General features: G+C 70.1%; 56 protein-coding genes (1 of these 56 cut by a window edge). 35 read left to right on the top strand and 21 right to left on the bottom strand.

Annotated elements, in window-relative coordinates; genetic code table 11:
* Positions 1–76 carry the end of a c-type cytochrome biogenesis protein CcsB gene (ccsB, locus tag IEZ17_RS15470; protein WP_189300417.1) on the top strand. The gene continues 1,010 nt to the left of window position 1, outside the view, so the window shows 76 of its 1,086 coding nt (coding positions 1,011–1,086); its start codon lies beyond the left edge, outside the window; it ends in the stop codon at positions 74–76.
* A 188-nt stretch (positions 77–264) separates the two neighbouring features.
* On the opposite strand, the gene IEZ17_RS15465 is transcribed toward ccsB, so the two are convergent.
* The 4 genes from IEZ17_RS15465 to IEZ17_RS15450 form a co-directional block, all read right to left on the bottom strand.
* Complete coding sequence (locus IEZ17_RS15465; RefSeq protein WP_189300415.1) at positions 265–1,692, bottom strand: alkaline phosphatase family protein; 1,428 nt, start codon at positions 1,690–1,692, stop codon at positions 265–267.
* Positions 1,693–1,884: 192 nt separating this feature from the next.
* The gene (locus IEZ17_RS15460; protein ID WP_189300413.1) at positions 1,885–2,514 is read right to left on the bottom strand and encodes a DUF4291 domain-containing protein; all 630 of its coding nucleotides are present in this window, start codon (positions 2,512–2,514) and stop codon (positions 1,885–1,887) included.
* Between the two features lie 71 nt (positions 2,515–2,585).
* Positions 2,586–3,146 carry a nucleoside deaminase gene (locus tag IEZ17_RS15455; RefSeq protein ID WP_229852281.1) on the bottom strand — a complete coding sequence of 187 codons (561 nt, stop codon included), beginning with the start codon at positions 3,144–3,146 and terminating at the stop codon, positions 2,586–2,588.
* A gap of 88 nt (positions 3,147–3,234) precedes the next feature.
* Positions 3,235–3,735, bottom strand: coding sequence for a PLD nuclease N-terminal domain-containing protein (locus IEZ17_RS15450; protein ID WP_189300411.1), 501 nt, complete (start codon positions 3,733–3,735; stop codon positions 3,235–3,237).
* Positions 3,736–3,822: 87 nt separating this feature from the next.
* On the opposite strand from IEZ17_RS15450, the gene IEZ17_RS15445 reads away from it, so the two are divergent.
* Both IEZ17_RS15445 and mqnP read left to right on the top strand, forming a co-directional pair.
* Entirely contained in the window at positions 3,823–5,277 is a 1,455-nt protein-coding gene (locus IEZ17_RS15445; RefSeq protein ID WP_189300410.1) for a menaquinone biosynthesis decarboxylase, read from the top strand.
* Positions 5,274–6,194: a menaquinone biosynthesis prenyltransferase MqnP gene (gene mqnP / locus IEZ17_RS15440; protein WP_189300408.1), complete on the top strand. Its 921-nt coding sequence runs from the start codon at positions 5,274–5,276 to the stop codon at positions 6,192–6,194. The genes IEZ17_RS15445 and mqnP overlap by 4 nt, the downstream gene beginning before the upstream one ends.
* Before the next feature lie 155 nt (positions 6,195–6,349).
* On the opposite strand, the gene IEZ17_RS15435 is transcribed toward mqnP, so the two are convergent.
* Genes IEZ17_RS15435 through IEZ17_RS15425 form a run of 3 tightly spaced genes read right to left on the bottom strand, consistent with a single transcriptional unit; the run spans position 6,350 to position 7,632 of the window.
* Complete coding sequence (locus IEZ17_RS15435) at positions 6,350–6,730, bottom strand: PIN domain-containing protein (protein ID WP_189300406.1); 381 nt, start codon at positions 6,728–6,730, stop codon at positions 6,350–6,352.
* A complete protein-coding gene (locus IEZ17_RS15430; protein ID WP_189300404.1) occupies positions 6,727–6,984 on the bottom strand; it encodes a hypothetical protein in 258 nt (85 codons plus the stop codon). Before IEZ17_RS15430 ends, IEZ17_RS15435 begins: the two co-directional genes overlap by 4 nt.
* 54 nt (positions 6,985–7,038) lie before the next feature.
* Positions 7,039–7,632 (bottom strand): rhomboid family intramembrane serine protease, encoded by a 594-nt coding sequence (locus tag IEZ17_RS15425; protein ID WP_189300402.1) that lies wholly within the window; start codon positions 7,630–7,632, stop codon positions 7,039–7,041.
* A 109-nt stretch (positions 7,633–7,741) separates the two neighbouring features.
* Here IEZ17_RS15425 and IEZ17_RS15420 point away from each other — a divergent pair, with 109 nt between their 5' ends.
* A complete protein-coding gene (locus IEZ17_RS15420; protein WP_189300400.1) occupies positions 7,742–8,479 on the top strand; it encodes a UbiX family flavin prenyltransferase in 738 nt (245 codons plus the stop codon).
* Here IEZ17_RS15420 and IEZ17_RS15415 read toward each other — a convergent pair.
* Positions 8,476–8,613: a hypothetical protein gene (locus tag IEZ17_RS15415; protein ID WP_189300398.1), complete on the bottom strand. Its 138-nt coding sequence runs from the start codon at positions 8,611–8,613 to the stop codon at positions 8,476–8,478. The genes IEZ17_RS15420 and IEZ17_RS15415 overlap by 4 nt on opposite strands.
* Positions 8,614–8,734: 121 nt before the next feature.
* Here IEZ17_RS15415 and IEZ17_RS15410 point away from each other — a divergent pair, with 121 nt between their 5' ends.
* The 5 genes from IEZ17_RS15410 to IEZ17_RS15390 all read left to right on the top strand — a co-directional run bounded on the left by IEZ17_RS15410 (position 8,735) and on the right by IEZ17_RS15390 (position 13,309).
* The gene (locus tag IEZ17_RS15410) at positions 8,735–9,193 is read left to right on the top strand and encodes an Lrp/AsnC family transcriptional regulator (protein ID WP_189300396.1); all 459 of its coding nucleotides are present in this window, start codon (positions 8,735–8,737) and stop codon (positions 9,191–9,193) included.
* A gap of 195 nt (positions 9,194–9,388) precedes the next feature.
* Positions 9,389–10,552, top strand: a complete 1,164-nt coding sequence (gene mqnE, locus IEZ17_RS15405; protein ID WP_189300508.1) for an aminofutalosine synthase MqnE — start codon at positions 9,389–9,391, stop codon at positions 10,550–10,552.
* Between the two features lie 32 nt (positions 10,553–10,584).
* A complete protein-coding gene (locus IEZ17_RS15400) occupies positions 10,585–11,109 on the top strand; it encodes a GNAT family N-acetyltransferase (protein ID WP_189300394.1) in 525 nt (174 codons plus the stop codon).
* Positions 11,110–11,205: 96 nt separating this feature from the next.
* Positions 11,206–11,493 carry a DUF4229 domain-containing protein gene (locus IEZ17_RS15395; RefSeq protein WP_189300392.1) on the top strand — a complete coding sequence of 96 codons (288 nt, stop codon included), beginning with the start codon at positions 11,206–11,208 and terminating at the stop codon, positions 11,491–11,493.
* Positions 11,494–11,950: 457 nt separating this feature from the next.
* The gene (locus IEZ17_RS15390; RefSeq protein ID WP_189300390.1) at positions 11,951–13,309 is read left to right on the top strand and encodes a dicarboxylate/amino acid:cation symporter; all 1,359 of its coding nucleotides are present in this window, start codon (positions 11,951–11,953) and stop codon (positions 13,307–13,309) included.
* 139 nt (positions 13,310–13,448) lie between these two features.
* Here the strand turns inward: IEZ17_RS15390 and IEZ17_RS15385 are convergent, their stop codons facing one another.
* The 3 genes from IEZ17_RS15385 to IEZ17_RS15375 form a co-directional block, all read right to left on the bottom strand.
* Positions 13,449–13,805, bottom strand: a complete 357-nt coding sequence (locus tag IEZ17_RS15385; protein WP_189300389.1) for a hypothetical protein — start codon at positions 13,803–13,805, stop codon at positions 13,449–13,451.
* Between the two features lie 4 nt (positions 13,806–13,809).
* Positions 13,810–13,971, bottom strand: a complete 162-nt coding sequence (locus IEZ17_RS42350) for a hypothetical protein (protein WP_229852280.1) — start codon at positions 13,969–13,971, stop codon at positions 13,810–13,812.
* A 491-nt stretch (positions 13,972–14,462) separates the two neighbouring features.
* Positions 14,463–15,368 (bottom strand): alpha/beta fold hydrolase, encoded by a 906-nt coding sequence (locus IEZ17_RS15375; protein WP_189300387.1) that lies wholly within the window; start codon positions 15,366–15,368, stop codon positions 14,463–14,465.
* Between the two features lie 187 nt (positions 15,369–15,555).
* Here IEZ17_RS15375 and IEZ17_RS15370 point away from each other — a divergent pair, with 187 nt between their 5' ends.
* Positions 15,556–16,239 (top strand): TetR/AcrR family transcriptional regulator, encoded by a 684-nt coding sequence (locus IEZ17_RS15370; RefSeq protein ID WP_229852279.1) that lies wholly within the window; start codon positions 15,556–15,558, stop codon positions 16,237–16,239.
* Between the two features lie 42 nt (positions 16,240–16,281).
* Here the strand turns inward: IEZ17_RS15370 and IEZ17_RS15365 are convergent, their stop codons facing one another.
* Entirely contained in the window at positions 16,282–17,202 is a 921-nt protein-coding gene (locus IEZ17_RS15365; RefSeq protein WP_189300385.1) for a hypothetical protein, read from the bottom strand.
* Positions 17,203–17,689: 487 nt separating this feature from the next.
* Between IEZ17_RS15365 and IEZ17_RS15360 the strand changes: the two genes are divergently transcribed.
* A complete protein-coding gene (locus tag IEZ17_RS15360; protein WP_189300383.1) occupies positions 17,690–19,597 on the top strand; it encodes an AMP-dependent synthetase/ligase in 1,908 nt (635 codons plus the stop codon).
* A 124-nt stretch (positions 19,598–19,721) separates the two neighbouring features.
* On the opposite strand, the gene IEZ17_RS15355 is transcribed toward IEZ17_RS15360, so the two are convergent.
* Together IEZ17_RS15355 and IEZ17_RS15350 are read right to left on the bottom strand one after the other, a co-directional pair.
* Positions 19,722–20,102 (bottom strand): ATP-binding protein, encoded by a 381-nt coding sequence (locus tag IEZ17_RS15355; protein WP_189300381.1) that lies wholly within the window; start codon positions 20,100–20,102, stop codon positions 19,722–19,724.
* Entirely contained in the window at positions 20,099–20,314 is a 216-nt protein-coding gene (locus IEZ17_RS15350; protein WP_189300502.1) for a hypothetical protein, read from the bottom strand. The genes IEZ17_RS15355 and IEZ17_RS15350 overlap by 4 nt, the downstream gene beginning before the upstream one ends.
* Positions 20,315–20,426: 112 nt before the next feature.
* Here IEZ17_RS15350 and IEZ17_RS15345 point away from each other — a divergent pair, with 112 nt between their 5' ends.
* Both IEZ17_RS15345 and IEZ17_RS15340 read left to right on the top strand, forming a co-directional pair.
* A complete protein-coding gene (locus IEZ17_RS15345) occupies positions 20,427–21,281 on the top strand; it encodes a helix-turn-helix domain-containing protein (RefSeq protein ID WP_189300379.1) in 855 nt (284 codons plus the stop codon).
* The gene (locus tag IEZ17_RS15340; RefSeq protein ID WP_189300378.1) at positions 21,262–21,465 is read left to right on the top strand and encodes a DUF397 domain-containing protein; all 204 of its coding nucleotides are present in this window, start codon (positions 21,262–21,264) and stop codon (positions 21,463–21,465) included. Before IEZ17_RS15345 ends, IEZ17_RS15340 begins: the two co-directional genes overlap by 20 nt.
* A 6-nt stretch (positions 21,466–21,471) precedes the next feature.
* On the opposite strand, the gene IEZ17_RS15335 is transcribed toward IEZ17_RS15340, so the two are convergent.
* The 3 genes from IEZ17_RS15335 to IEZ17_RS15325 all read right to left on the bottom strand — a co-directional run bounded on the left by IEZ17_RS15335 (position 21,472) and on the right by IEZ17_RS15325 (position 22,586).
* Positions 21,472–21,783, bottom strand: a complete 312-nt coding sequence (locus IEZ17_RS15335; RefSeq protein WP_189300376.1) for a hypothetical protein — start codon at positions 21,781–21,783, stop codon at positions 21,472–21,474.
* Positions 21,784–21,795: 12 nt separating this feature from the next.
* Positions 21,796–21,933 (bottom strand): hypothetical protein, encoded by a 138-nt coding sequence (locus tag IEZ17_RS15330; RefSeq protein WP_189300374.1) that lies wholly within the window; start codon positions 21,931–21,933, stop codon positions 21,796–21,798.
* Positions 21,934–22,382: 449 nt separating this feature from the next.
* Positions 22,383–22,586 carry a cold-shock protein gene (locus IEZ17_RS15325; protein ID WP_003984261.1) on the bottom strand — a complete coding sequence of 68 codons (204 nt, stop codon included), beginning with the start codon at positions 22,584–22,586 and terminating at the stop codon, positions 22,383–22,385.
* Between the two features lie 250 nt (positions 22,587–22,836).
* Between IEZ17_RS15325 and IEZ17_RS15320 the strand changes: the two genes are divergently transcribed.
* Positions 22,837–23,739, top strand: coding sequence for a menaquinone biosynthetic enzyme MqnA/MqnD family protein (locus tag IEZ17_RS15320; protein WP_189300372.1), 903 nt, complete (start codon positions 22,837–22,839; stop codon positions 23,737–23,739).
* A gap of 124 nt (positions 23,740–23,863) precedes the next feature.
* Here the strand turns inward: IEZ17_RS15320 and IEZ17_RS15315 are convergent, their stop codons facing one another.
* The gene (locus IEZ17_RS15315; RefSeq protein ID WP_229852278.1) at positions 23,864–24,952 is read right to left on the bottom strand and encodes an alpha/beta hydrolase; all 1,089 of its coding nucleotides are present in this window, start codon (positions 24,950–24,952) and stop codon (positions 23,864–23,866) included.
* A 419-nt stretch (positions 24,953–25,371) separates the two neighbouring features.
* Between IEZ17_RS15315 and IEZ17_RS15310 the strand changes: the two genes are divergently transcribed.
* From IEZ17_RS15310 to IEZ17_RS15295, 4 genes are all read left to right on the top strand, one after another.
* Entirely contained in the window at positions 25,372–27,393 is a 2,022-nt protein-coding gene (locus IEZ17_RS15310) for a serine/threonine-protein kinase (RefSeq protein ID WP_189300370.1), read from the top strand.
* A 233-nt stretch (positions 27,394–27,626) separates the two neighbouring features.
* A complete protein-coding gene (gene mqnC, locus IEZ17_RS15305; RefSeq protein WP_189300368.1) occupies positions 27,627–28,826 on the top strand; it encodes a cyclic dehypoxanthinyl futalosine synthase in 1,200 nt (399 codons plus the stop codon).
* A 584-nt stretch (positions 28,827–29,410) separates the two neighbouring features.
* Positions 29,411–29,962, top strand: coding sequence for a hypothetical protein (locus tag IEZ17_RS15300; RefSeq protein ID WP_189300366.1), 552 nt, complete (start codon positions 29,411–29,413; stop codon positions 29,960–29,962).
* A 1,013-nt stretch (positions 29,963–30,975) separates the two neighbouring features.
* Complete coding sequence (locus IEZ17_RS15295; RefSeq protein ID WP_189300364.1) at positions 30,976–31,674, top strand: demethylmenaquinone methyltransferase; 699 nt, start codon at positions 30,976–30,978, stop codon at positions 31,672–31,674.
* Positions 31,675–32,000: 326 nt separating this feature from the next.
* Here IEZ17_RS15295 and IEZ17_RS15290 read toward each other — a convergent pair whose 3' ends face one another.
* Complete coding sequence (locus IEZ17_RS15290) at positions 32,001–32,903, bottom strand: D-alanyl-D-alanine carboxypeptidase family protein (protein WP_373299825.1); 903 nt, start codon at positions 32,901–32,903, stop codon at positions 32,001–32,003.
* Positions 32,904–33,402: 499 nt separating this feature from the next.
* Between IEZ17_RS15290 and IEZ17_RS15285 the strand changes: the two genes are divergently transcribed.
* From IEZ17_RS15285 to IEZ17_RS15275, 3 genes are all read left to right on the top strand, one after another.
* Positions 33,403–34,728: a geranylgeranyl reductase family protein gene (locus IEZ17_RS15285; protein WP_189300362.1), complete on the top strand. Its 1,326-nt coding sequence runs from the start codon at positions 33,403–33,405 to the stop codon at positions 34,726–34,728.
* Positions 34,729–35,248: 520 nt separating this feature from the next.
* A complete protein-coding gene (locus tag IEZ17_RS15280; protein ID WP_189300360.1) occupies positions 35,249–35,704 on the top strand; it encodes a carboxymuconolactone decarboxylase family protein in 456 nt (151 codons plus the stop codon).
* Between the two features lie 467 nt (positions 35,705–36,171).
* Entirely contained in the window at positions 36,172–36,990 is an 819-nt protein-coding gene (locus IEZ17_RS15275) for an alpha/beta fold hydrolase (protein ID WP_189300359.1), read from the top strand.
* Here IEZ17_RS15275 and IEZ17_RS15270 read toward each other — a convergent pair.
* Together IEZ17_RS15270 and IEZ17_RS15265 are read right to left on the bottom strand one after the other, a co-directional pair.
* Positions 36,956–37,828, bottom strand: coding sequence for an ATP nucleotide 3'-pyrophosphokinase (locus IEZ17_RS15270; protein WP_189300357.1), 873 nt, complete (start codon positions 37,826–37,828; stop codon positions 36,956–36,958). The two genes, IEZ17_RS15275 and IEZ17_RS15270, sit on opposite strands and share 35 nt — an antisense overlap.
* A 324-nt stretch (positions 37,829–38,152) precedes the next feature.
* Positions 38,153–38,947, bottom strand: a complete 795-nt coding sequence (locus tag IEZ17_RS15265; protein ID WP_189300355.1) for a C40 family peptidase — start codon at positions 38,945–38,947, stop codon at positions 38,153–38,155.
* Between the two features lie 768 nt (positions 38,948–39,715).
* Between IEZ17_RS15265 and IEZ17_RS15260 the strand changes: the two genes are divergently transcribed.
* From IEZ17_RS15260 to nuoN, 14 genes are read left to right on the top strand one after another with little or no spacing between them, the layout of a single operon-like run.
* Positions 39,716–40,075 (top strand): NADH-quinone oxidoreductase subunit A, encoded by a 360-nt coding sequence (locus IEZ17_RS15260; RefSeq protein WP_043264951.1) that lies wholly within the window; start codon positions 39,716–39,718, stop codon positions 40,073–40,075.
* Positions 40,076–40,084: 9 nt separating this feature from the next.
* Entirely contained in the window at positions 40,085–40,639 is a 555-nt protein-coding gene (locus IEZ17_RS15255) for a NuoB/complex I 20 kDa subunit family protein (protein WP_189300353.1), read from the top strand.
* Positions 40,636–41,430, top strand: a complete 795-nt coding sequence (locus IEZ17_RS15250) for an NADH-quinone oxidoreductase subunit C (protein WP_189300352.1) — start codon at positions 40,636–40,638, stop codon at positions 41,428–41,430. Before IEZ17_RS15255 ends, IEZ17_RS15250 begins: the two co-directional genes overlap by 4 nt.
* Positions 41,430–42,764: an NADH-quinone oxidoreductase subunit D gene (locus tag IEZ17_RS15245; RefSeq protein ID WP_189300350.1), complete on the top strand. Its 1,335-nt coding sequence runs from the start codon at positions 41,430–41,432 to the stop codon at positions 42,762–42,764. The genes IEZ17_RS15250 and IEZ17_RS15245 overlap by 1 nt, the downstream gene beginning before the upstream one ends.
* Positions 42,765–42,799: 35 nt before the next feature.
* The gene (gene nuoE / locus IEZ17_RS15240; protein WP_189300496.1) at positions 42,800–43,612 is read left to right on the top strand and encodes an NADH-quinone oxidoreductase subunit NuoE; all 813 of its coding nucleotides are present in this window, start codon (positions 42,800–42,802) and stop codon (positions 43,610–43,612) included.
* Entirely contained in the window at positions 43,612–44,994 is a 1,383-nt protein-coding gene (gene nuoF, locus IEZ17_RS15235) for an NADH-quinone oxidoreductase subunit NuoF (protein ID WP_189300348.1), read from the top strand. Before nuoE ends, nuoF begins: the two co-directional genes overlap by 1 nt.
* Entirely contained in the window at positions 44,991–47,513 is a 2,523-nt protein-coding gene (locus tag IEZ17_RS15230) for an NADH-quinone oxidoreductase subunit G (protein WP_189300346.1), read from the top strand. The genes nuoF and IEZ17_RS15230 overlap by 4 nt, the downstream gene beginning before the upstream one ends.
* On the top strand, positions 47,510–48,892 hold the full coding sequence (gene nuoH / locus IEZ17_RS15225; RefSeq protein ID WP_189300344.1) for an NADH-quinone oxidoreductase subunit NuoH: 1,383 nt from the start codon (positions 47,510–47,512) through the stop codon (positions 48,890–48,892). Before IEZ17_RS15230 ends, nuoH begins: the two co-directional genes overlap by 4 nt.
* Entirely contained in the window at positions 48,885–49,499 is a 615-nt protein-coding gene (gene nuoI / locus IEZ17_RS15220) for an NADH-quinone oxidoreductase subunit NuoI (RefSeq protein WP_189300343.1), read from the top strand. Before nuoH ends, nuoI begins: the two co-directional genes overlap by 8 nt.
* Positions 49,496–50,359: an NADH-quinone oxidoreductase subunit J gene (locus tag IEZ17_RS15215; RefSeq protein ID WP_189300341.1), complete on the top strand. Its 864-nt coding sequence runs from the start codon at positions 49,496–49,498 to the stop codon at positions 50,357–50,359. The genes nuoI and IEZ17_RS15215 overlap by 4 nt, the downstream gene beginning before the upstream one ends.
* On the top strand, positions 50,356–50,655 hold the full coding sequence (gene nuoK / locus IEZ17_RS15210; RefSeq protein WP_018090964.1) for an NADH-quinone oxidoreductase subunit NuoK: 300 nt from the start codon (positions 50,356–50,358) through the stop codon (positions 50,653–50,655). Before IEZ17_RS15215 ends, nuoK begins: the two co-directional genes overlap by 4 nt.
* Positions 50,656–50,668: 13 nt before the next feature.
* Complete coding sequence (gene nuoL / locus IEZ17_RS15205) at positions 50,669–52,552, top strand: NADH-quinone oxidoreductase subunit L (RefSeq protein WP_189300339.1); 1,884 nt, start codon at positions 50,669–50,671, stop codon at positions 52,550–52,552.
* A gap of 12 nt (positions 52,553–52,564) precedes the next feature.
* A complete protein-coding gene (locus IEZ17_RS15200) occupies positions 52,565–54,223 on the top strand; it encodes an NADH-quinone oxidoreductase subunit M (protein WP_189300494.1) in 1,659 nt (552 codons plus the stop codon).
* Positions 54,220–55,872, top strand: a complete 1,653-nt coding sequence (gene nuoN, locus IEZ17_RS15195) for an NADH-quinone oxidoreductase subunit NuoN (protein WP_189300337.1) — start codon at positions 54,220–54,222, stop codon at positions 55,870–55,872. The genes IEZ17_RS15200 and nuoN overlap by 4 nt, the downstream gene beginning before the upstream one ends.
* Positions 55,873–55,899 lie beyond the last annotated feature (27 nt).

Raw genomic sequence — 55,899 nt, 5'->3', positions numbered from 1 at the left:
CTTCGCCTGCTACCTCTTCAACTACTACGGCGTGAACATCTTCGTCACCGGCCTGCACTCCTACGCCGGAGTCTGAGCCGCCCCGCGGTCCGCGCCGCGACGTACCGGTGCCGTACGGAGACGGCCTCACCACGAGGCCGGCCCCGTACGGCACCGTCGTAGGCAGGGACATCACGGATGCGGTCGGGGATGCGGTCGGAGACGAGGCCGGAGCGAGGTCGTCGACGTGGTCGGGGAACGGTCGGGGCGCGGTTCAGGGAGCGGTCAGCGGCGCTTGCGCCCGCCGTGCTCCTGCTGCGGCGGCTTCTGCGCGGCCCCCGGCAGCTTCGGCTTGGGCAGATGCGCCACCTCCCACTTCGCCTCGGACAGCTGCTGGGCGGTGTCGTGCGGCAGCCGCGGCGGGTGGTGCGCCGGGGTGTGGAACCCGAACGCCGAGGTCAGATCGCCGAACGTGTCCCGCCGCCAGGCGCTGATGTTGGGCTCCTCGACGCCCGTGAAACGCTCCAGGAACTGGAGCACCGAGGTGTGGTCGAAGGCGTCGCCGGCCGCCCAGCCGCCCACCGTCCAGGGCGAGACGATCAGGCACGGGACACGGAAGCCGCCGCCTATGGGCAGGCCGTGCACGAACTCGTCCTTCGTCCCCTTGGGCGGCACCGGCGGCGGCACATGGTCGAAGAGGCCGTCGTTCTCGTCGTAGTTGAGGATGAAGGCCGTCTTGGCCCACACCTTGGGGTTGCTGGCGATGGCCTCGATCTTCTGGGCCACGAAGTCGGCGCCGGCGGCCGGCAGGTAGTCGGGGTGCTCGGACTGGTAGCTGGTGGGGATTATCCAGGAGACGGCCGGCAGTCGGTCGTTGCGGGCGGCCTCCTCGAAGGCGCCGGCCGGCCCCGGCCGCATCCCGCGCTCGTACAGCGCGCTGCCCGGTTTGGAGTCCCGGAACGTCTGGAACTGCTTGAGCAGATTGCAGCCGTAGTCGTCCTCCTCCTGGTAGACCTTCCAGCTGACGCCGGCCTTCTCCAGCCGCTCCGCGTACGTGGTCCAGCGGTACGCCCTGGGCGCGGTGTTGTCGAGGATCGGGCCGCCGCGGGTGCCGCGGGGGTCGAGGGTGCCGGTCATCCAGTACAGACGGTTGGGCCAGGTCGGGCCGAAGACCGAGCAGAAGTAGTTGTCGCAGAGGGTGAACGCCTCCGCGAGGGCGAACTGGAACGGGATGTCCTGGCGGGTGTGGTAGCCCATCACGTACGGGCCGTTGACGCCGTCGGCCTTGCGGTGCGCCGGCAGCCAGCGGTCCATCCTGCCGCCGTTCCACGCCTCGTGCTGCACGGACCAGGCGTGGCTGGTGGACGGGATGGCCTGGGCGCTGGAGGTGTGGGTGTTGAGGCGGAACGGCAGCAGATACCCGTCCGGGTTCTGCGGGTCCGGCTGGTAGAAGACGGACCGGCCGTCGGGGAGCTTGATCGCGTGCGGGTCCGCGAAGCCGCGGACGCCGCGCAGGGTGCCGAAGTAGTGGTCGAAAGAACGGTTCTCCTGCATCAGCATGACGACGTGCTCGATGTCGCGGAGCGAGCCGTGACGCGGCGGGCCGGCGGCGACGGCCTTCTGGACGCTGGGCGGCAGCAGCGACAGCGCGGCGGCCCCGCCGAGCGCGCCGGCCGCCGAGCCGAGGAGTCTGCGTCGGGTCATGTCGGGCATTTGTGCCACTCTCCCTGAGTCGCGTGAACCCTCAGTGGGCCGTCCCGACTGTGACGTTGTGGCAGTTTCGCGGGCAGGGGGAGGTTGCTGAACGATGCGTCAATTGGCCGTGAACAGACCAGAGTTGGCTGATCGGTCCTACGCCTCATACGTCACATGACGAAGCGCGCGACCACTGGCGCACCGCTCCGGCTACGCCTTTGTGGCGATTGACGAGGACACGCGGCTTACGCCCGGAGTTCCCTCGGGCGCCGGGTACGGGCGCTCCTCGGGGAGCAGGGCCCGGGCCGCCGTGAGCTCCCCGGCCCGCACCAGCGCATGGACCTCGCGCGCCAGCGCCGTCACATCCCGGATGCCGACCGTCCAGGCGTCCGCGTAGCGCCGCGACGCCTCGCCGGCGAGCCCCAGCTGAAGCGAACGATACGGCAGCGGACGCAGCCGCAGATCGCGCTCCGGGTCCCACTGCACCCGCGCCGGCGACCGCTTCAACTCCCGCTGCCAGGCCGCCCGGTCGGGATACTCGCCGGGGTCGTGGTGCGACAGACAGGCGTTGCCGGGCGCCCAGTCGAAGCCGGCCCGGTCGATCTCGACGGCGAGCACCGTCTCCTGGTCCGCCTTCGCGCCCCAGCCGCAGCGGTACATCATCCACAGGAACGACGGCTTGATCCATGTCATCCGGTCCCGCTTCCAGGCCGCCGGGAAGCGGCCGTCCCGGGCGGCTGGCAGGCCCAGTGCGGGCGCGTACGCCTGGTACACGGTGACGGTCTCGGCGGTATACAGCGCCCGGATACGGCGCGCCGGTTCGGTGGTGCCGGTGCTCATGGCCGCATCCTGGCGGACGGCGCGGCGCGCGGGCCACCGGATTACGCGCCACAGCGGGCGCACCGGGCGCCTCATCCGCCCCCGATGTCCTCCTGCCACAGCGCCGGCTGCGCCCCGATGAACTCGCGCATCATCGCCGCGCATTCGGGGTCGTCCAGCAGCACGATCCGCACCCCGTGCCGGGCCAGCCAGTCATGGCCGCCGTGGTAGGTCCGGGCCTCGCCGATGACCACCCGGGAGATGCCGAACTGGCGGACCAGACCGCTGCAATACCAGCAGGGCGAGAGAGTGGTGACCATCGTGGTGCCGCGGTAGCCGCGCTGCCGTCCGGCCGCGCGGAAGGCGGCGACCTCGGCGTGCAGCGACGGATCGCCGTCCTGGACGCGGCGGTTGTGGCCGCGGCCGAGCAGCGCGCCGTCCGGGCCGTAGAGCGCCGCCCCGATCGGGATGCCGCCCTCGGCCAGCCCCGCCTTCGCCTCCTCCACGGCGGTCGCGAGCATCGCGCGGGCCTGCTCCTGGACGTGGTCGGGGTGCCCGGTCGGGTCGCTGTGGCCGTCGACGCCGCCGTGCAGCCGGAACTCGTCGCGGTCCTGCCCCCAGTCCTGCGTCCGGCTCTGATCCCGTGCGTCCATGCCGGCCACTCTGCTCGCCGGGACGCGCGCCGGCAACGGGAACGGGGCCGTACGGCCGCGACGGCGGCCCGGCTCGGTCCTCTGCGGCTCAGTCCTTCGCGGCCGGCGGGGTGTCCTCCGGGCCGCCGTGGCCGCCCTTGCCCTGCGGACCGTCGGCGGTGCCGTCTGCGCCCTCTGTGCCCGCTGCGTTCTTCCCGTTCTCCTGCTTGCGCCGGAGCTCCTCCTCGCGGCGCCGGAGGTCGGCCTCCCAGTCCTTCAGCAGCGCCTCGTCCTTCTTGTTCTCTTCCTTGAGGGACCGCAGGAAGTCGGGGTTGTCGTCCGGGGCCACCCAGTTCCCGCGGGGGCTCGCGCTGTGGTTGCGGTGCCATTCGGACGGCGTGCTGCCGCCGCCGCCCTGCGCCGGGTGGCGCGCCTTGCCCGCCACCAGCCAGGCGATCGGCCCGACCAGCACCTCGCCGAACAGCAGGATGACGATCACCCAGACCACCTTCGGCAGTCCGCGGACCTGCGACTCGGGGGTGTTGAGGCAGTCGATGAAGGCGTAGATCCACAGCGCCAGCACCAGCAGGAACGGCAGATACCTGAGCATTGCGGACGGTCCCCCTGCGGACGGCGGCGGGCTCCCGCCGGGGCCCGGTGACCCGTACAGGGTAGTGCGTACCGGATACTGGAGCGCATGGCTTACGACGATCTTCGCTCCCTGCTGCGGGCCCTGGAGCGCGAGGGCGACCTCAAGCGCGTCAAGGCCGAGGTCGACCCGTATCTGGAGGTCGGCGAGATCGTGGACCGGGTGCAGAAGTCCGGTGGCCCGGCGCTGCTCTTCGAGAACGTCAAGGGCTCGTCGATGCCGCTGGCGATGAACGTCTACGGCACCGACCGCCGGCTCCTCAAGGCGCTCGGCCTCAAGGCGTACGAGGACATCAGCGACAAGATCGGCGGGTTGCTCAGGCCGGAGCTGCCGCAGGGGTTCGTCGGCGTCCGCGAGGCGTTCGGCAAGCTCGCGAACATGACCCATGTCCCGCCGAAGAAGGTCAAGGGCGACGCCCCCGTCCAGGAGGTCGTGCTCCAGGGCGACGAGGTCGATCTGGAGCGGCTCCCGGCGCTGTTCACCTGGCCGAAGGACGGCGGCTCCTTCTTCAACCTGGGCCTGACGCACACCAAGCACCCCGAGACGGGCGTCCGCAACCTGGGCCTCTACCGCCTCCAGCGCCACGACAGGCGCACCATCGGCATGCACTGGCAGATCCACAAGGACAGCCGCAACCACTACCAGGTCGCCGCCAAGCGCGGCGAGCGGCTCCCGGTCGCCATCGCCTTCGGCTGCCCGCCGGCCGTGACGTACGCGTCGACCGCGCCGCTGCCGGGCGACATCGACGAGTACCTCTTCGCGGGCTTCCTCCAGGGCAAGCGGATCGAGATGGTCGACTGCAAGACCGTCCCGCTCCAGGTCCCGGCCAACGCCGAGGTCGTCATCGAGGGCTGGCTGGAGCCCGGCGAGATGCTGCCGGAGGGCCCGTTCGGGGACCACACCGGCTTCTACACGCCGCAGGAACCGTTCCCCGCGCTCACCATCGACTGCGTCACGATGCGCCGCCGGCCGCTGCTCCAGTCGATCGTCGTGGGCCGCCCGCCGACCGAGGACGGGCCGCTGGGCCGGGCGACCGAGCGGTTCTTCCTCCCGCTCCTCAAGATCATCGTCCCGGACATCGTGGACTACCACCTCCCGGAGTCCGGCGGCTTCCACAACTGCGCGATCGTCTCGATCGACAAGAAGTACCCGAAGCACGCCCAGAAGGTCATGCACGCCATCTGGGGCGCCCACATGATGTCGCTGACCAAGCTCATCGTGGTGGTCGACGCGGACTGCGACGTGCACGACCTCCACGAGGTCTCCTGGCGGGCGCTCGGCAACACCGACTACGCCCGCGACCTGACCGTGGTCGAAGGCCCCGTCGACCATCTCGACCACTCCTCGTACCAGCAGTTCTGGGGCGGGAAGGCGGGCATCGACGCCACGAAGAAGTGGCCCGAGGAGGGCTACACACGAGACGGCGGCTGGCCGGACATGGTCGAGTCGGACCCGCGGACGGCCGCGCTGGTCGACCGCCGCTGGAAGGAGTACGGGCTGTGAGCGCGGCAGAAGGAGTCATCGGCGGCCCGGGGCCCGCACAGCCGGACAGCCGGGTACGGGCGTTCCTCCGCCTCGTCGTCATCGAGCACTCGGTCTTCGCGCTGCCCTTCGCCTACATCGCGTCCTTCACCGCGATGCACCGGCTGGACCGGACCGTCCACTGGGGCCGGCTGCTGCTCGTCACCGTCGCCATGGTCGGCCTGCGGACCTTCGCGATGGCCGTCAACCGCATCATCGACCGGGAGATCGACGCCCGTAACCCGCGCACGGCCGGCCGCGAGCTGGTCACCGGCGCGGTCTCGGTCCGCTCCGCCTGGACCGGTGCGCTGGTCGCCGTGGTCGTCTTCCTGGGTGCGGCGGCGCTGCTCAACCCACTGTGCCTGGCGCTGGCGCCGGTCGCCGTGATCCCGATGGTGGTCTATCCGTACGGCAAGCGCTTCACCAACTTCCCGCACGCGATCCTCGGGTTGGCGCAGGCCATGGCCCCGGTCGGCGCCTGGATCGCGATCACCGGCGAGTGGTCCTGGGAGTCGGTGATCCTCGGCCTCGCGGTCGGCATCTGGATCGGCGGCTTCGACCTGATCTACGCCTGCCAGGACGTCGAGGCGGACCGGGCGAACGGCGTGATGTCCGTGCCGGCCCGCTTCGGTGTGCCGGGCGCGCTCTGGGGGGCGCGCTGGTGCCATGTCGTCACCACCGCGCTGCTGGCGTGGTATGGCGTCGCCATCGGCGCCGGCGTCTTCTTCTGGGCCGGGCTGGTGATCGTGGCGGCGGCCTTCTGCTACGAGCACGCCATCGTCCGCCCGCACGACACCTCGCGCCTCAACCGGGCGTTCTTCCAGGTCAACAGCTTCATCGGGATCGCGCTGTTCGTCTGCGCGCTGCTCGACCTGTTCGTCCGCGGTCTGACGCCCTGACGCTCCCACGCCCTGACGCTCCGACGCCCTGACGCCCCGCAAGCGGCGATCCGGCCGGGACGGCCTGACGGTGTGTCCCGGCCGGCCGCCGGTCAGCCCTCGGCGATCGGCCAGGCGATCAGCCGGGGTGGGTCCACAGCTCGCCGCGGCACGTGTCAGGCGTTGAGGTCCAGGACGCGGACTGCTTCCCCTCCCCATCGCTGTGGAGCGGTGGTGGCCACGATCGCGCCGTCGGGGCGGTCGGGGGTGGGTTGCGCCGTGTACTGGCAGTGGGCCGCGGCCCAGGTCTGCTGCCGTGCCACGGTCAGGGCGGCGGGCAGGTCCAGGTCCAGGACGGTGACGCCGGGCAGCGCGGCCAGGTGCTCGGCTGTGCCGGGCCGGGCGCGGTCTGCTTCCACCAGGGCGCATGCGGGCGCGTACAGATACCAGCCCGGCTCGGTGTGGGCGCGGTGGATGAGGCGTGAAGCGAGGGGGTTGCCCTGACCTGCCGCTGCCATCGCGGTCTCGTCCAGGACGATGTGCAGGGCGTCGCTCACAGGCGGGTCACCTGGCCCAGGCGCCGGTCGAGCTCACCGTCGAGGTCCCGCTGCTCGGCCGGGGTGGGGGCGTACCCGTTCCACTTCTTCAGCAGGGTCCGGGCCTTCTCGGCGCGTTCGGCGCGCTCGGCCGGGGTGAGCAGGGTCTCGGCCAGGCGAGCCAGGTAGGCGCGCAGCGACAGGCCCTCGGCGGCTGCTATGGCGGCGAGCCGTTCCTTGGCCTCTTCAGGGATGCGGATGTTGGCATCGGACATCGTCGTGGTCCTTCCCCACTCCCGTGGTACGGGTACGTACCCGTACACCCCAGACTACGGGACGGGTCGGACGGCCGTCCCCGCTGTCACCGCCCGGCCGCGCTCGCGGAAGACGAACGCCGCCAGCACCCCGCCGATCAGCCCGAACAGATGCGCCTGCCAGCTGATGCCGCTGTCGGTCGGCAGCGCGCCCCAGACGATCGAGCCGTAGACCGCGCCGACGGCCACGCCGATGCCGATGTCCAGGAGCTTGCGCTCGATGAAGCCGCGCACCAGGAGGAAGCCGAAGAGCCCGAAGACCACGCCGGAGGCGCCCGCGGTGTTGCTGTGCGGCGCGGCCGTCAGCCAGACGCCCACACCGCTGACGAGGATGATCAGCAGCACGACCGCGAGGAACCGCCGGATCCCGCTGCGCAGCGCGGCGACGAAGCCGAGCACCAGCAGCGGGAGGGTGTTGGCCGCCAGATGGCCGAAGCCGAAGTGGATGAAGGCGGCGGGCACCACGTCGAGGAGCCCGGTGGGCTCCCGGGGCTGGATGCCGAAGCTGTCGAGGGCGTTGCCGCTGACGAGGTCGACGCCTTCCAGGACCCACAGCAGCGCGATCCAGCCCAGCATCAGGCAGACCGCGGACCTGGCCCGTGATGTCATCTCCGCCCCCTCGTCCTCGGCTTGTTCCGGTGACTCCCCGGCTCCGTCCGGGCGCACAGGTAAGAACGGTCGTGACGGCCCCGGTGGTTCCGCCGGATAGGCTCGATCCGTGGAGCCGCCGCACAACGACATCAGCAAGCAGACGAACACCGGCAAGCCGGACGCGGGCCGCCGCCCGTGGGTCGTCGGGATCTCCGGCGCGTCCGGGACGCCGTTCGCCGCGTCCGTGGTGCGCGGGCTGCTCGCGGCCGGGGAGGCGGTGGACCTCGTCGTCAGCCGGGCGTCGCGGCTGACCCTGCTGGACGAGACCGGGATCGCCTTCCGCGATGCGCAGTGGCGCGGGGATCTGCGGGAGTGGCTGGCGCGCGGGGCGGACGGCAAGCCGGAGACGTTCCCGGTCACCGAGGAGTCGCTGGCTCCCGTCCGGTACTGGCCGGCCGGGGATCTGGCGGCGGGGCCGTCGTCGGGTTCGTATCCGGCGAAGGGGATGCTGATCGTCCCGGCGAGCACGGCGTGCGTGGCCGGGGTGGCGCTGGGGCTGTCGAAGGATCTGCTCCAGCGGGTGGCGAGCGTGACGCTCAAGGAGCGGCGCCGGCTGGTGGTCGCGGTGCGGGAGACCCCGCTCAGCGGTCCGACGCTGAAGCACCTGGTGGCGCTGGACGAGGCGGGCGCGGTGGTGCTGCCCGCCTCTCCGGCGTTCTATGCGGGCGCGACGCACATCCAGGATCTGGTGGACTTCGTCGCGGGCCGGGTTCTCGATGCGGCAGAGGTGCCGCACGGTTTGTACCGGCGGTGGGAGGGGGAGCTGGGGGGTGGCTCCAAGGGGGAGGCCCCCGACGCTCCCTAGCGCTTCTTCGAGGCGGCGGCGCGGCCGAGGCGGCGCCGGGCCCGCGGGGTGGCGGGCTGGTGGGCGGCACGTGAACGATTGGCCTGGTCCTGAAGCTCGCGCATGCGGGCGTAGGCCATCTCGATCGAGTACACGGTGACAACTCCTGTGCAGATCGTCGTTGATCGTAGAGAGAATCGCAGGGCCGAAAGCCCTGATGCCTTAGATTCTACATGCAGAACGCAAAAAAGTAGAAAGATTGGAAGGCTAGAGGGCATGGACGCGGTGGATAGGCAGCTCATCCAGGCACTTCGCGAGAACGGCAGGGCCTCCTATGCGGAGCTCGGCCGGCTCGTCGGCCTCTCCGGACCCAGCGTCACGGACCGGATCAACCGCCTCGAAGCGGCCGGCGTGATCACCGGCTACCGCGCGACGGTCGACGCCGCCTCGCTCGGCCTCGGCGTCACCGCCCTGGTCGGCATCTCCCTGTCGGACGCGGCCGACCACGAGGACGTCGCCCGCCGGCTCAAGGACCTCGCCGAGATCGAGGACTGCTGGTTCATCGCCGGCGACGACTCGTACATGCTCAAGGTCCGGGTGGGCGACGTGGACGGGCTGGAGCGCACCATCCGGCGGCTGTCCGGCACCAAGGGCGTCTCCCGTACGCGGACCACCATCGTGCTCTCCACCAAGTGGGAGAACCGCGTCGGCGACCTGCCCGAAGAGGACGCGTAGGCGACCACCGGCGGGCGGCGGACGGTCGCCTCCCGACGGGGCCCTCCCGGGCCCGTCACGCAGGCCGTCCGCCGGGCCCCCAAGGGGCCTCCGTGCGCCGCGAAACCGGGGGAGTAGGCTCGGCGAAGCTCGTTTTTCGCACGAAACGGCCAGTGACACACACAGATAGTGGGAGGCGACCGGATGGCTGCGTCGATGGATGTGGGCCTCAAGCGCGAGCTGGAGGCGAAGGTCCACGCCGGGGAGCGGCTGACCCGCGAGGACGGCATCGCCCTCTACGAGTCCGACGACCTGGCCTGGCTGGGCGGGCTCGCCCATGAGGTGCGGACGCGGAAGAACGGCGACGCCGTCCACTTCAACGTCAACCGCCACCTCAACATGACCAACGTGTGCACCGCGTCCTGTGCGTACTGCTCCTTCCAGCGCAAGCCGGGCGAGAAGGACGCGTACACGATGCGCATCGAGGAGGCCGTCCGCCTCGCCAAGGCGATGGAGAACGAGAACCTCACCGAGCTGCACATCGTCAACGGCCTGCACCCGACGCTGCCGTGGCGCTACTACCCGCGCTCCCTCAAGGCGCTCAAGGAAGCCCTCCCGGAGGTCTCCCTGAAGGCGTTCACCGCCACCGAGATCCACCACTTCGAGACGATCTCCGGCCTGACCGCCTCGGAGATCCTCGACGAGCTGATCGACGCCGGCCTGGAGTCGCTGACCGGCGGCGGCGCCGAGATCTTCGACTGGGAGGTCCGGCAGCACATCGTCGACCACCGCACCCACTGGGAGGACTGGTCGCGGATCCACCGCCTCGCGCACGAGAAGGGCCTCAAGACCCCGTGCACGATGCTGTACGGGCACATCGAGGAGCCCCGCCACCGCGTCGACCACGTCCTGCGGCTGCGCGAACTCCAGGACGAGACCGGCGGGTTCCAGGTCTTCATCCCGCTGCGCTACCAGCACGACTTCGTCGACATGCAGGACGGCAAGGTCCGCAACAAGCTCCAGGCGCGGACGACCATGGCCAGCGGCGCCGAGGCGCTGAAGACCTTCGCGGTCTCCCGGCTCCTCTTCGACAACGTCCCGCACGTCAAGGTCTTCTGGGTCATGCACGGCGTCCAGACCGCCCAGCTCGCCCTCCAGCACGGCGCGGACGACATGGACGGCTCGGTCGTCGAGTACAAGATCACGCACGACGCGGACAACTACGGGACGCCGAACAAGCTCACCCGCGACGACCTGCTGGACCTGATCCGCGACGCGGGCTTCCGCCCCGTGGAGCGCAACACCCGCTACGAGACCATCCGCGAGTACCCGGGCCCGGACCCGGAGCGCCGCGAGGCCCCGCAGCCGATGCGCGTCTGACGCTGTCAGTGGCGCGCAGTAGGGTCCAGGCCATGAACGTGCGTTTCGACCTGGACCCTTCTGTCACCCCGGAAGTCCGCGACGGGATCTGCGCGTTGTGGGCGGACGTCAGCAACGCCGGCGGTGCGGTCGGCTTCGTCCCGCCCGTGACGCAGGAGGAGATCCGGCCCGATCTGCTCGGGCATCTGACGGAGCTGGCCAAGGGCCGCAAGCGCCTGCTGATAGGCCGCGACGAGGACGACCGGGTGGTGGCCACCGCCTTCCTCACCCTGAATCCGCACCGCCTGATGACCCACTGGCTGTGGGTCTACACCGTCATGGTCCACCCCTCCCTCCAGGGCCGGGGCACCGGCCGCGCCCTGATGGCCGCCGTCGAGGACGCCGCCCGCGGAATCGACGGGATCACCGGCATCCGGCTCACCTGCCGCGGCGGCATGGGCCTGACCCGCTTCTATGGATCCTGCGGCTACGAGGAGGTCGGCCGGGTCCCCGGAGCGATCAAGGTCGCCGACGGCGACTTCCGCGACGACATCACGATGTGGCGGCAGCTGGACTGACGCGGCCCGGTGCTGGGGGCCCGGAAGATCGCCCCGGGCGCTGTGCTTGACTGGACGGAGACCCTTTCGGTTGCCGTTGAGAAGAAGGTCCCGTCCGTGAGTAGCCCCAAGTTCGCCACGCTCCGCTACACCGCCCTTCGCATCGGCCTGTTCGTCGCCTGCTTCGCCGTGGTGTGGGTGCTCGCCTTCTTCGGGATCATTCCGCTCGGCGTCGGCAGCTCCAACACCATCTGGCTGCTGCTGCTCGCCATCGTGATCTCCGCGCCGCTCAGCTTCGTGCTGCTGCGCAAGCAGCGGGACGCGATGTCCGAGCAGATCGTGGCCAAGGTGGACCGCCAGAAGGAGCGGCTGGCGGCCAACCAGAGCATGGAGGACGGGCTCTAGGGTCTCTCCGGTGCCCGCACGGCACACCCGCACGACCCCTCCTCCCCGAGGCGGCGGGCTGTAAGACGCGTCACTCCGGCGCGCGTCCCGCCCTGTGAAACCGACCGGCGCCCGGTCCGCGGAGTCCCAACTCCCAGGACCGGGCGCCGTTTTGCCTGCTCGGCCGCCGGCCGCCCGGCCCCTCCGCACCCCAAAGAATCTCTTTGGGTTCCTCAAAGTTCAAGTGTTAACGTATCGGACATGACGACAGCAGCCGCGCCCTCGACACCCATGAGCGTCCCGCTCGTGGAGCGCCTGCACGTCGATCTCTGCCGCTGTCTGTCCGCGGCCTGTCGCTGCCGCTGACGCCTTCCAGCGGCCGGAGATCCCTGCCTGTACGTACGGACCTCCTGGCGCCCCTTCACGCCGTTCCCGACGTCCCGCGTCCTACGTCTGACCCGTTCCCGGAGTGTGTCCGTTGTCCACGTCTGCCCAGACCCCCGCGCCCGCACAGGCGCCCCGGTCCCCCAAGTCCTCCCGAATACCCAAGATCCCGTTCTGGGCGCAGATCCTGGCCGGCCTCGCCCTCGGCGTGCTGCTCGGCTGGATCGCCAAGAGCGGTGACATCGGCTGGCTCGGCTCCACCCTGGAGCACATCGGCGACCTCTTCGTGCAGCTGCTCAAGCTGGCCGTCGCCCCCCTGGTCTTCTTCGCGATCCTGGTCTCGATCACCAACCTGCGGCAGGTCAACAACGCCGCCAGGCTCGCCACCCGCACGCTGCTGTGGTTCATGGTCACCTCGCTCATCGCGGTCGCGATCGGCCTGGCCATCGGCCTGCTGACGCACCCCGGCGCGGGCACCGGCCTGACCCCCAAGGACGGCAAGCTCCCCCAGCACACGGGCTCCTGGATCGACTTCCTGACCGGCATCGTGCCCACCGACGTCATCACGCCGTTCACCCAGCTCAACGTCCTCCAGATCGTCTTCATCGCGGCCGTCGCCGGCATCGCGGCGCTCCAGCTCGGCGAGAAGGCCGAGCCGGTCCTCAAGATCAGCCGCTCCGCCCTGGAACTGCTCCAGAAGGCCCTGTGGTGGGTCATCCGCCTCGCCCCGATCGGCACCGTCGGCCTCATCGGCCACGCCATCGCGACGTACGGCTGGAACCTCATCGGCAAGTACGCGACCTTCACCGTCGACATCTACGTCGGCTGCGCGCTGGTCCTCTTCGGCGTCTACCCGCTGCTGCTCTCGACCGTCGCCAAGGTCAACCCGCTCCAGTTCTTCCGCGGCGCCTGGCCCGCCATCCAGCTGGCCTTCGTCTCCCGCTCCTCGGTCGGCACCATGCCGGTCACCCAGAAGGTCACCGAGCGCCTCGGCGTGCCGAAGGAGTACGCCTCCTTCGCGGTGCCGTTCGGCTCGACGACCAAGATGGACGGCTGCGCCTCGATCTACCCGGCGATCGCCGCGATCTTCATCGCGCAGATCTTCAACGTCCACCTGGGCATCGCCGACTACGTCCTGATCGCCTTCGTCTCGGTCATCGGCTCCGCCGCCACCGCCGGCCTCACCGGCGCCACGGTCATGCTGACCCTGACCCTCTCCACCCTGGGCCTCCCCCTGGAGGGCGTCGGCCTGCTGATGGCCATCGACCCGATCCTGGACATGATGAGGACCGCCACCAACGTCGCCGGCCAGTCGGTCATCCCGATCCTGGTCTCCGCCCGCGAGAAGATCCTGGACCGCGACGCCTTCGCGCACGCCACCAGCATCCGCATCGGCGCCACCGACGCCACCGACGCCGAGCCCGAGAAGGTCTCCGTGGCGGCTGCTGCCTAGCCTGAGCTTGTCCTGCGGCTGTGCCCCGATCCTTGAGGTCGGGGCACAGCCGTGTGTGCCGCCCGACTGGAGGGCCGGCGGCTGCGGCAGGCGGGCGGACGACGGCAGCACACTCGCCGCTCGGGCACCGCGAACCAGCTCAGGCGGCAATCCAGGGAACGCGGCAGGCGTGCGGCGCCATGCCTTCCGGGCACAGAGCCTTGATCAGTGCCTTGCGGATGGCTCGCCACGTCCGCAGGGAACACGCCAAGTGGACGCGCAGCTCGACTGCTTCACGCGCACCGCTGCTCTGACCGGGATGTTCCCAGGCCCACTGTTCCGCCAGGATGTCGTACACGTCGGCGGTCGACAGCTCGCTTCCGGGGAGAGTGTCCGCAACGGTCTCGCCGACGACCCGGGCACTCCGGGAACCCGCGGCCTCAACGACGAGTTCCCTGACCCATGCCAACCCCTGCTCGTCTGCGTACAAGCCGAACCTCAGGGAGCGCGTCCTCATTGCGTCAGCCCCTCTTGATGGTCTTCTTGGTGCAGTGCTTTGCGCGGTAGCCGGTGGACATCTGGTCGTTGGCGTTCTTGATGGCTGCCTTCCAAGCGTCCGGCTGTGTCTTGGCGTTGCCGTACCCCTGGACGAATCCATGGGCCGTGTTGTCCGATATGCGCATCTTGGTGCACTGAACGTGTGCTTGCCAGCCGCTTGCCGCCTCCGCGGGAGCGGCGATACCCAAGGACAGCAAAGCCGCGGCGGTGGCGGTGGCGAGGGGGCCGACGGTGAACAGCTTGCGTATCAGTGCTTCTCCAGGGGTCGGTACTCCATATGGCGAATTGACTCAACACCGTCGTGACCATGACATGCAAGATCTTTTGTTCGTGTCGTGACGTAGTGGACCGGGTCTGGCGGAAATATCGGGAAGGGCTTGGTTGTCACAGCGCGCGGGCGATGCGCAGTCGGACCGATCCGCGGCCGTACCCCTGCCGCTTGGTGGTCGTCACCGGTCGATGCGGCCTTCAACGGATCGGAGCGGGCGCAGCTTGAGGCCGAACCGGCAGGCGGTCGACGGGAGACGTCGGGGTCCCGGCGGGCTCGCCGGGTTCGAGCGCTGCCGCGCCGGCGCCGCCACGGGTCAGGGCCCGAACTGACGCCTGCCCAACGGCTCTACCTCCCCACCGCCCCCGTGTGCGCCAGGATCGCCGCCGTCAACGGCCCCAGGACCTGCGGCGGCAGGGCGTGCCCCATGCCCGGGATCTCCACGACGTACGCTCCGTTGACCGCTTGGGCGAGGTGCTGCGGGTGCGGCGGCGGGAACACCGGCTCGGCCGGGGCGGCGATCACCAGCACCGGCACCTCGTTCCTCGCCAGCTGCTCGGTGCGGAGCAGCCCGCTGTTGTCGGCGCGGCCGTGTGCGGTGCCGACGCGGTGGTGCCCGGTGTGCGCGATGGCATCCTCTTCCAGGATGCGGAAGTACTCCTCGTCGAAGGGGAGTTGACCACCGGCGAGTACCCGCCAGTGTGCGATCCGGCGCGCGATCTCCGCCTCTTCGCCCAGGTCCTCCACGGGCCGGGCCCACATCTCCAGGACCTCGGGTGCAATGCCCGGCAGCTCCCCGGCGGGCACGGCGGAGCCGTCCGGCCGGGTGTACGGGAGGGTGCTGAGGGCGCTGGTGCCCATGAGGGTGGCGCTGAGCAGTCGGTCGGGGTGGTCGGCGAGCACCATCTGGGTCAGCATGCCGCCCAATGACAGCCCGACGAGATGCGCGCGTGCGATACCGAGGCCGTCCAGTACGGCGATCACGTCTTCGGCGAGGTCGGCGATCCGGTACGGCCGGGTGGGGGCCCCTCCCGCCCGAAGGGTGGGGGAGAAGGGCCAGGTGGAGCGGCCGGTGTCGCGGTGGTCGTAGCGGATGACCCGGTGGTGCGCGGCCAGCGCGTCGACCAGTGGCTCCGGCCGGCCGACTCCGGTCGCCTGGGCGCCCATGACCAGCAGCAGCGGGGGTGCGTCGGCGGGGCCGCGCTGTTCGGTCCACAGGCGGACGCCGGGGGCGGCGTCGACGAAGTGCTGCATGCGGGGGCCTCCCGGGGTGCGGGTGAGCGGGATGCGGTCCGGGCGGCGTATGCGATCCCAGCGCAACGATACGTATCGTCTTGTTATGGCGGGATCATGTCAACCCACCGGCCGCGGAGAGCGAAGATCGTAAACTTACTTTGCGGTAAATGCCGTAAAGGGGGCGGATGATGGAGGGGTATTCAGGGTGGGAGCTGCGAAGAGCAAGCGGGTGCCGCGGGCGGTCCGGGAGCAGCAGATGCTGGACGCCGCGGTGCGGACGTTCGCGCGGCGCGGGTACCGGGCGGCCTCGATGGACGAGATCGCCGAAGGGGCCGGGGTGTCCAAGCCCCTGGTCTACCTCTATCTGAACTCGAAGGAGGAGCTGTTCAGCCGGGTCATCCGGCGCGAGTCGGCGGCGCTGGTGGCGGCCGTCACGGCGGCCGTGGAGCCGGGCGCGGCGGCCGACCGGCAGCTGTGGAGCGGGCTGAAGGGGTTCTTCGCGCACACCGCCGAACGCCCCGACGGATGGGCGGTGCTGCACCAGCAGGCGCGTACGCAGGGGGAGCCGTTCGCGGTCGAGGTGGCCGCGATGCGGGCGGAGATCGTCCGGTTCGTGACCGTGCTGATCGGTGCCGCCGCGAAGGAGGCCGGCTGCGACGGCGAACTGGCCGACCGCGAGGTGGCGGGCCTGGCGCACGCCCTCGTCGGCGCCGCGGAATCGCTCGCGGAGTGGGCCAACGCACGTACCGCCGACGGCACTTCGGCCTTCGGCGTCTCGGGTGAACGGGAGCGGCCGACGGCCAAGGAGACCGCGGCCACGCTGATGAACTTCGTCTGGGCGGGGCTGGGCCGCCTCATGGCCGGGGAGCGCTGGGCGCCGGGGGGCTGAGCAGCCGCCCCGGCGCCGCGCCGGTCACCCGCGGCCGTTCGCTCAGCGGCCCCCGCCGGCGGCGGCGGACGAGAACGACATCGACATCGCGCCCGCCTGCGCACCGTGCCGCGACCGGTGCGTCCATCCGCCGCCGTACATCGGCGTCTGCGCCTGGCCGGTGACCGGCATCTGGGCCTGGCCCGCGACGGGCATCTGGGCCTGGCCGGTGACCGGCATCTGCGCGGGGCTCGCGTAGGTCGCGTAGTTCGCCGTCGGCTGCGCGGGGCTCGCCGCGGGCGTCTGCGCGTAACTGGTGACCGGCCGCTGGAAGTGGCGCTGCGGCAGGCTCCGGTGCTGCGCCCTCGCGTGGATCACCCGGTGCTTCGTCCCGTGCAGCCCCTGGCGCTTCTTCAGGCGCTCCACCGCCACCTTCCCGTCCTTCGGGTTCACCGTGTAGCGCATGCCCTCGTGCGTGACGGACCGGTGGGTCGAGCTGAGGGTGGCGATCCGCTTGTCCTTGACCTGGATCTTCGCCGTGTAACTGCCGTTGACCTTCTGCACGGTGGCCCGCGCGCCGTTGGCCAGCACGACCGTACGGGCCGGACCCGGCTTGAGCATTTCCTGGCTGCTCCGGCCCTGCGTCCTGGCGCTGACGTGCCTGCCGTCGAAGTACACGAGGATGCCCTTGGTGTAGCTCTCCCCCTTCTTCAGGGTCGCGAACGGCTTGCCGCTGCCGATCGACTGGAGATCGCAGACCCCGTTGTGGATCACGGCCTCCATGCCGCCGCCGATGTCGACGGCCCTGACCTTGCCCTTGGCCGGCGTCTGCGGCGCGGCGTCGGACGCGGGCCGTTCCTGCTGCCCCAGGGTGCCCGCGGCGAACACGGTGGTCGGCACGGCCATGGCCCCGGCGAGCACGGCGGCGGTGCAGAGGGCACGCAGGGAGGTGCGCGAGGCGGGGGAGATGCGGGAGGTCTTCATGGAGCTCGTAACCCTTCTCGATGTGCAAAGCGGGTGAAGTGCCGTCGGCAAACCGGCACACTCCAGCTATTTCCGGATCAATCCGGTCACATCGGAAAATTGGGCAAGGTTCACCCGGTCGAAAGGACGAGGTGTGCGGTGTGCGGATGTCGTGTACGGCTCTTGGCCGCGCCACGGCTCCGGCGTAAATTTACCCGAAAGTAAGGTTACCGCCGGGTCAATAGGGGGCCGGAGGGGGCTGAGGGCTGGAATCTTGCGGATTTCGCGGTCCGGTGGCGCCGGTGCGACGCGGCCGAGGCGCCGGGACCGGTCCGGCGGTCCCGGGCTCCGCGGTGCTCCCGGCCGAACCGGCCCCGTCGCCCGCGGCAACTCGGATACCGCCATTTGCCACGGCCGCCCGGCATCCCCGCCCGTCCCCGCCCCGCGTCACCGCCACCCCCCGCACGTCACCGGAGAAACGAGGAGTCGCTCGTGTTCAACCAGGACAGTGCACCCCCCCGCAACTGCCCCTGCCGTCCCCCAACTCGTCGAGCCGCACCGGGTGTTGGTCGAGGGAGTCGTCCGCGAGGTCTCCGTCCCGCCGCTCGCCCCGCCCGTCCGCACCGGTTCGCTCGGCGACATCCCCTTCACGAACGCCGCCGAGGCCCCGCACCAGACCGTCCTCTCCCGCAGGCAGCCCAGCGGCGCCTGGCGCGACATCACCGCCGCCGAGTTCGCCACCGAGGTGCGCGCCGTCGCCAAAGGGCTCATCGCGCACGGCCTGGAGCCCGGCGACCGCCTAGCGATCATGGCGCGGACCACCTACGAGTGGACCCTCATCGACTTCGCCGCCTGGGCCGCCGGCCTGGTCACCGTCCCCATCTACCCGACCTCCTCCGCCCACCAGGCGCAGTGGATCCTCCAGGACTCCGCCGCCCGCGCCTGCGTCGTCGAGACCGTCGACGAGACCCGCCTGATCAGCGGCGTCCGCACCCACCTCCCCGCACTCAGCCACCTCTGGCAGTTCAACACCGGCGCCGTCGCCCAGCTCATCGACGCGGGCCGCGACCTCCCCGACGAGGCCGTCGACGCCCGCCGGGCCGCCCTCGCCCCGGCCGCCGTCGCCACCCTCATCTACACCTCCGGCACCACCGGCCGCCCCAAGGGCTGCGTCCTCACCCACGCCAACTTCTTCGCCGAGGTCGACAACGCCGTCGAACTGCTGCACCCCGTCTTCCGGTCCGTCAGCGACGAGCCCGCCGCCACCCTCCTCTTCCTGCCCCTCTCGCACGTCTTCGGCCGCATGGTCGCCGTCGGCTGCCTGCGCGCCCGGGTCCGCCTCGGCCACGCCCCCAGCATCCAGACCGACGAATTCCTTGCCGACCTCGCCGGCTTCCGCCCCACCTTCCTCCTCGCCATCCCCTACGTCCTGGAGAAGGTCTTCAACACCGGCCGCGCCACCGCGGAGAAAATGGGCCGCGCCGCCTCGTTCGACCGCGCCGTCCGGATAGCCCGCGCCTACGGCGAGGCGGTCGAGGCCCAGGAGCACGGCACCGGCCCCGGCCCCGGCGTCGCCCTCCGGGCCGCCCGCAAGCTCTACGACCCCCTCGTCTACCGCCGTATCCGCTCCGCCCTCGGCGGCAAGGTCCGCTACGCGATCTGCGGCGGCTCCCCCCTGGGCCGCCGGCTCGCCGCCTTCTACTCCGGCGCCGGCATCGAGATCTTCGAGGGCTACGGCCTGACGGAGACCACCGCGGCGGCCACCGTCACGCCACCCCTCCGCCCCCGCATCGGCACGGTCGGCTGGCCGCTCCCCGGCAGCGCCGTCCGTATCGCCGACGACGGCGAGATCCTGCTCCGCGGCGGCCACGTCTTCTCCGGCTACTGGGACGCCGAGCTCGGCGCCGCCCGCCCCGCGACCGATCAGGACGGCTGGCTCGCCACCGGCGACCTCGGCGCGCTCGACGCCGACGGCTACCTCGCCATCACCGGCCGCAAGAAGGAGATCATCGTGACCAGCGGCGGCAAGAACGTCGCCCCCGCGCCCCTGGAGGACCGCCTCCGCTCGCACCCCCTCGTAGGCCAGTGCATGGTCGTCGGCGAGAACCGCCCGTACATCACCGCGCTGATCACCCTGGAGCCCGACGGCCTCTCCCACTGGCGCCAGATGACCAAGAAACGCGACACCCCGCTCACCGAACTCGTCCGGGACGAACGCCTCCTCGCCGACATCCAGCACGCCGTCGACGACGCCAACAAACTCGTCTCCCGCGCCGAGTCCATCCGCCGCTTCGCCATCCTCCCGGCGGACTTCAGCGAGCAAACCGGGCATCTGACCCCCTCCCTCAAACTCCGCCGCGCCCTGGTCGTCCGCGACTTCGCAAAAGAGATAGACCAGCTTTACGAAAGCCAGTAACCCCCGGTATGGAGCTGTGACTCTCCGCACGTCAAACTGGATGCCCCGTGTCACCTCTGTGGGGGAGGTGGCACGGGGTTTTCGGCGTACCCGGGAGCCCAACGCCCCGTTGCTCGGACCGGCCCTAAGCGTCGGCGACCTCGCACCACACCGTCTTGCCCGCCTCCCCCTGCCGTACGCCCCACCGCAGCGCGACGGCATCCAGCAGCGCCATCCCGCGACCGCTCTCGTCGTCGGCCGTCGCCCGCAGCAGCACGGGCAGCGCCCGGGGGTCCGGATCGGTCACCTCGATCCGCGTACGTCCATCGGCGCGGACGGCGACGTGAACGGTCACCGGGGACCCCTCGCCGACGTGGCGAACGACGTTACCGAGCAACTCGCTGACGCACAGCTCGACTTCGGGCCACAAGCCGCCGAGATGAGCACGTAGGGTGCGCCGCAGCGCGGGGACTTCCTTCGGCACGGCAAGCAACTCCACGGTGAGCGGCTTGCAGGGCGATGTCACCGTGCCGCCGCCTTGCGCAGCACCTCGGCCAGCTTCCGCGCCGTAGCCGTGTTGCAGTTGCCCAGCGCGACCAGCGGCGGCGGATAACTCCCCGCGAACGACGGCAACTCGACCCCGAGGGAGGGGAGCGTGATCCCGTTCTCCCGCAACGCGGAACGGAGCCCTTCCGCACACTCGTGCACGTCATCGGGGGCGGGGTTGGGGTGGGGCATGGGCATGGACCCTTCTGTGCGCATTGTGACGAACTGCTCACAGATTGACGTCGACGCGGCGTAGCGTGGAAGGGAATTCGACCTCGCTGAGTAAATGGTGGATAGGTGAACTATGCCTGCACGCAGGGATGTTGATGGGTCGGTGAGCGTCCCCGCTTTCTACGGCGCCGAGCTGCGCTGGAAGCGGGAGGCGGCAGGGTTGACCCTCAAGGAAACCGTCGAAGGCAGCTACTTCGGCGAGACGTACCTCAGCGAGATCGAACACGGCAAGCGCCGCATGCCGGTCGAACTCGCCTGCCACGTGGACCGCCTCCTGAAGACCGACGGCTACTTCGAGCGCCGCTGCGCGGATGTGCGCAAGGCGCGGCGGGCGGGGCATGCGGGTTACGTCGAGCGAGTGCTGGAGGCGGAGCAGCACGCCGAGACGATCGAGGAATGGTGCCCCACGCTCGTTCCCGGCTTGTTGCAGTCAGCCGCGTACACGCGAGCTGTGGTGCTGGCGACGCACCCGCTCTTGACGGAGGAGGAAGTTGAGAAGAAGGTCGACCGCCGCGCCGCGCGGGCATGCCTCTTCGAGGACGACCACAAGACCCCGATGTACTGGGCGATCCTGCACGAGTCGTTGCTGAGGCACCCCATCCTCCCGGCAAGGGAAATGGCCGAGCAGTTGGATCACGTCGCGGCGCTGGCGAGGCGACGGAGGATCGTTCTCCAGATCCTTCCGTGGAACAGGGGGCCGCATCCCTTCATGCTCGGCACCGCCAAGATCATGACTTTTGCCGATGCTCCTCCGCTGTTCTATACGGAGTCGCTGCACACCGGGGACACCATCGAGGATCCGGCACTCGTCGCCCAGTACCGCAAGTCGTACGATCTGCTCAGGGCCGCCGCACAGCCGCCTGGGGCGTCCCTGGCCATCATCGAGGCAGCGGCAGAGGACTATCGAAATGGCAAGCAACCGGATTGACTTGAGCGCTGCTCGCTGGCGTAAGAGCAGCTACAGCAACGGTTCCGACGGGGATTGCGTCGAGGTCGCCGACGGCCTCCCCGGCATTATCCCCGTCCGCGATAGCAAGGACCTTCAGGGACCGGCCCTCAGGTTCTCAACTGCCGCCTGGAGCACCTTCGTTGGAGCCATCGCCGCCTCCTGACACCCCTCAACGCGGCGGCAGGGCAACAGCCGTCTGCATCTGGCACGAGTTGCACCAGAACGCCCACCCGTTCGCGTCGACGGAGCGCGAGCCGCACGCCAGACACGGGTCGCCGACGAAGCTCGCGGCGACCCAGGCGCCGGCCGTCGCGGCCCGTCGGCCGGCGGCCGTGCGCTCCTCCGCGTAGCAGGGGATGCAGACGCCGCCGTCCCGGCCGGGCAGCTTCATCGGGCGCAACGCGCAGACGGCGCAGGGCAGTTTGCCGACGTACTGGGCGTCCAGGCCGACCGGCTTGCCGTTTCCGCTGAAGGCCGCCATGGCCTGCCTCCTCTATGCCAGGACGGTTCCGGTGCCGGCGCAACCGGAGCACTGCGTGGTGACCTTGTGGCCGTCGGGGGTCTCCCACTCCACGGTGCCCGCGCCGCCGCAGTCGGGGCAGGGCTTCTGCGGAGGCATGTCCTCGCTCATTCTGCCCACGGTAGGGCGTGTCATGTGGCCATGCGACCACTTTCCGTGATCGGCCCGCACTCCACCGCGATCGGGCTCCGGGGGCTCCGCGAGCCGGGGCCCTGAAGCGTGTCGTGAGCTGTTCATGGACCGGCCGACAGACCGGCCCCGCCTCGCCCCGTCCCTGAGTGATCGTTCCGGCGCGTTAATTCCGCGACAAGGGGGCGGTTTTTTCTCTCCGTGCCCCGTGGCCTGCCCGAACGGGGAGGAGCGGCCGGGGAGGGGGCGTTCCCGTGTTTCTCGCGGCGCAATGCGGCGGACGGGAAGAGTTCATGCAGGTGCCGTTCAAACCGCAGCCGCAAAGAAGCGGGCGAACAAAAGGCAGGAGCCCCGAGCTCCTCCCGAAAGGAGGAGCGGGGCTCCTTGGGTACTACTAGTCGACCTAATAGGTGAAGGTCTGACCGGGCAACTTAGACCGGCGTGACGTTCTCCGCCTGCGGGCCCTTCGGGCCCTGCGTGACGTCGAAGTTAACCTGCTGGTTCTCCTCCAGGGAGCGGAAACCAGAGGCGTTGATCGCCGAGTAGTGGACGAAGACATCCGGGCCGCCGCCGTCCTGGGCGATGAAGCCGAAGCCCTTTTCAGCGTTGAACCACTTGACGGTTCCGGTAGCCATGAGCCCTCCTTGGGCCAAAGGGTTGCCCTGCTCCAGAACCTGCAAACAAGTCTGAAAACTACAAAAGCCTGCGGGTTACATGCTCCGCAGGCTCTGTACTGCAAGGGAAACCAAACTGCAACTTGCGCTGAGCGTAGCATGGTGCGCTCCTGAGGCGGAAGAGCCAAAGATCACGTTTAGCCGAGAGCGTGAAAGGTCATACCTGGGACCCGCCGTGCCGCACCGAGAGAGGCGGGTCTAGCCTCCGCATGTGGACAATTCAACCTTCGGAGACGCACCCGCAGGAGCCGACGCCGACCACCGTCGCAGCCGGCCGCGAGTGGGCCACATCCAGTTCCTGAACTGCCTGCCCCTTTACTGGGGCCTGGCCCGTACGGGCACGCTGCTCGACCTGGACCTGACAAAGGACACCCCGGAGAAGCTCAGCGAACAGCTGGTGCGCGGGGAACTCGACATCGCGCCGATCACGCTCGTCGAATTCCTGCGGTCCGCCGATGATCTCGTCGCCTTCCCCGACCTCGCGGTCGGCTGCGACGGGCCGGTGATGTCCTGCGTGATCGTCTCGCAGAAGCCGCTGGAGCAGCTGGACGGCGCCCGGGTCGCCCTCGGGTCGACCTCGCGGACGTCCGTACGGCTCGCGCAGCTGCTGCTCGCCGAGAAGATCGGGGTGCAGCCCGAGTACTACCGCTGCCCGCCGGACCTCGGGCTGATGATGCAGGAGGCGGACGCCGCGGTGCTGATCGGCGATGCCGCGCTGCGCGCCAATCTGCACGACGGTCCCAGGCTCGGGCTGGAGGTGCACGACCTGGGCCAGATGTGGAAGGACTGGACGGGGCTGCCGTTCGTCTTCGCCGTATGGGCGGCCCGGCGGGACTACCTGGAGCGCGAGCCGGCGGTGGTCGGGAAGGTGCACGAGGCGTTCCTGGCCTCCCGTGACCTGTCGCTGGAGGAGGTCACCAAGGTCGCCGAGCAGGCCGCCCGCTGGGAGCACTTCGACGAGGCGGTGCTGGAGCGGTACTTCACCACGCTCGACTTCCGGTTCGGGGCGGATCAGCTGCGGGGCGTCACCGAGTTCGCGCGCCGGGTCGGCCCGACGACCGGGTTCCCGGCCGACGTGAAGGTGGAGCTGCTGGCCGGGGCGCACCAGGTGTGATGTCCGCGGCCGGCGGCATCACGCACACGCCGACGTGCGGGCGGAGCCGCACCGCACCGGCGTCGGTCCGGCGTCGTGGTGAGTGCGTACGGCCGGTGTCACGGTGCCGGCGTAGGGCCCGGCGTCACGGTGACGGCGTCGGGCCGCGGAGGACCTTGCTGATGGCCTCCAGGCTCGCGTCCCGCATGCCCCTGATGTAGCTCCTGGCGTTGTGCCCGCCGTCCTGGATGACGTGCAGGTGCGCCTTCACGGGCCCCTTGGCGTACTGCCGGATGAAGCGCTCCAGGTTGGCCCGGCCGCCCTCCTGGGTGCCGATCTGGAACTGGAGGTAGACGTCCGGGGCGCCGGGGCGGGCGGCGAGGCGCCGGGCCAGGCGCTCCGGGTCGTTGGCCCGCTTCTCCTTCTCGTGGCCGCGCCAGAGGGGGGAGTCGGGGCGGGTGTCGGGGCCGCTGGCGATCACCGCCTTGAAGCGGTCGGGGTGCTGGAGGACCTGCTTGAGACCGACGAAACCGCCCGACGAGGAGCCCATGATCGCCCAGCCGTCGCGGCTGGTGAAGGTCCGGAAGTTGGCCCTGACCAGGTCGGGGACGTCGTCGGAGATCCAGGTGCCCATCTTCGGCTGCCCCGGGATGTCGCTGCCGTCGTAGTAGCGCTTGCCGGGGTTGAGGACCGGCATGGCGACGATGAAGGGCTTGCTGCGGCCCTGGGCCACCAGATCGCTGATCGTGCGCTGGAGCTTGAGGTCGGGGCCCCTCCAGTAGTTGGCGGGGTAGCCGTAGCTGCCGGGCAGGGCGAGGAGGACGGGGAACGCGCTGTTGCGGTAGCGGTCCTCGTAGTACTCCTTCGGGGCCCAGACCCACACCTTGCCGGTGAAGCCGGACTTCTTCCCGTGCAGCGTCGTGACGCCGATCTTCGTGCCGTCGCTGAGCGTGCTTGCCGTACGGAACTCCGCACGCGGGCCGGTCGGCATCCGTACCGAGGGGTCGGCGGCGGTCGGCAGCGGCGGGCCGGGGACGCCGTCGGGGATCGCCTGGCTGAACGACATGGGCTCGCCGGTGTCGTTGAGGACGTCCATGTACTTGACCATGGGGTACGCGCCGAGCCCCAGGACGGCGATGAACGCGGTGAGCAGGGAGAGCCGCCACTTGGGCCGGGGGCTCTCGGGAGTACGGCGACCACGGCGGCGGAACTTCGGGCGCGGGCGGTGGTGCACGGCGTTCTCCGGAGGGTCGCGCGGCGGCGTGGGGCGCTGTCGCAGGGCAGGACCGCGGGGGCGGAAAGGTCGGGCGGGGTGGCCGACTTTGTGTCCTGTTTGATGCGGAAAGCGGGGCGGAGGTTTCCGGGTCGGCGCATGACGTGGGTCATAAGTGTCTCGGGACCGGGGCAAGACGTGGTCATCAGCGCTTCGGGGTTCGGGCAAGACGCGGGGCGTGGGCGTTTCGGGGCCGGGGCCGGGGCTACGGCTGGGACGGGACGGGACGTGGGTCGTCGGCGTTCCGGGGCTGGGGCTGGGGCTGGGGCTGGGGCTGGGGCTGGGGCTGGGGCTGGGGCAGGACGTGGGGCGTGGGCGTTTCGGGGCCGGGGCAGGGCGTGGGCCATAAGCTGGGTGCGCCGTCATAAGGGGGAGGCGCGATGGAGCCGCTGGCAGGGGATGATCCACGGGTCCTGGGCGGATACCGGCTGCTCGGCCGGCTCGGCGCGGGCGGCATGGGGCGGGTCTATCTGGGGCGCAGCGCGGGCGGCCGGACCGTCGCGGTCAAGGTCGTCCATGCGCAGTTCGCCGCCGACGAGCAGTTCCGGGCGCGGTTCCGGCGGGAGATCGAATCGGCGCGGCGGGTGGGCGCGTCCTGGACCGCGCCCGTACTGGACGCCGATCCGGAAGCCTCCGTTCCGTGGATCGCCACCGGCTATGCGGCGGGCCCCTCACTGGCACAGGCGGTCACCGCGTTCGGGCCGCTGGCCGAGCACTCCGTACGGGCCCTGGGCGCCGGACTGGCCGAGGCACTGACCGCGGTGCACGCCCTCGGGCTCGTCCACCGGGACGTCAAACCTTCCAACGTCCTGCTGACGCTGGACGGGCCGCTGCTGATCGACTTCGGCATCGCCCGCGCGACGGACGGCACCGCCTCCCTGACGTCCACCGGGGTGTCGGTCGGGTCACCGGGCTACATGGCGCCCGAACAGATCCTGGGGAAGGGCGCGGAGGGCGCGGCCGACGTCTTCTCGCTCGGGGCGGTACTGGCGTTCGCGGCCACCGGAGTCCCCCCGTTCCCCGGGGACTCGTCCGCCGCCCTCCTCTACAAGGTGGTGCACGAGGAACCGGAACTCGGCCCGCAACTCGCCGGTGAACTGCGTGAATTGGTGACCGGCTGCCTCGCCAAGGACCCGGCGCGGCGGCCCGCGCCCGAGGCGGTCGCGGCGCGGCTCGCGGGGGAGGGGAGCGGCGGCGCGGCCGGGCTGGTGCGCGCCGGCTGGCTGCCGGCACCGGTCGTCGAGCAGGTCAGCCGGCAGGCGGTGGAACTGCTGAACCTTGAGGTGGAGGAGCGGGAGGGCCGGGAGCAACGGGAGGACCGGGAAGAGGGGGCGGGGGCTACGGGGACGGCGGGGGTCCCCAGCGGGACGTTCGGGCCGCCGGATCCGTCGTACGGGGCGGTGTCCGGGCTGATCCCCTTCGACGCGCCGGCCCAGGCCGAGGCCGAGGCCCCCGCGGACCGGCCCGGCGGGCCCGGCACGCCGCCCCCGGCCGCCCCGCCCTCCGTACCGCATCTGTCCGTACCGCATCTGTCCGTGCCGCACCCGCCCGTGCCGCACCCGCCCGTGCCGCTGCCGCCCACGCCTCCGTCCTCGGCACCACCGGAGTCCGCCTGGCCGTCCGCCGGCGCGCCACCGGCGACTCCGCACGCCTCCGGTGCCGCTGACATCGCTGGTGTTGCCGGTGCTTCCGGTGTCTCCGGTGCTTCCGGTGTCTCCGGTACCTCCGGTGCCGCCGCTGTCGCGGATCTGCCGACCGGGTCCCCGACTCCGCCCCCGCCCCCGCCCCCGCCTCCGTCTCCGTCGCCTCCGGCTGCTGCCTCCAAGGAGCGACGGATCGCGCTCGCCGGCGCCGTCGGCGGCAAGGACCGGCCGCGGCGGGTGAGCTGCACGCTGGTGCTGTCGGTGGCCGGCGCACTGGCCGCCGCGACGACCGCCGGGTTCGTCTTCACCATGCTGAAGAACGGTGGTGGCACCAACGCCGCCCAGCCGCCCTCCGGGCACACCCCGTCGGCACAGCCACAGCCCTCCGGGTCGCCCGACGGATCCGGCGACGCCGTCCCGCACCCCTTCCTCGGCACCTGGAGCGGCGGCATCACGATGGCCAACGGAATCCCCAACGGCTCCATGACCAGCGTCATCACGGCCGGTCACAAGGGGGAGACCGTGGTCCGTACGACGTATGACGCGCTGCTGGTGCACTGCCAGGCGAAGGCGAAGCTGCTGTCGGCCTCCGGGGGCAAGCTGGTGCTCCAGGAGAGCCCGGACGGCAATCAAGGGCCGGGCTGCACGGGCAACACCTCCACGGTGACGTACACCCTCGGCAAGAACGGCGCGCTCACCTTCACCTCCGACGACAAACGGGGCGGCACCCCGAAGGCGACCTTGGCGAAGAGCGGCTGAGGCCGCGGGGAGGGCGGCTGAGGCCGCGGCGCAGGGCGGCCGGGAGGCGGCTCTCCCCGTCGGCGCCGGGGGGTTCCCGGCCGCCCCCGAGGCCGTCGCCCCCCTGGCGTAGGCTGGTTCAGCCCTTCAGTGCTTCAGTTCCTGAGTACGGCCTGCGCTCCTCACCGCGCGCACTGTGCTCACTGCTCACTGACTGCGCCTACTGTCTGTCCGCCTCCGAAAGGGACGCCCCGGTGACCGAGAACGCCGACCTCCAGTCCGTACTCGACCGCGCCGCACAGGGTGGGCGCATCACCCCGGAGGAAGCGCTCGACCTCTACCGCTCCGCGCCGCTGCACGCGCTGGGCCAGGCCGCCGACGCCGTACGCCGCCGCCGCTACGCCGGCACCGAGCACATCGCGACGTACATCATCGAGCGCAACATCAACTACACCAACGTCTGCGTGACGGCCTGCAAGTTCTGCGCGTTCTACGCCGCCCCCAAGGACACCGCCAAGGGCTGGACCCGCGACCTGGACGACATCCTGCGCCGCTGCGCAGAGACCGTCGAACTGGGCGGCACCCAGATCATGTTCCAGGGCGGCCACCACCCGGACTACGGCGTCGAGTACTACGAAGAGCACTTCTCGGCCATCAAGAAGGCGTTCCCGCAGCTGGTCATCCACTCCCTCGGCGCCTCCGAGGTCGAGCACATGGCGCGGATCTCCAAGGTCTCCGTCGAGGAGGCGATCTCGCGGATCCACGCCGCGGGCCTGGACTCCTTCGCCGGCGCGGGTGCCGAACTGCTCCCCGCCCGCCCCCGCAAGGCCATCGCGCCGCTGAAGGAGTCCGGCGAGCGCTGGCTGGAAATCATGGAGGCGGCCCACAATCTGGGCGTCGAGTCCACCTCCACCATGCTGATGGGCACCGGCGAGACCAACGCCGAGCGCATCGAGCACCTCCGGATGATCCGCGACGTCCAGGACCGTACGGGCGGCTTCCGCGCCTTCATCCCGTACACCTACCAGCCGGAGAACAACCACCTGAAGGGCCAGACGCAGGCCACCCTCTTCGAGTACCTGCGCATGATCGCCATCGCCCGGATCTTCCTCGACAACGTCGCGCACATCCAGGGCTCGTGGCTGACCACCGGCAAGGAGGTCGGCCAGCTGTCGCTGCACTACGGCGCGGACGACCTCGGCTCGATCATGCTGGAGGAGAACGTGGTCTCCTCGGCCGGCGCCAAGCACCGCTCCAACCGCCAGGAGATCATCGACCTGATCCGCAAGGCGGACCGCGTCCCGGCACAGCGCGCGACGACGTACGAGCACCTGGTCGTCCACGACGACCCGGCCAACGACCCGGTGGACGACCGCGTGGTCTCACACCTCTCGTCCACGGCCATCGACGGCGGCACCGCCCACCCCGAACTGAAGCTGATCGAGACCAACTGACCCCAGCCACAGGCGAGAACCGAGCCCGACGGCGTTGCGTACCGACCGGGCGTCGGCGTTGCGTACCGACCGGGCGACGGTGGTTCGTGCGAACCGGGCGACGGTGGTAGGTGTGAACCGAGCTGCGGTGGTTCGTGCGAACCGAGCTGCGGTGGTAGGTGTGAACCGAGCCGCGGTGGTAGGTGTGAACCGAGCCGCGGTGGTAGGTGTGAACCGAGCCGCGGTGGTAGGTGTGAACTGGGCAACGGCGGTATGTATGAACCGAGCTGCGGTGGTACGTGCGAACCGGGGCAACGGCAGTACGTGTGAACCGGGTGCGACAGCGGGGGTGAACTGGCCGTGGCCGACGCGAACGGGGCACGACGACAGCCCGGGCGGCAGCCCCGGCGGCAGCCCCGGCGACCGAGCCATAACTGGTCGCCGAGCCATAACTGGTCGTCGAGCCAAGACTGGTCGTCGAGCCAAGACTGGTCGCCGGGCAACAACCGGCCGCCGGTACGGAACTGGCGGCTGATCCGCTTCCGCACGCCACTCCCGAACCGATCACTGGACACGCCCCTCCCGAACCGACCACTGGACCACGGGTGTTGACACTCCACCGGGTACACGCCGTCCGGCTCGCCGAGGGCGGCGAACCGGCCCCCGGGCATGCGGTCGTCGTCGACGGCGCCCGCCTGGCCTCCATCGGGCCCTACGAGGAACTGCTGGCGGCCTACGGAGGCCGGGCACGGGTCCGGGAATGGGACGGCGTACTGACCCCCGGCCGCTACGAACCGGACGGCGCCGCGCTCCTGGAGGCGACCTACCACCCCGATCCGCGCGAGGCCGCCGAACTCGGCAGCGAGCCGCTGACAGGTGCCGCGCTGGCCGCGCTCGACATGCCCGAGACCCGTTGGGGTGCCAGTGCCCGCCGGGGCCTGCAACGCCTGCTGGCGACCGGGACCACCGCGCTGACCGGCCCGTTCATCCGGCCCGCGGTCCGCACAGCCGTCCAGCGGTCCGGCATCGAAGAACTCCCCGGCCCGCGCCCACGCCCCCTGACCACCGGGGGCCCGGCCAACTTCGCGATCTTCGCCTCGGACGGCAGCTGCCTCGCCACGGTCATCGCCGGCCGCCTCGTCCACCGCCGCCGCTAACCTCCGTCACAGAATGTAATAATAGAAGGAACTCGTCACGGTCGGTAATCGTTGCCGGAATATAAGGAGGCAGCGAGCAAGGCCCAAGACCGTCGAGCAAGGTCCCGGGCTGTCGGGCAAGACCCCAGACCGTCGGGCGAGACCCCAGGCCGTCGGTCAAGGCCCGAGTCCGTCGAGCAAGGTTCGTGGCTGGCGACGATCACCGTCCGCGACTGGCGACGGTCACCATCCGTGGCTGCCGAGGACGGGCGACGGTCGCCATCCGTGGCTGCCGAGGACTGGCCACGGTCACCATCCGTGGCTGCCGATGGTGGTCGTCCGTGGCTGACGACGGGCACCGTCCGTGGCTGACGATGGCGACCGTCCGTGAGTGCTGGGCGATGCTGGCCGTCCATCGCCGGCGAGCATGGCTCGCGGGGGCGGGGTGACTGCGGGTGGAGGGGGAGCGGCGCGCGAATCCCCCAAGCCCGTGAGCGTGAGTGGGCGTCAAAGCGTGAGCGGGCGTCAAGGGGCCGGGCATCTGATCGGACACATGAGCGTCAAAGATCCATCAGCGCCGTCCTGCCGCACGTCAGGGCGGCGTCAAGGGAAGCGGAGCGAGGCATTCAGCCCTGCAAGATCGTGAGCGCGGGGACGGCCGGACCGGCCGCTCACGATGCGTTCTGCACCGCTGGACCGCCCGGATGTTCAGAGGGGGGCATACGGCCGTCCCCGACCAGCCCCGGCCAACAGCGGGTCACCCCGGCCAACGCGGGTCACCCCGGCCAACGCGGGTCACCCCGGCCAACGCGGGTCACCCCGGCCAACGGCGGGCCACCCCGGCCAACGCGGGTCACCCCGGCCAACGGCGGGCCACCCCGGCCAACGGCGGGCCAATGGATCAGTGGGGTCCAGCGGATCGGCCAGTGAGGTCCAGCGGATCGGCCGCTGCCGACCGACTGGTGGGACCCGGTCTCTGCGCGTGCGCGCCGCCCGGTGCGGGGGGCGATCGGCGCACGGTGGACAATGGCCGGGTGACCCGAGCATCCCTGGACAAGCAGCCGCACGAAGTCGCCGCGATGTTCGACGACGTGGCGGCACGGTACGACCTCACCAACGACGTGCTCTCCCTGGGGCAGGCGCGGCTGTGGCGCAAGGAGGCGGACCGCGCGGTGGCCGCTCGCCCGGCCGAGCGGGTGCTCGACCTCGCGGCCGGTACCGGCACCTCCTCGCTGCCGTTCGCCGCCACCGGCGCGTACGTCGTGCCGTGCGACTTCTCGGTCGGGATGCTGTCCGAGGGCAAGAAGCGGCACCCGTGGCTGCCGTTCGCCGCGGGGGACGGGACGCGGCTGCCGTTCGCGGACGACGTGTTCGACGCCGTCACGATCTCCTTCGGGCTGCGCAACATCCAGGACACCGACGCCGCGCTGGCCGAGCTGTACCGCGTGACCAAGCCCGGTGGACGGGTGGTGATCTGCGAGTTCAGCGAGCCGACGTGGGCGCCGTTCCGGACCGTGTACACCGAGTACCTGATGCGGGCGCTGCCGCCGGTTGCCCGTGCGGTCAGCAGCAACCCGGACGCCTACGTCTATCTCGCGGAGTCCATCCGCACCTGGCCCAACCAGCCCGAACTGGCCGCGCGGCTCCAGGCGGTGGGCTGGACCAAGGTCGCCTGGCGCAATCTGACCGGTGGCGTCGTGGCGCTCCACCGGGGGACGAAGCCCGTCGGCTGATCCGCCGGCAGGCGCCTCGACGTGCCGGGGCCCGCTCGTGCTCGTACCGGAGGTACGTGACGAGCGGGCCCCAGTCGTTCGGGTTCCCGGATCTTCAGTCGTTCGGGTTCCCCAGTTGTGCGGTTCCCGGCGAACCGGGTTCCCTGATTGTTCTGGCTGTCCCGGCTATTGCGGTAGTTGCGGCAATCTTCCCGGAAGTTCCGGTCCAGGAGTTCTGGACCGGAACTTCCGGTTATGGCGATTGTTGCGGCAGTCCCCCGGCTGTTCCGGTCCGCGTCAGACTGCTTCTTCAGCCTCGCCCGGCCGGTTGGTGCGTGCCGGCGGGGTTACTTCTTGAACGCGTAGTCCATCAGCTTCTTCGCGTCCGCCGTGCGGGTGTCGATCGAGGAGGAGGCGAGGACCGTGCCGATGACCGTCTTGCCGCCGCGGGTGGCGGCGAACACCAGGCAGTACTTGGCCTCCGGGCCCGAGCCGGTCTTGACGCCGATGGTGCCCTTGTAGCTGCTGAGCAGGTTGTTGGTGTTGGTCCACGACATGTAGCGGTAGCCGCCGCTCTGCGTCGTGACCTTCTGCTTGGTCGACTTGGTACCCACGACCGTGCGGAACGTGGAGAACTTCATCGCGCTGCTGGCGATCTTGGTCAGGTCGCGCGGCGTCGAGTAGTTCTTGCCACGCCCTATGCCGTCGAACGAGTCGAAGTGGGTGTTCTTCAGGCCGAGGCTCTTGGCGGTGGCGTTCATCTGGCCGATGAACGACGTCACCCGGGCGTCCCGGGTCGAGCCGCTGCCGAACTTGTCGGCCAGCGCGTACGCGGCGTCGCAGCCGGACGGGAGCATCAGCCCGTAGAGGAGCTGGCGGACCGTCACCTTGTCGCCGACGATCAGATGGGCCGACGAGGCCCAGTTGTTGTTGACGATGTAGTCGCTGTACGCCTTCTGGATCGTGACCTTCGAATCCAGGTCGAGGTTCTTCTGCGCGAGCACCACCCGGGCCGTCATGATCTTGGTGGTGGACCCCGTGGCGCGCCGGGTGTCCGCAGTCTTGCTGTAGAGGGTCGCCCCGGTGCCGTTGTTCATCACGAAGCCGCCGGGGGCGTTGATCGTGGGCGTCGGGAGGGCGGCGGCCTGTGCCTGGGAGGTGAATGCCCCGGCGGTCAGGACGGCTCCGGCGGTGACGACGACCGCGGAAGCGCGACGAATGCCCTTAATGCCTTTGATGCCGATTTTCAAAGTGAATGCTCCAAATACCCCTGCTGTGCGGTCACTTGAGAATGCCGCTCACTGGTGAGACGTACGGGGTGGAGCAATGGATGCACGCGACAAGGCGGTATTTGCTGCTCGTCATTTGCTGCTCGTCGTCCTGCCGTGGCGCGCGGCGAGTCAGTCACCTGCGGGTGCTGTGGCCCGGACCCGGCGCGGAGCCGACGCCCCCGGCGCGGAGCCGACGCCCCCGCGCATGAGGTCGCCGCTCCCGGGGGTGGCGCCGCCGCCCCCGCCGGGCCGCCGTCTGTGACAGATCGAGTCGGTGGCCCGGCGCAGATCCAGCCAGCGGCCTGTCACAGATCCAGCCGGTGGCAGTACGCGGTCCGTCCGTTCACCGGCGTCTGCCCCGTCTCCGCCTGATGGGACAACCCTTCAGTTTCTGATTACCAAGGCCCCCATAGACTGCACATGCCCAGTGCCGGTCGGCACCCAGATATCCAGATATCGACTTCCGGGAGACAACGCCGTGACCGAGTCCGCGTCCGTGACCGAGTCCGTCACCGAGTCCGTGACAACGCCCCGATCGGAGCACAGCGCGGATGTGATCGTCGTCGGTGCCGGGCCCGCCGGCTCGGCCACCGCCTATCACCTCGCCAAGTCCGGTCTGGACGTTCTCCTGCTGGAGAAGACCGCGTTCCCGCGCGAGAAGGTCTGCGGCGACGGGCTCACCCCGCGTGCCACCAAGCAGCTGGTCGCGATGGGCATCGACATCTCGGAAGAGGCCGGCTGGCTCCGCAACAAGGGCCTGCGCATCATCGGCGGCGGTTCCCGGCTCCAGCTGGACTGGCCGGATCTCGCGTCTTTCCCGGACTACGGGCTGGTCCGCAAGCGCGATGACTTCGACGAGCAGTTGGCCCGGCAGGCGCAGAAGGCCGGTGCGCGGCTCTACGAGCGCTGCAACGTTGGCGCGCCCATCGTCAACGAGCTGACCGGCCACATCACCGGCGTGCACGCCAGGCTCGGCGAGGAGAAGATCCCGGTCACCTTCCACGCCCCGATCGTGGTCGCCGCCGACGGCAACTCCACGCGGCTCTCGCTGGCCATGGGCCTGCACCGGCGCGAGGACCGCCCGATGGGTGTCGCGGTCCGTACGTACTTCACCTCGCCCCGGCACGACGACGACTACCTGGAGTCCTGGCTGGAGCTGTGGGACCGCCGCGGTGCCCAGGACCGGTTGCTGCCCGGGTACGGCTGGATCTTCGGCATGGGCGACGGCACCTCCAATGTCGGGCTCGGCGTGCTGAACACCTCTGCCTCCTTCAAGGAGTTGGACTGGCGGGAGGTGCTCAAGGCGTGGTGCGCCTCGATGCCGGCCGAGTGGGGCTACACCCCGGAGAACATGACCGGCCCGATCCGCGGCGCGGCTCTGCCGATGGCCTTCAACCGCCAGCCCCACTACACCAAGGGCCTCCTGCTGGTCGGTGACGCGGGCGGGCTGGTCAACCCGTTCAACGGGGAGGGCATCGCGTACGCCATGGAGTCCGGCGCCATCGCCGCCGAGGTCATCGTGCAGGCACAGGCGCGCGCCACGTATGCCCAGCGCGAGATGGCGCTGCACCGTTACCCGAAGGTCCTCAAGGACACCTACGGCGGCTACTACTCCCTCGGCCGCGCGTTCGTGAAGCTGATCGGCAACCCGAAGGTCATGCAGATCGCCACCCAGCGCGGTCTGACCCACCCGCTGCTGATGCGCTTCACGCTCAAGATGCTCGCCAACCTCACGGACCCGACGGGCGGCGACGCGATGGACCGGATCATCAACGGGCTGAGCAAGGTCGCGCCGAAGGCGTGACGCTCCCGGGCGCCGGCTCCCTCGGTAGCGCTTCCCCGGGCGCCGGCTCCCGTGGTCGTGCCTCCCGAGCGGCAGCTTCCCGATTCCACGGCGTACCGATTCCACGGCTTCCCGCTTGCACGGCTTCCCGCTTCCACGGCGTCCCGATTCCACGGCGTTCCGATCGCCAGCATCTCGATCACCAGATTGCCGGTCCCGCGGCGTCCCGATCCCCAGCTCCTCGATCGCCGGGGCGCGGGCTTCAGCGCTCGGGCTTCAGCGCTCGGGCTTCAGCTCCGGTCCCCCAGTTCGTGGAGCACTCGTTGCACCCGCTGCACTCGTAGCACCTGTTGCACCTGTTGCACCTGTTGCACCTGTTGCACCCGCTGCACCGTCTCTGACCAGGTGCGTTGCGGTCCGCGGGCCGGTCCCGGAAAAAGGGGCCGGCCCGTTGTCACATTCCCCGTGCGGGATCCGTCAGTGCAGTGACGGCGAGAAGTCAGCAGGGCATCGCCGGACGGATTCCGTAAGGAGAGCAGTGATGGATGCACGGATGAAGAACCCCGCGGTGGTCATTCCGGAGGCCATGCAGCCGCTTCTCAACGTGGCGAAGGCGACCCGCAGCGGCGGGGTGCCGGAGGAGACGCTGGAGCTGGTGCACCTGCGGGCGAGCCAGATCAACGGTTGCAGCTTCTGCGTCGACGGCGGGGTCAAGAGCGCCCGCAAGGCGGGGGTCGCCGACGACAAGCTGTTCGCGGTGGCGGCCTGGCGGGAGGCGCCGTACTTCACCGACGCCGAGCGCGCCGCCCTGGAGCTGGCCGAGTACGCCACCCGCCTCGCCGACCGGTCCGACCCGGTGCCGGACGAGGTCTGGGACGCGGCTGCCCAGCACTTCGACGAGCGCCAGCTCGCGTCCCTCGTCCTGACCATCGGGCTGACGAACCTGTTCAACCGCCTCAACGCGACGACCCGGCAGCCGGCCGGTGCCGGCTGGTAATAGAGGCGCATCGCCGACGCGGGGCCGCTCCGGGAAGGGGCGGCCTTCTGCGTGCCAGGCAGCCTGTGGATATCTCCTGGGGATGCGCCGGCGCGGCCTGTGGATATCTGCGGCGGGTGGCTCCGGCGTCCCTATGCTGATGACACAGCGTCGCGCGCCGACCCTCTCGCCGACGTCAACCCCGATGACCCGCAAGGTAATTGAGGCGCCTTCCCCGGCCCGGCAGTCTGGGGATGTCACGCACACCATGCGGCATCTGCCACCGGATGCCGCCAGACAGCACCAGATCACGCCAGACAGCACCAGATCACGCCAGATGACGCCAAGCATCACCAGGTGTTGCCGGACACCGCCAGATGTCACTGGATGTCACCAGGTGCCGGAAGACGCCGAGAGATATCGGTGCGCCACACGGTGCGCCACACATCGGTGTCGTCACGGATATCGACACAACGGGAGGAAATGTCATGTTCTTCGAGGGCCACGACGGGACCCGGCTCTGGTACGAGGAGTACGGGCAGGGCGAGACGCTGGTGTTCGTGTCGAGCGCGATGCTCCCCACCGACATGTGGGAGTACCAGATCCCCTTCTTCGTCGACCGCGGCTTCCGCTGCGTCACCTTCGACCGGCGCGGGCACGGCCGCTCGGACCGGCCCCCGGCCGGCTACGACTACGACTCGACCGCCGACGACCTGGCCGCCCTCCTGGACCACCTCGATCTGCGCCGGGTCACCCTCGTCGGGCATTCGATGGGCGGCGCGGAGATCGCCCGCTATCTGGCCCGGCACGGCTCCGGGCGGGTCGCCCGCGCCGCGTTCATCGCCGCGATGCTGCCCTTCCTGAAGCTGACGGACGACAATCCGTCGGGGTTGCCGGAGGCCGCGTTCGAGGCGTCCCTCGCGCTGCTGCGGACCGACCGGCCCAGGTGGATGGCCCGCCAGGCGCAGGTCTTCTTCGCCACCCACCTGGGCAACAACGACATCTCGCCCCTCATGGTCGACTTCACCATCGCGCAGTGCCTGTCGTGCGCGCCGTACGCGACGCTCCAGGTGCAGCAGGCGATCTTCCACACCGACCACCGTGCGGGGCTGCGCGAGATCGACGTCCCGACGCTGATCGTCCACGGCGCGGCCGACTTCACCGCGCCGATCGACGTCACCGGCCGGCGCACCGCCGAGCTGATACCGGGCGCGGTCTACAAGGAGTACCCGACCGCCGGCCACGGCATCTACGCCAGCCACCACGCCCAGCTCAATGCCGATCTGCTGGAGTTCCTGAAGAGCTGACGGAAAGCCGGGCGGCCGTTACGGGCACCGGTGTCCGGCGGGCCGGGGCGGTCAGCCGCTCGGCGCCCGTCGGGACCGGTACCGCCGCGAAGATCGCGTCCTGCTGCGCCTGGAGTTCGCGCACCTTCTCCGGCGGGGTGCCGGGCAGCCGCTGCTCCTCGTAGATCTTGTGGGTCTCCAGCTGGGCCGCCTTGCTCTGAGGGGTGTGGAACTGGACCTCGAAGACCTGTCCCGAGCGGTGCGCGCGCCAGGCGGAGTTGACCGCCTTGTAGCCCTTGGTGCGGCCCCAGGTGTTGGACCAGCGGGTGCTGTCGTTGCCCCAGGCGGACAGCAGCCCGGCGGCGACGGTGACGCCATGCGCGTACTGCCCGGTCGGCCACTGAAGGGTGTAGCGGACCGAGTCATTGATCATGGAAAGCGAGGTCTCCACGCGCTGCCCGGGGGTCTCCAGCATCTTGGTGGCGATCTTCCGCTTGAGCGAGTCCGGGGACTTCAGCCGCTGGTCGAAGCCGATGAGTTGGGCATGGCTGAGCAGTGCGGCGACGCGGACCTGGGGGCTGATGGAGCGTTCCGCCCGACGCGCGCGGGTGAGGAACGCATCGACCTTCTTGTTGTCGTCGGCGCTGAGATGGAGCCCGTCCCGGCTCCAGCCGCCGTCGGGACCGGTGGCGCGGGGCTGTGCCGACGGGGCGGGGACGCGGCCGTGCGGAGGCGCGGCCGGGGACGCGGTGGCGGTGTGCACGGCGCCCATCCCCAGCGCGGTGGCCAGCGCGGCGGCCATCGCGGCTCGGGTGACGGCGCGGCGGGCGGTGGGACGGCCGGTGCGGTACGTGGTCATCGGAGCGTGGATTCCTCTCTGCGGGCCGTATCGCCGATCAGTGGCCGTACGGCTGCCGCATGACGGTCACCGCACCGCTGTCCGTCGGATGTCGGCGGGCAGCAGTGCGGCACATGACGAGAGGTGCAACGGACGCGGCGCGCATCGGTGGCTGCGCGGACGACTGTTCGGCCCGTACCTGACCGGATCGGTGCGCTGCGCGGCGCGAAACGGACGGCGGTCCCGGGCGCGGCCGGGACGGGCACCGGCCGCCGTACCGCAAAGGACCGCCCCTCCCGAGCGGGGGAGGGGCGGTCCTTGTGGGCACTCCGGGGTGCGGCGGTCTCAGAGGACGCGCACCGCGCCGGTGGGCTGGTCGTAGCTGAGCGGGCGCTCGACGATGCCGGTGCTCGGGTTCTGGGCGCCGATGAAGTTGCCGCCGCCGACGTACACGGCGACGTGGTAGGCGCTGCCCGCGCTGCCCCAGTACAGGATGTCCCCGACCTGGAGGTTGCTGAGGCTGACCTGGGTGCCGGTGGTCGACTGGCTCTGCGAGACGCGCGGCAGGTTGACGCCGATCTGGGAGAACGCGGCCTGGGTCAGGCCGGAGCAGTCGTACGAGGACGGGCCGCTGGAGCCGAGGACGTACGCCTTGCCGAGCTGCGCCTTGAGGAAGGAGACGAGGGTGGCGACGCTGCCGGTCGCGCTGGAGGTGGAGAGCGAGGTGCGCTCGTCGGAGCGCGAGGCGCGGGCCTGCGTGGCTTCCTTGGCCTTGCGGGCCTCGTCGGCGGCCTTCTTCGCCTCGGCCTCGGCCTCGGCCTTCTTCTCGGCGGCGGCCTTCGCCTTGTTCGCGGCCTTGTCGGCCTTGGCGGCGGCGGCGTCCTGGAGCGCCTGGCGCTCGTAGTTGAGCGCGGCCTGCTGGGCGGCGTCCGCGCTCTCGGCGGCGCTGGAGGCCAGCGCCATCGTGATGGTGGGCATCTCCTGGGTTTCGGAGACGGACTTCTCGGCGGCGTTGGCCGGCACGGTCGCGCCGGTCACCGCAAGGGTGAGGAAGCCACCGGTCACGCCCGCACGCAGTGCCCGCGAGGACGCGGAACGGCGGGGCTTCCGGTGGCTGGGTATGAGTGCGTTCGGGGACATGGCACCACGGCTATCAGGAGCCGAAGGTTGCTGCCAACAAAGGTGCAGTACGCCACACTTGACGCGTACGCGACGAACAAAACGGACTTTTGACTGCCCGTCGCCTCGCCGGCGCGATGTCCGGAATTCGCGATCACGTTCCTACGCACGACATTTGAGGCTCGGCGCGGGCTCCGGGGGTGCCTACCACTTCCCCATCCGCCACGCCAAGGCTTCCCGGGCGTCAAGGTCTCAGTACTTCAAATCGCGTGGGATAGGTCACTCGTGAGTGTCCGTTATGTTCCCGTGACCGAACGAGCGGCCGGCCGTCGGTCGGGAGTCGGCCATCCGCCCGCCGGGCCGACCCGGCGCGCTCGTGAATCGAGGCACGTACCGACGATCACGGCCGGGTCACGAGTGGATCACGTCTACGGGCCTGGCGCATATAGCAGTTGATTTCGTCCAGTGCCAATTTGCTTGCAAGGCGCCTCATTTGATAATGGGGTTGCCGTCGTGACCAGCGGTAACCTTGGCGAATATCACCTCTAGTGATCACTGGCAAGCGTCGTGTAAGGGGATCATCGGGCATCCGGTTCCATGATCCTTCGTCAGGTGGTGAAGATCACAAAGTCGTTGTCGCACCCCGTGTCGCAGATCACAGAGCGACGGGCATAAGATGCAGGCATTCGGGCTTGTGAACTGCCTCACATAGGCACGATCTCCACGGGGCAGCCCCTGAGCCCGAGCGGACCGCCATCCAGTCATCGTCGACTGAAGGGAGCGGGGACGGTGAACGCTTACGCGCCCATCCTCGTACTGGGAGCCCTCGGGGCAGGCTTTGCGATCTTCTCCGTGGTCATGGCCACGCTCATCGGCCCCCGGCGCTACAACCGGGCCAAGCTCGAAGCGTACGAATGCGGAATCGAGCCGACGCCACACCCGTCCGGTGGCGGTCGCTTTCCGATCAAGTACTACCTGACGGCGATGCTCTTCATCGTCTTCGACATCGAGATCGTCTTCCTCTATCCCTGGGCCGTCACCTTCGACGCCCTGGGGCTGTTCGGGCTCGTCGAGATGCTCCTCTTCGCGCTCACCGTCTTCGTCGCCTACGCCTACGTCTGGCGGCGTGGCGGCCTGGAATGGGACTAGGGGTCACCAATGGGACTGGAAGAGAAGCTGCCCAGCGGCTTTTTGCTGACCACTGTCGAGCAGGCCGCGGGCTGGGTGCGCAAGGCGTCGGTCTTCCCCGCGACCTTCGGGCTGGCCTGCTGCGCCATCGAGATGATGACCACCGGCGCCGGGCGCTACGACCTGGCCCGCTTCGGCATGGAGGTCTTCCGCGGCTCCCCGCGGCAGGCGGACCTGATGATCGTGGCCGGCCGGGTGAGCCAGAAGATGGCGCCCGTCCTGCGGCAGGTCTACGACCAGATGCCGAACCCGAAGTGGGTGATTTCCATGGGTGTTTGCGCCTCTTCGGGCGGCATGTTCAATAACTACGCGATTGTCCAGGGCGTCGACCACATCGTTCCCGTGGACATCTATTTGCCGGGCTGCCCGCCGCGCCCCGAGATGCTCTTGGACGCCATCCTCAAGCTCCACCAGAAGATCCAGAGCAGCAAGCTCGGGGTCAACCAGGTGCAGGCGGCCCATGAAGCGGAGGAAGCGGCGCTCAAGGCACTCCCGCTGATCGAGATGAAGGGCCTGCTGCAGTGAGCGAGCCGAAGAACCCCGAGACCCCGGACCGGCCGGACGAGGCCGTCCCGGCGCAGCGCGCGGACACCGGCGAGGTGATCGGCACCCGCCACGGGATGTTCGGCGCCAACAACGGCGGTGACACCTCCGGTTACGGCGGGCTGGTGCGGTCCGTCCGGATGCCCGGCGCGAGCGCGCGGCCGTACGGCGGACCGGGCGATGGGGGTACCTCCCGCTCGAGCGGAGTCGAGAGTGGGGGAGGGGGAGCGTACGGAGAGTTCGACGAGGTCGCCGACGAGCTGGAGGGGGCCCTGGACGAGCAGGGCCTGGTGCCCGAGAACGTTATCGAGAAGACCGTCGTCGACCGCGGCGAGATCACCTTCCACATCGGCCGGGAGTATCTGCCGGCCGTCGCCAGGACGCTGCGCGACGACCCCGCGCTGCGCTTCGAGCTCTGTACGGGCGTGAGCGGCGTCCACTACCCCGGCGACAAGGGCCGCGAGCTGCACGCCGTCTACCACCTGCGCTCGATCACCCACAACCGGCTGATCCGGCTGGAGGTCTCCGCCCCGGACGCCGACCCGCACGTGCCGTCGCTCGTCGGGGTCTACCCGACCAACGACTGGCACGAGCGCGAGACCTACGACTTCTTCGGCCTCGTCTTCGACGGGCACCCGGCGCTCACGCGGATCATGATGCCGGACGACTGGCAGGGCTTCCCGCAGCGCAAGGACTACCCGCTCGGCGGCATTCCCGTCGAGTACAAGGGCGCCCGGATCCCGGCTCCCGACCAGCGGAGGTCGTACACCTGATGAGCACTCCCAGCGAGGCGTCCCGCGCAACCCCCCGCGAGACCACGGAAGGCACCGTCTACACCGTCACCGGTGGCGACTGGGACGAGGTCGCGGCGGGCGCCGCCAAGTCCGACGACGAGCGGATCATCGTCAACATGGGGCCGCAGCACCCGTCCACCCACGGCGTGCTCCGGCTGATCCTGGAGATCGACGGCGAGACCGTCACCGAGGCCCGCTGCGGCATCGGCTACCTGCACACCGGCATCGAGAAGAACCTCGAATACCGGACCTGGACGCAGGGCACGACGTTCGTGACGCGGATGGACTACCTGACGCCCTTCTTCAACGAGACGGCCTACTGCCTGGCCGTGGAGAAGCTGCTCGGCATCACCGACCAGGTGCCCGACCGGGCCTCCGTCATCCGCGTGATGCTGATGGAGCTCAACCGGCTCTCCTCCCACCTCGTGTGCATCGCCACCGGCGGCATGGAGCTCGGCGCCACCACGATCATGATCTACGGCTTCCGCGACCGGGAACTGATCCTCGACATCTACGAGCTGATCACCGGCCTGCGGATGAACCACGCCTACATCCGCCCCGGCGGCCTGGCCCAGGACCTGCCGCCGGGCGCCGTCGACCAGGTCCGCGCCTTCGTCAAGAAGATGCGCAGGAACATCGTCGAGTACGACAAGCTCGCCACCGGCAACCCCGTCTTCAAGGGCCGCATGGAGGGCATCGGCTACCTCGACCTGGCCGGCTGCATGGCCACCGGAGCCACCGGGCCCATCGTCCGGTCCGCCGGACTGCCCCATGACCTGCGCAAGACGCAGCCGTACTGTGGATACGAGAACTACGACTTCGAGGTGCCGACAGCCGACACCTGCGATGCCTACGGCCGGTTCCTGATCCGGCTGGAGGAGATGCGCCAGTCGCTGAGGATCGTCGAGCAGTGCCTGGACCGGCTGGAGCCCGGGCCCGTGATGGTCGCGGACAAGAAGATCGCCTGGCCCGCCCAGCTGGCCCTCGGCCCCGACGGCCTCGGCAATTCCCTCGACCACATCAAGAAGATCATGGGCACCTCGATGGAGGCCCTGATCCACCACTTCAAGCTGGTGACGGAGGGCTTCCGGGTCCCGCCCGGACAGACGTACACCGCCGTCGAGTCGCCCAAGGGCGAGCTGGGCGTCCACGCGGTCAGCGACGGCGGCACCCGTCCCTACCGGGTGCACTTCCGCGACCCGTCCTTCACCAACCTGCAAGCCATGGCAGCGATGTGTGAAGGCGGCCAGGTCGCCGACGTCATCGTCGCCGTCGCGTCCATCGACCCCGTGATGGGAGGCGTCGACCGGTGAACGCCACTCCGGCACGCAATGACGTCCAGCTGGGCATGCCCCGACTCCCGGCCCCGGACTACCCGGCCGACGTACGGGCCCGGCTGGAAGCGGACGCGAAGGAGGTGATCGCCCGCTACCCCGGCTCGCGCTCGGCGCTGCTGCCGCTGCTGCACCTCGTCCAGGCCGAGGAAGGGCACATCACCCGCACCGGCATCCGCTTCTGCGCCGAGATGCTCGACCTCACCACCGCCGAGGTCACCGCGGTCTCGACCTTCTACTCCATGTACCGCCGCACGCCGAGCGGCGACTACCAGGTCGGGGTCTGCACCAACACCCTGTGCGCGGTGATGGGCGGCGACGCCATCTTCGAGGACCTCAAGCACCACCTCGGGATCGGCAACGGCGAGACCACCGAGGACGGCGCCATCACCCTCGAACACATCGAGTGCAACGCCGCCTGCGACTTCGCCCCCGTCGTGATGGTCAACTGGGAGTTCTTCGACAACCAGACCCCGCGGTCCGCCCGGCAGCTGGTCGACGACCTGCGGGCCGGCCGGACCGTCGAGCCCACCCGCGGCGCCCCTCTCTGCACCTTCAAGGAGACGGCCCGGATGCTCGCCGGCTTCCCGGACCGGCGGCCGGGCGCCGTCGAGGCCACCGGCGGCGCCGGTCCCGCCTCCCTGATCGGACTGCGCCTGGCCAAGGGCGAGGTGGCCCCCGGCCACGCGGACCATGTCGTCTCCCCGCGCACCACCGCGGACGGCCCGCCCGACGAGGCCGGCCCCTCTCCCGCCGCCAGCCCGGACGGCGGGGTTCCGCCCCGCCGTGACGATGCCGCCGGCCCGGCGGACGAGGAGGGGAAGTGATGACCGTGGCAGCCGAGTTCGGCGGCCCTTCCCGGCCGCAGGCCGGAGGCGCGAACAGCCCGGAGAAGGTCCTCGCCCCCGTCCTCTCCGCCTTCTGGGACGAGCCCGAGTCCTGGACGCTTCAGACCTATCTGCGCCACGAGGGCTACGAGGGCATGCGCAAGGCCCTCGCGATGGCCCCGGACGACGTCATCGCCTACGTCAAGGACTCCGGGCTCCGCGGTCGCGGCGGCGCCGGCTTCCCGACCGGGATGAAATGGCAGTTCATTCCGCAGGGCGACGGCAAACCGCACTATCTAGTTGTCAACGCCGACGAGTCGGAGCCCGGGACCTGCAAGGACATCCCGCTCCTCTTCGCCAACCCGCATTCCCTCATCGAGGGGATCGTGATCGCCTGTCATGCGATCCGGTCGCACCATGCCTTCATCTATCTGCGCGGTGAGGTCGTGCCCGTACTGCGCCGGCTGCACGAGGCCGTGCGCGAGGCGTATGCGGCGGGCTTCCTCGGAAAGGACATCCTGGGGTCGGGACTCGACCTGGACGTGATCGTGCACGCGGGCGCCGGCGCGTACATCTGCGGTGAGGAAACCGCGCTGCTGGATTCCCTGGAAGGCCGTCGCGGACAGCCCCGTCTGCGTCCCCCTTTCCCCGCGGTGGCCGGCCTCTACGCCTGCCCCACTGTCGTGAACAACGTCGAATCCATCGCGTCGGTTCCCGCGATCCTCAACAAAGGAAAAGACTGGTTCAGGTCGATGGGCAGCGAGAAGTCCCCGGGCTTCACGCTCTACTCGCTCAGCGGCCATGTCGCCAACCCCGGCCAGTACGAAGCCCCGTTGGGCGTCACGCTGCGCCAGCTGCTCGACATCAGCGGCGGGATGCGGCCCGGCCACCGGCTCAAGTTCTGGACGCCGGGCGGCTCTTCGACACCGATGTTCACCGAGGAGCACCTCGACGTGCCGCTCGACTACGAGGGCGTCGGCGCGGCCGGCTCGATGCTCGGCACCAAGGCGCTCCAGTGCTTCGACGAGACCACCTGCGTCGTCCGGGCGGTCACCCGCTGGACCGAGTTCTACGCGCACGAGTCCTGCGGCAAGTGCACGCCCTGCCGTGAAGGGACGTACTGGCTGGTGCAGTTGCTGAGGGACATCGAGGCGGGCAAGGGCCGGATGGACGACCTCGACAAGATCGACGACATCGCCGACAACATCAACGGCAAGTCCTTCTGCGCCCTCGGCGACGGCGCCGCCTCACCGATCTTCTCCTCGCTCAAGTACTTCCGCGAGGAGTACGAGCAGCACATCACCGGCAAGGGCTGCCCCTTCGACCCCGCCAAGTCGACCCTCTGGGCCGGCACCGACGCCCACCTGGGGGTGAATGCATGACCGTCACGACCAATGCGCCCTCCGGGGGCGGCGAGCCGGCGGTTCCGCCGGAGGACCTCGTCACCCTGACGATCGACGGCATCGAGATCTCCGTCCCGAAGGGGACGCTGGTCATCCGCGCCGCCGAACTCCTCGGCATCGAGATCCCGCGCTTCTGCGACCACCCGCTGCTGGACCCGGCGGGCGCCTGCCGGCAGTGCATCGTCGAGGTCGAGGGCCAGCGCAAGCCGATGGCCTCGTGCACCATCACCTGCACGGACGGGATGGTGGTCAGGTCGCAGCTCACCTCGCCGGTGGCCGAGAAGGCCCAGCGCGGCGTGATGGAGCTGCTGCTGATCAACCACCCGCTGGACTGCCCGGTCTGCGACAAGGGCGGCGAGTGCCCGCTCCAGAACCAGGCGATGCAGGTCGGCGACCCGGACAGCCGCTTCGAGGGCCGCAAGCGCACCTACGAGAAGCCGGTGGCGATCTCCACGCAGGTGCTGCTGGACCGCGAGCGCTGCGTGCTGTGCGCGCGCTGCACCCGCTTCAGCAACCAGATCGCCGGCGACCCGATGATCGAGCTGATCGAGCGCGGCGCCCTCCAGCAGGTCGGCACGGGGGAGGGCGACCCCTTCGCGTCGTACTTCTCCGGGAACACCATCCAGATCTGCCCGGTGGGGGCGCTGACGTCGGCCGCGTACCGCTTCCGGTCCCGCCCGTTCGACCTGGTCTCCTCGCCGTCGGTGTGCGAGCACTGCGCCGGCGGCTGCGCGACCCGTACGGACCACCGCCGCGGCAAGGTCATGCGGCGGCTGGCGGCGGACGACCCCGAGGTCAACGAGGAGTGGATCTGCGACAAGGGGCGGTTCGCCTTCCGGTACGCGCAGCAGCGGGACCGGCTGGAGCACCCCCTCGTACGGGATCCGCGGACCGGTGAACTGGAGCCGGCGAGCTGGCCCGCCGCCCTGGACGCGGCGGCCCGCGGACTGGCCGCCGCCCGGGGGCGCACGGGCGTGCTGACCGGCGGCCGGCTGACCGTCGAGGACGCCTACGCGTACGCCAAGTTCGCCCGGATCGCGCTGCACACCAACGACATCGACTTCCGGGCCCGGGTGCACAGCGCCGAGGAGGCCGACTTCCTGGCGGCCAGGGTCGCCGGCCGGGGCCGGGACCTCGACGGTGGCGGCGTCACGTACACCGCGCTGGAGAAGGCGCCGGCGGTGCTGCTGGCCGGGGTCGAGGCGGAGGAGGAGGCGCCCGGTGTCTTCCTGCGGCTGCGCAAGGCGCACCGCAGGAGCGGCCAGCGCACCTACGGGCTGGCGAGCCATGCCACCCGCGGACTGATCAAGGCGGGCGGCACGCTGCTCCCGGCGGCGCCCGGTACGGAGACCGAGTGGCTGACAGCGCTGTCTCAAGAGGGGCTCGCGGGCGGCGTGGGGCTGGACGGCGCGGGGCGGACCGCGGCCGAGGCGCTGCGCGCGGACGGTTCGGTGATCATCGTCGGGGAGCGGCTGGCGGCGGTGCCCGGCGCGCTGACCGCCGCGATCCGCGCCGCCTCCGCGACCGGTGCCCGCCTGGTGTGGATGCCGCGGCGGGCGGGCGAGCGCGGGGCCGTCGAGGCGGGTGCGCTGCCCGGTCTGCTGCCCGGCGGGCGGCCGGCCACCGATCCGCGGGCCCGGGACGAGGTCGCCGCCGCCTGGGGTGTGGCCGCGCTGCCGCACCGGCACGGGCGGGACACCGGCCAGATCGTCGAGGCCGCGGCGAACGGTGAGCTCGGCGCGCTGCTGGTGGCGGGCGTGGAGGTCGCCGATCTGCCCGATCCGGCGCGGGCGTTGACCGCGCTGGACGAGGTCGGGTTCCTGGTCAGTCTGGAGCTGCGGCCCTCTCAGGTCACCGAGCGGGCGGATGTGGTGCTCCCGGTGGCGGCCGTGGTCGAGAAGGCCGGAACGTTTCTCAACTGGGAGGGCCGGGCCCGGCCGTTCGAGGCCGCGCTCAAGCCGGACCAGATGACCCGGCGGCTGCTCCAGCCGGACGCCCGGGTGCTCCAGATGCTCGCCGACGCCATGGATGTCCATCTGGCGCTGCCGGATCTGCGGGCGGTGCGCCGGGAGCTGGACCAACTGGGCGGCTGGGGCGGCCCGTTCGCCGGTGATCCGCTGGAGACGGGGCGTCCGCTGCCCCGCCCGGGCACCGGCGAGGCCGTACTGGCGGGCCACCGGCTCCTCCTGGACCAGGGGCTGCTCCAGGAAGGCGACGAGGCGCTGGCCGGCACCCGGCACGCCGCACTCGCCCGGCTGTCGGCCGCCACCGCCGAGGAGGCCGGCGTCGAGGACGGCGACCTGCTGGCGGTCACCGGACCGGCCGGATCGGTTCACCTGCCGCTCCGGATCACGCAGATGCCCGACCGGGTGGTGTGGCTGCCGCTGAATTCCGTGGGCGGTGGCGTGGCCGCCGACACCGGGGCGCTCCCCGGTGACCTGGTGAAGGTCTCCGCCGTCCCCGGTACGCCGGCGCCGGCCAAGGAGGTGGACGCATGATGGAGCAGTTCGGTCATCCGGTGGCCGTGCTGGCCCAAGAGGACCTGTCGATGTTCGGGCGCGACCCGTGGTGGCTGGTCGTCATCAAGGCGGTGTTCTGCTTCGCGTTCCTGATGCTGACGGTGCTGTTCTCGATCGTCTGGGAGCGCAAGGTCGTCGCCTGGATGCAGCTGCGGATCGGCCCCAACCGGCACGGCCCCTGGGGGCTGCTCCAGTCGCTCGCCGACGGCGTCAAGCTGATGCTGAAGGAGGACCTGGTCGTCCGGCGCGCGGACAAGGTGGTCTACATCCTCGCGCCCATCGTGGCGGCCATCCCGGCGTTCATGGCGATCGCGGTGATCCCTTTCGGCCCGGCCGGCAACGAGATCTCGATCCTCGGCCACCGCACCCCGATGCAGCTCACCGACCTCCCGATCGGCATCCTCTACATCCTGGCCACGGCCTCGGTCGGCATCTACGGCATCGTGCTGGCGGGCTGGTCCTCCGGGTCGACGTATCCGCTGCTCGGCGGGTTGCGGTCGTGCGCGCAGATGATCTCGTACGAGATCGCGATGGGGATGTCGTTCGCGGCGGTGTTCCTCTACTCCGGGTCGATGTCGACGTCGACCATCGTGGAGTCGCAGCAGAGCAAGTGGTACGTCCTGCTGCTGCCGGTGTCCTTCATCATCTACATCGTCGCGATGGTGGGGGAGACCAACCGGGCGCCGTTCGACATGCCGGAGTCCGAGGGCGACCTCGTCGGCGGCTTCAACACCGAGTACTCGTCGATCAAGTTCGCGATGTTCATGCTCGCCGAGTACATCAACATGGTCACCGTCTCGTCGGTCGCGGTCACCCTGTTCCTGGGCGGCTGGAAGGCGCCCTGGCCGATCTCCACCTTCTGGGCCGGCGCGAACCACGGCTGGTGGCCGATGCTCTGGTTCGTCATCAAGGTGCAGCTGTTGCTGTTCTTCTTCATCTGGCTGCGCGGCACCCTTCCCCGGGTGCGCTACGACCAGTTCATGAAGCTGGGCTGGAAGGTCCTGATCCCGGTCTCGCTGCTCTGGCTGATGCTCGTCGCCACCGTCCGGGCGCTGAAGAACGAGGGCTACGACTTCTCCCAGATCGTGCTGTACGTCGCCGGCGGCGCGGTCGCGCTGCTGCTGATCTCGCTGCTCGTGGACTTCTTCCGGCGCGGCGAGGAGGAGGAGGAGACGGACGGGGACGGCGCCTTCGATCCGATGGCGGGCGGATTCCCCGTACCGCCGCTGCCCGGCCAGAGCCTGCCGCCGGTGCCGCGCCGACGGCCGCGCCGGGACGGCGAGTTGATTGTCAGTGGTCGGGTGGACACTGTGAGTGACGGAAATGAGACCGACGGAAAGGGGGGCGACGGTGCCTGAGTTCCAGAACCCCGTGGCCGGCTTCGGCGTGACCTTCAGGGCCATGTTCAAGAAGCGGCTGACCGAGCAGTATCCGGAGGAGAAGAAGCCGACGGCGCCGCGCTTCCACGGCCGGCACCAGCTCAACCGGCATCCGGACGGGCTGGAGAAGTGCATCGGCTGCGAGCTGTGCGCCTGGGCCTGCCCGGCGGACGCGATCTACGTCGAGGGCGCGGACAACACCGACGAGGAGCGCTACTCCCCGGGCGAGCGGTACGGCCGCGTCTACCAGATCAACTACCTCCGCTGCATCCTGTGCGGCCTGTGCGTGGAGGCCTGCCCGACCCGCGCGCTGACCATGACCAACGAGTACGAACTCGCCGACCGGTCCCGCGAATCGCTCATCTACACCAAGGAGGAGCTGCTCGCGGGCCTGGAGGACAGGATGGTCGACACCCCGCATGCGATCTCTCCGGGCATGACGGAGCGCGACTACTACAACGGGCTGGTGACCGGCGCCGCTCCGGGGACGGTCCGCCAGGTCGCGGTCTCCAAGGGCGAGAAGCCGGCGGAAGCGGAAGACGCGGCGGCCGAGCAGGACGCCCGGGAGAAGGAGGCCGACGCATGACCGGTCTCGCCGCCACCGCGACCTCCTCGGGGGAGGCCGTGCAGTTCTGGATCCTGGGCATCGTCGCCGTCGCCGGCGCACTGTGCACGATCATGATGAAACGGGCCGTGCACAGCGCCCTCTCGCTCGCCGGAACCATGATCGTCCTGGCGGTCTTCTATCTGGCCAACGGCGCCTACTTCCTCGGCGTCGTGCAGATCGTGGTCTACACGGGCGCGATCATGATGCTGTTCCTGTTCGTCGTGATGCTGGTCGGCGTCACCGCCGCGGACTCCCTCAAGGAGACCCTCAAGGGACAGCGCTGGCTCGCCGCCGGGCTGGGCCTCGGCTTCGGCGTCCTGCTGATCGCCGGTATCGGCAATGCCTCGATCAAGGAGTTCAACGGCCTGGGCGAGGCCAACGCCGGCGGCAATGTCCAGGGCCTGGCCGCGCTCATCTTCACCAAGTACGTCTTCGCCTTCGAAGTCACCGGCGCGCTGCTGATCACGGCGGCCGTCGGCGCGATGGTGCTCACCCACCGGGAGCGTACGGAGCGTGCCAAGTCCCAGCGGGAGCAGTCCGAGGCGCGGATCCGCGAGGGCAAGCAGGTGCCGCCGCTGCCCGCTCCCGGTGTCTACGCCCGGCACAACGCCGTCGACATCCCCGGCCTGCTGCCGGACGGCACCCCGTCCGAGCTGACGGTCAGCCCGACGCTGCGGGAGCGCGGCCAGGTCCGCGATGTCTCCGGTGAGTCGCTGGCCGAGCTGAAGGCGCTGGAGCAGCGCTCCGAGGACTGGCTGGGGCGGGGCTCCGGCGAAGCGAAGCCCAAGCCGTCGGGTCCCGCGGCGCCGAGGGAACCGAAAGAGGGTGCCCAGAAGTGAACCCGGTCTACTACCTCTATCTCGCCGCCCTGCTGTTCACCATCGGCGCGGCCGGAGTGCTGATCAGGCGGAACGCCATCGTGGTGTTCATGTGCATCGAACTGATGCTGAACGCCTGCAATCTGGCCTTCGTCACCTTCTCGCGGATGCACGGGAATCTGGACGGCCAGATCATCGCCTTCTTCACGATGGTCGTCGCCGCGGCCGAGGTCGTGGTCGGCCTGGCGATCATCGTGTCGATCTTCCGCACCCGTCATACGGCCTCGGTCGACGACGCCAGCCTGATGAAGCTGTAAGGGGTCGCACAAAGTGGAGAACTTGATCGCGCTGCTTGTCGCGGCACCGCTGGTCGGTGCGGCCCTGCTGCTGTGCGGCGGCCGGCGCCTGGACCGCGCCGGCCACTGGATCGGCTCGCTCTTCGCGGTGGCCTCGTTCGCCGTCGCGGTGGTGCTCTTCGCCGACATGCTCGGCAAGAGCGCCGAGCACCGCGCCCTGCACCAGCACCTGTTCAGCTGGATCCCGGTCGGCGGCTTCCGGGCCGATCTCGCCTTCCAGCTCGACCAGTTGTCGATGACCTTCGTCCTGCTGATCACCGGTGTCGGATCGCTGATCCACATCTACTCCATCGGCTATATGGAGCACGACGAGCGGCGCCGCCGCTTCTTCGGCTATCTCAATCTCTTCCTCGCGGCGATGCTGCTGCTCGTCCTCGCCGACAACTACCTTCTGCTGTACGTCGGCTGGGAGGGCGTCGGCCTCGCCTCGTATCTCCTGATCGGGTTCTGGCAGCACAAGCCGAGCGCGGCCACCGCCGCCAAGAAGGCGTTCCTGGTCAATCGCGTCGGCGACATGGGCCTGTCCATCGCCATCATGCTGATGTTCACGACGTTCGGGACCTTCGCCTTCGGGCCGGTGCTCGCCTCGACGGGCGCCACGGGCGAGGGCAGGCTGACCGCCATCGGGCTGCTGTTGCTGCTGGCCGCCTGCGGCAAGTCGGCGCAGGTGCCGCTCCAGTCCTGGCTGGGTGACGCGATGGAGGGCCCGACCCCGGTGTCCGCGCTGATCCACGCCGCCACGATGGTCACCGCCGGCGTGTATCTGATCACCCGCTCCGGGGCGATCTTCAATGCCGCGCCGGACGCGCAGACCGCGGTGGTCGCGGTCGGCGCGGTCACGCTCCTGTTCGGCGCGATCGTCGGTTGTGCCAAGGACGACATCAAGAAGGCGCTGGCCGGTTCGACGATGTCGCAGATCGGCTACATGGTCCTGGCCGCCGGCCTCGGCCCCATCGGCTACGCCTTCGCGATCATGCACCTGGTCACCCACGGCTTCTTCAAGGCGGGCCTCTTCCTCGGCGCCGGCTCCGTGATGCACGGGATGAACGACGAGGTGGACATGCGCCGTTACGGCGGCCTGCGCACGCACATGCCCATCACCTTCGTCACCTTCGGCCTCGGCTATCTGGCGATCATCGGCTTCCCCGGGCTGTCCGGCTTCTTCTCCAAGGACAAGATCATCGAGGCGGCGTTCGCCCGGGGCGGCACCGAGGGCTGGGTCCTCGGCGGCGCGGCCCTGCTGGGCGCCGCGATCACCGCGTTCTACATGACCCGGGTGATGCTGATGACGTTCTTCGGCGAGCGGCGGTGGGATCCGGAAGAGGTCCATCCGCACGAGTCGCCGAAGGTCATGACGATCCCGATGATCGTGCTGGCCGTCGGATCGGTCTTCGCGGGCGGGCTGTTCAGCATCAACGAAGCCTTTGTCACCTGGCTGGAGCCGGTCACCTCCTTCGCGCACGGCCACTCCCCGGTGAGCGCCGGAGCGGTCACCGCCGCCACGATGGTGGTGCTGCTCATCGGCGTGGGCATCGCCTGGCGGATGTACGGCCGCAAGGAGGTCCCGGCGGTCGCCCCGCGCGGTTCGCTGCTGACCCGGGCGGCCCGCCGCGATCTGCTCCAGGACGACTTCAACCACGTCGTCCTGGTGCGCGGCGGTGAGCATCTGACCCGCACGCTGGTCTATCTCGACCACTCCCTGGTGGACGGCGCGGTCAACGGCACGGCGGCCTCGATGGGCGGACTCTCCGGCCGGCTGCGCCAGTTGCAGACCGGCTTCGTCCGCTCGTACGCGGTCCAGATGCTGGGCGGGGCCGCCGTTCTCGTCGCCGCGACCCTGCTGATGAGGGGTGTCTGAGCCATGGCAGATCTGTCCTTCCCGCTGCTGACGGCGACCGCCGCGGTGCCGGCGGTCGGCGCGATCGCCACCGCCGCGGTGCCCGCGGCCAAGCGCACCGCCGCCAAGTGGCTGGCGCTGCTGTGCTCACTGGCCACCCTCGGGCTGGCGCTGGTGATCGCCTTCCGCTTCCGGCCCGGCGCCAAGGAACCGTTCCAGCTCACCGAATCCCACGCCTGGATCCGGGACTTCGGGGTCCGCTACGACCTCGGGGTGGACGGCATCGCGGTCGCCCTGATCGCGCTGACCGCGCTGCTCATCCCGTTCGTCATCCTGGCGGGCTGGCATGACGCCGATCCTCTGGAAGGCGCGACGCCGAACCACCGGTGGCGGCCCACCCAGGGCTTCTTCGCGCTGATCCTCGCCGTCGAGGCGATGGTGGTCATCTCCTTCGAGGCCACCGACGTCTTCCTCTTCTACATCTTCTTCGAAGCCATGCTGATCCCGATGTACTTCCTCATCGGCGGCTTCGGGGACCGGGCCGGCCCGCACGGCGAGGAGCAGGCCGCCACCCAGCGGTCGTACGCCGCGGTGAAGTTCCTGCTCTACAACCTCGTCGGCGGACTGATCATGCTGGCGGCGGTGATCGGGCTGTACGCCGTCACCGCTCACCAGCTCGGCGCCGGCACCTTCTCGCTCCAGCAGATCGTCGAGGCCCGGGCGTCCGGGCAGCTGACCCTCGGCACCGGCACCGAACGGCTGCTGTTCCTCGGCTTCTTCTTCGCCTTCGCGGTCAAGGCGCCGCTGTGGCCGCTGCACACCTGGCTGCCCAACGCCATGGGCGAGGCGACCTCGCCGGTCGCGGTGCTGATCACCGCGGTCGTCGACAAGGTCGGCACGTTCGCGATGCTCCGCTTCTGCCTCCAGCTCTTCCCGGCGGCCAGCAGCTGGGCCACTCCGGTCATCCTCGTCCTGGCGCTGATCAGCATCGTCTACGGTGCGCTGCTCGCGGTCGGCCAACGGGACATCAAGCGGCTGATCGCCTACGCCTCGATCTCCCACTTCGGCTTCATCATCCTGGGCATCTTCGCGATGACCTCCCAGGGCCAGGGCGGCGCGACGCTCTACATGGTCAACCACGGCATCTCGACCGCCGCGCTGATGCTGGTGGCCGGGTTCCTGATCAGCCGCCGCGGCTCGCGCCTGATCGCGGACTACGGCGGCGTCCAGAAGGTCGCCCCGGTCCTCGCCGGCACCTTCCTCGTCGGCGGTCTGGCGACCCTGTCGCTGCCCGGACTGGCCCCGTTCATCAGCGAGTTCCTGGTCCTGGTCGGCACGTTCAGCCGCTATCCGGCCATCGGCGTCATCGCCACCTTCGGCATCGTGCTGGCCGCCCTCTACGTCCTCGTCCTCTACCAGCGGACGATGACCGGCCCGGTCAAGGCCGAGGTCGGCGGGATGCACGATCTGAAGGTCCGGGAGCTGGTGGTGGTCGCGCCGCTGATCGCGCTGCTGCTCTTCCTCGGGGTGTATCCCAAGCCGCTGACCGACATCGTCAATCCGGCGGTCGGCCACACCCTGTCCGTCGTGGACAAGAAGGATCCCAAGCCCACCGTGCAGGTGAACGCCGTGCCCGGCCATGGCCGGCCCGGCCAAGCCGTGCGTGATCAAGACGTGGAGGCCGCGAAGTGAGTTCCGTGGCAAGTGTCCACAGCCTGTGGACAGTGGCGGCCGGCGCACCGGACAGGATCCCGGCGCCGCGGATCGAGTACGCCCAGCTGTCGCCGACGCTCATCGTCCTCGGTGCCGCGGTGGTCGGCATCGTGATCGAGGCGTTCCTGCCGCGCCGCAGCCGCTATTACGCCCAGCTGCTGCTGTCCGTGGTGTCGCTGGCCGCCGCGTTCGCCGCGGTGATCGGCCTGGCGGCCGGCGGCTTCGGATCGTCCAAGGCGCATCTGGCCGCGATGGGCGCCATCGCCGTCGACGGCCCCGCGCTGTTCCTCCAGGGCACGATCCTGCTGGTGTCGCTGATCGCGGTCTTCACCTTCGCCGAGCGCCGGCTCGACCCCGCGGCGCACGGCAACCGCGTCGACTCCTTCGCCGCCCAGCCCGCGGCCGTCCCCGGCGGCACCGCCGAACAGGCCGCGGTCAAGGCCGGGTTCACCACCACCGAGGTCTTCCCGATCCTGCTCTTCGCGGTCGGCGGCATGCTGATCTTCCCCGCGGCCAACGACCTGCTGACCCTCTTCATCGCCCTGGAGGTCTTCTCCCTCCCGCTGTACATCCTGTGCGCGCTGGCCCGCCGCCAGCGGCTGCTCTCGCAGGAGTCCGCGGTCAAGTACTTCCTCCTCGGCGCCTTCTCGTCCGCCTTCCTGCTGTTCGGCGTGGCGCTGCTCTACGGCTACGCCGGCACGGTGACGTACGCCGGGATCGCCGAGGTGGTCTCGGACGGCGCCAAACAGATCGACCCGGCGCTGGCCGGCACGATGGGCAATGACGCGCTGCTGCTGATCGGCGGGGCGCTGCTGCTGATGGGCCTGCTGTTCAAGGTCGGCGCGGTGCCCTTCCACATGTGGACGCCGGACGTCTATCAGGGCGCCCCGACGCCGGTGACGGGCTTCATGGCCGCCGCCACCAAGGTCGCCGCCTTCGGCGCGCTGCTGCGGCTGCTGTACGTCGTGCTGCCGGGGATGCGCTGGGACTGGCGGCCGGTGATGTGGGGCGTCGCGATCATCACGATGCTGGGCGGCGCGATCATCGCCATCACCCAGACCGACATCAAGCGGCTGCTGGCCTACTCCTCCATCGCGCACGCCGGCTTCATCCTCGCCGGTGTCATCGCGGCCAGCAGGGACGGCATCTCCTCGGTGCTCTTCTACCTCGCCGCGTACTCCTTCGTGACGCTCGGCGCGTTCGCCGTGGTCACCCTGGTGCGGGACGCCGGCGGCGAGGCCACGCATCTGTCCAAGTGGGCCGGGCTGGGCCGCCGTTCACCGCTGGTGGCCGCGGTCTTCGCGGTCTTCCTGCTGGCCTTCGCGGGCATCCCGCTGACGTCCGGCTTCGCCGGGAAGTTCGCGGTGTTCAAGGCGGCGGCGGAGAGCGGCGCGGGCTGGCTGGTGGTGGTCGGTGTGATCTCGTCGGCCATCGCGGCGTTCTTCTACATCCGCGTGATCGTGCTGATGTTCTTCAGCGAGCCCAAGACGGACGGCCCGACGGTCGCGGTGCCCAGCGCGCTGACGTCCACGGCCATCGCGGTCGGGGTCGCGGCCACCCTCGTGCTCGGCCTGGCGCCGCAGTACTTCCTCGACCTGGCGGGCCAGGCGGGGGTCTTCATCCGCTGAGGGCCGAACGTCCCGCTGGCGAACGGC

This window comes from Streptomyces albospinus, assembly GCF_014648695.1.
GTDB lineage: Bacteria > Actinomycetota > Actinomycetes > Streptomycetales > Streptomycetaceae > Streptomyces > Streptomyces albospinus.
The sequence above is the reverse complement of the archived record's forward strand: the minus strand, read 5'-3'. Positions and strand labels throughout refer to the sequence as shown.

Coding starts and splice junctions, on each gene's coding strand:
- IEZ17_RS15325 (WP_003984261.1), bottom strand. CDS start 22,586: ATGGCTACCGGAACCGTCAAGTGGTTCAACGCTGAAAAGGGCTTCGGC.
- IEZ17_RS15345 (WP_189300379.1), top strand. CDS start 20,427: ATGCCTGCACGCAGGGATGTTGATGGGTCGGTGAGCGTCCCCGCTTTC.
- nuoH (WP_189300344.1), top strand. CDS start 47,510: ATGATGGAGCAGTTCGGTCATCCGGTGGCCGTGCTGGCCCAAGAGGAC.
- IEZ17_RS15450 (WP_189300411.1), bottom strand. CDS start 3,735: ATGCTCAGGTATCTGCCGTTCCTGCTGGTGCTGGCGCTGTGGATCTAC.
- mqnE (WP_189300508.1), top strand. CDS start 9,389: ATGGATGTGGGCCTCAAGCGCGAGCTGGAGGCGAAGGTCCACGCCGGG.
- IEZ17_RS15245 (WP_189300350.1), top strand. CDS start 41,430: ATGAGCACTCCCAGCGAGGCGTCCCGCGCAACCCCCCGCGAGACCACG.
- IEZ17_RS15340 (WP_189300378.1), top strand. CDS start 21,262: ATGGCAAGCAACCGGATTGACTTGAGCGCTGCTCGCTGGCGTAAGAGC.
- IEZ17_RS15465 (WP_189300415.1), bottom strand. CDS start 1,692: ATGCCCGACATGACCCGACGCAGACTCCTCGGCTCGGCGGCCGGCGCG.
- IEZ17_RS15430 (WP_189300404.1), bottom strand. CDS start 6,984: ATGTCCGATGCCAACATCCGCATCCCTGAAGAGGCCAAGGAACGGCTC.
- IEZ17_RS15385 (WP_189300389.1), bottom strand. CDS start 13,805: ATGAGGACGCGCTCCCTGAGGTTCGGCTTGTACGCAGACGAGCAGGGG.
- IEZ17_RS15230 (WP_189300346.1), top strand. CDS start 44,991: ATGACCGTCACGACCAATGCGCCCTCCGGGGGCGGCGAGCCGGCGGTT.
- IEZ17_RS15375 (WP_189300387.1), bottom strand. CDS start 15,368: ATGCAGCACTTCGTCGACGCCGCCCCCGGCGTCCGCCTGTGGACCGAA.
- IEZ17_RS15400 (WP_189300394.1), top strand. CDS start 10,585: ATGAACGTGCGTTTCGACCTGGACCCTTCTGTCACCCCGGAAGTCCGC.
- IEZ17_RS15365 (WP_189300385.1), bottom strand. CDS start 17,202: ATGAAGACCTCCCGCATCTCCCCCGCCTCGCGCACCTCCCTGCGTGCC.
- IEZ17_RS15255 (WP_189300353.1), top strand. CDS start 40,085: ATGGGACTGGAAGAGAAGCTGCCCAGCGGCTTTTTGCTGACCACTGTC.
- IEZ17_RS15310 (WP_189300370.1), top strand. CDS start 25,372: ATGGAGCCGCTGGCAGGGGATGATCCACGGGTCCTGGGCGGATACCGG.
- IEZ17_RS15215 (WP_189300341.1), top strand. CDS start 49,496: ATGACCGGTCTCGCCGCCACCGCGACCTCCTCGGGGGAGGCCGTGCAG.
- IEZ17_RS15425 (WP_189300402.1), bottom strand. CDS start 7,632: ATGACATCACGGGCCAGGTCCGCGGTCTGCCTGATGCTGGGCTGGATC.
- IEZ17_RS15280 (WP_189300360.1), top strand. CDS start 35,249: ATGGATGCACGGATGAAGAACCCCGCGGTGGTCATTCCGGAGGCCATG.
- IEZ17_RS15445 (WP_189300410.1), top strand. CDS start 3,823: ATGGCTTACGACGATCTTCGCTCCCTGCTGCGGGCCCTGGAGCGCGAG.
- IEZ17_RS15265 (WP_189300355.1), bottom strand. CDS start 38,947: ATGTCCCCGAACGCACTCATACCCAGCCACCGGAAGCCCCGCCGTTCC.
- IEZ17_RS15335 (WP_189300376.1), bottom strand. CDS start 21,783: ATGGCGGCCTTCAGCGGAAACGGCAAGCCGGTCGGCCTGGACGCCCAG.
- IEZ17_RS15275 (WP_189300359.1), top strand. CDS start 36,172: ATGTTCTTCGAGGGCCACGACGGGACCCGGCTCTGGTACGAGGAGTAC.
- nuoF (WP_189300348.1), top strand. CDS start 43,612: ATGACCGTGGCAGCCGAGTTCGGCGGCCCTTCCCGGCCGCAGGCCGGA.
- IEZ17_RS15330 (WP_189300374.1), bottom strand. CDS start 21,933: ATGAGCGAGGACATGCCTCCGCAGAAGCCCTGCCCCGACTGCGGCGGC.
- IEZ17_RS42350 (WP_229852280.1), bottom strand. CDS start 13,971: ATGCGCATATCGGACAACACGGCCCATGGATTCGTCCAGGGGTACGGC.
- IEZ17_RS15350 (WP_189300502.1), bottom strand. CDS start 20,314: ATGCCCCACCCCAACCCCGCCCCCGATGACGTGCACGAGTGTGCGGAA.
- IEZ17_RS15460 (WP_189300413.1), bottom strand. CDS start 2,514: ATGAGCACCGGCACCACCGAACCGGCGCGCCGTATCCGGGCGCTGTAT.
- IEZ17_RS15410 (WP_189300396.1), top strand. CDS start 8,735: ATGGACGCGGTGGATAGGCAGCTCATCCAGGCACTTCGCGAGAACGGC.
- IEZ17_RS15270 (WP_189300357.1), bottom strand. CDS start 37,828: ATGACCACGTACCGCACCGGCCGTCCCACCGCCCGCCGCGCCGTCACC.
- IEZ17_RS15455 (WP_229852281.1), bottom strand. CDS start 3,146: ATGGACGCACGGGATCAGAGCCGGACGCAGGACTGGGGGCAGGACCGC.
- nuoE (WP_189300496.1), top strand. CDS start 42,800: ATGCCCCGACTCCCGGCCCCGGACTACCCGGCCGACGTACGGGCCCGG.